The sequence below is a fragment of the Oceanobacillus sp. CFH 90083 genome (genome assembly GCF_009389585.1).
In the GTDB taxonomy this organism is placed as follows: Bacteria; Bacillota; Bacilli; order Bacillales; family Amphibacillaceae; genus Oceanobacillus.
On the sequence record NZ_VIYG01000008.1, the window covers coordinates 1 to 57,671 of the forward strand.

General features: G+C 36.2%; 47 protein-coding genes and 3 pseudogenes (1 of these 50 running past the window's edge). 41 read left to right on the forward strand and 9 right to left on the reverse strand.

What is annotated here, in order from left to right:
* Nucleotides 1-60: 60 nt before the first annotated feature.
* Nucleotides 61-300, reverse strand: a complete 240-nt coding sequence (locus tag FLK20_RS13195; RefSeq protein ID WP_152657057.1) for a glutaredoxin family protein — start codon at nt 298-300, stop codon at nt 61-63.
* A 179-nt stretch (nt 301-479) separates the two neighbouring features.
* Nucleotides 480-1,223, reverse strand: coding sequence for a phospholipase A2 family protein (locus FLK20_RS13200; RefSeq protein WP_152657059.1), 744 nt, complete (start codon nt 1,221-1,223; stop codon nt 480-482).
* A gap of 152 nt (nt 1,224-1,375) precedes the next feature.
* On the opposite strand from FLK20_RS13200, the gene FLK20_RS13205 reads away from it, so the two are divergent.
* The 4 genes from FLK20_RS13205 (at nt 1,376) to FLK20_RS22285 (ending at nt 3,491) form a co-directional block, all read left to right on the forward strand.
* The gene (locus FLK20_RS13205; protein ID WP_152657060.1) at nt 1,376-1,858 is read left to right on the forward strand and encodes a sigma-70 family RNA polymerase sigma factor; all 483 of its coding nucleotides are present in this window, start codon (nt 1,376-1,378) and stop codon (nt 1,856-1,858) included.
* Between the two features lie 5 nt (nt 1,859-1,863).
* Nucleotides 1,864-2,832 (forward strand): anti-sigma factor, encoded by a 969-nt coding sequence (locus FLK20_RS13210; protein ID WP_152657062.1) that lies wholly within the window; start codon nt 1,864-1,866, stop codon nt 2,830-2,832.
* A gap of 12 nt (nt 2,833-2,844) precedes the next feature.
* The gene (locus FLK20_RS13215; RefSeq protein ID WP_152657063.1) at nt 2,845-3,120 is read left to right on the forward strand and encodes a hypothetical protein; all 276 of its coding nucleotides are present in this window, start codon (nt 2,845-2,847) and stop codon (nt 3,118-3,120) included.
* A gap of 110 nt (nt 3,121-3,230) precedes the next feature.
* Complete coding sequence (locus tag FLK20_RS22285; RefSeq protein ID WP_152657065.1) at nt 3,231-3,491, forward strand: YesK family protein; 261 nt, start codon at nt 3,231-3,233, stop codon at nt 3,489-3,491.
* 110 nt (nt 3,492-3,601) lie between these two features.
* Here FLK20_RS22285 and FLK20_RS13225 read toward each other — a convergent pair.
* Nucleotides 3,602-4,021, reverse strand: a pseudogene (locus FLK20_RS13225) (transposase); the annotation flags it as partial.
* Nucleotides 4,022-4,368: 347 nt separating this feature from the next.
* Entirely contained in the window at nt 4,369-5,559 is a 1,191-nt protein-coding gene (locus tag FLK20_RS13230) for a coenzyme F420-0:L-glutamate ligase (protein ID WP_152657067.1), read from the reverse strand.
* A 170-nt stretch (nt 5,560-5,729) separates the two neighbouring features.
* Here FLK20_RS13230 and FLK20_RS13235 point away from each other — a divergent pair, with 170 nt between their 5' ends.
* Together FLK20_RS13235 and FLK20_RS13240 are read left to right on the forward strand one after the other, a co-directional pair.
* Nucleotides 5,730-6,623 carry a LysR family transcriptional regulator gene (locus FLK20_RS13235; RefSeq protein WP_152657068.1) on the forward strand — a complete coding sequence of 298 codons (894 nt, stop codon included), beginning with the start codon at nt 5,730-5,732 and terminating at the stop codon, nt 6,621-6,623.
* An 85-nt stretch (nt 6,624-6,708) separates the two neighbouring features.
* Complete coding sequence (locus FLK20_RS13240; RefSeq protein ID WP_152657070.1) at nt 6,709-7,236, forward strand: STM3941 family protein; 528 nt, start codon at nt 6,709-6,711, stop codon at nt 7,234-7,236.
* Between the two features lie 125 nt (nt 7,237-7,361).
* Here FLK20_RS13240 and FLK20_RS13245 read toward each other — a convergent pair whose 3' ends face one another.
* A complete protein-coding gene (locus tag FLK20_RS13245) occupies nt 7,362-8,591 on the reverse strand; it encodes a dicarboxylate/amino acid:cation symporter (RefSeq protein ID WP_152657072.1) in 1,230 nt (409 codons plus the stop codon).
* Nucleotides 8,569-9,438, reverse strand: coding sequence for a prephenate dehydratase (locus FLK20_RS13250; protein WP_152657073.1), 870 nt, complete (start codon nt 9,436-9,438; stop codon nt 8,569-8,571). Before FLK20_RS13250 ends, FLK20_RS13245 begins: the two co-directional genes overlap by 23 nt.
* 360 nt (nt 9,439-9,798) lie before the next feature.
* On the opposite strand from FLK20_RS13250, the pseudogene FLK20_RS22290 reads away from it, so the two are divergent.
* The 12 genes and pseudogenes from FLK20_RS22290 to FLK20_RS13310 form a co-directional block, all read left to right on the forward strand.
* Nucleotides 9,799-10,032, forward strand: a pseudogene (locus FLK20_RS22290) (JAB domain-containing protein); the annotation flags it as partial.
* Between the two features lie 269 nt (nt 10,033-10,301).
* The gene (locus FLK20_RS13260; protein WP_152657076.1) at nt 10,302-11,606 is read left to right on the forward strand and encodes a serine hydrolase domain-containing protein; all 1,305 of its coding nucleotides are present in this window, start codon (nt 10,302-10,304) and stop codon (nt 11,604-11,606) included.
* A gap of 24 nt (nt 11,607-11,630) precedes the next feature.
* Nucleotides 11,631-12,275, forward strand: a pseudogene (locus FLK20_RS13265) (lyase family protein); the annotation flags it as partial.
* Between the two features lie 41 nt (nt 12,276-12,316).
* Nucleotides 12,317-12,727 carry a GlcG/HbpS family heme-binding protein gene (locus tag FLK20_RS13270; protein ID WP_152657077.1) on the forward strand — a complete coding sequence of 137 codons (411 nt, stop codon included), beginning with the start codon at nt 12,317-12,319 and terminating at the stop codon, nt 12,725-12,727.
* A gap of 577 nt (nt 12,728-13,304) precedes the next feature.
* Nucleotides 13,305-13,442, forward strand: a complete 138-nt coding sequence (locus FLK20_RS13275; protein ID WP_152657078.1) for an RNA methyltransferase — start codon at nt 13,305-13,307, stop codon at nt 13,440-13,442.
* Nucleotides 13,443-13,454: 12 nt separating this feature from the next.
* On the forward strand, nt 13,455-13,781 hold the full coding sequence (locus FLK20_RS13280) for a hypothetical protein (protein WP_152657079.1): 327 nt from the start codon (nt 13,455-13,457) through the stop codon (nt 13,779-13,781).
* 628 nt (nt 13,782-14,409) lie between these two features.
* Nucleotides 14,410-16,875 carry a sensor histidine kinase gene (locus FLK20_RS13285; protein ID WP_152657080.1) on the forward strand — a complete coding sequence of 822 codons (2,466 nt, stop codon included), beginning with the start codon at nt 14,410-14,412 and terminating at the stop codon, nt 16,873-16,875.
* Between the two features lie 5 nt (nt 16,876-16,880).
* The gene (locus FLK20_RS13290; protein WP_152657081.1) at nt 16,881-18,746 is read left to right on the forward strand and encodes a hypothetical protein; all 1,866 of its coding nucleotides are present in this window, start codon (nt 16,881-16,883) and stop codon (nt 18,744-18,746) included.
* 958 nt (nt 18,747-19,704) lie between these two features.
* A complete protein-coding gene (locus FLK20_RS13295; RefSeq protein ID WP_152657082.1) occupies nt 19,705-19,953 on the forward strand; it encodes a hypothetical protein in 249 nt (82 codons plus the stop codon).
* 899 nt (nt 19,954-20,852) lie between these two features.
* On the forward strand, nt 20,853-22,511 hold the full coding sequence (locus FLK20_RS13300) for a DNA adenine methylase (RefSeq protein ID WP_152657083.1): 1,659 nt from the start codon (nt 20,853-20,855) through the stop codon (nt 22,509-22,511).
* Between the two features lie 20 nt (nt 22,512-22,531).
* Entirely contained in the window at nt 22,532-24,562 is a 2,031-nt protein-coding gene (locus FLK20_RS13305; protein WP_152657084.1) for an ATP-binding protein, read from the forward strand.
* Between the two features lie 237 nt (nt 24,563-24,799).
* The gene (locus FLK20_RS13310) at nt 24,800-26,746 is read left to right on the forward strand and encodes a DUF2075 domain-containing protein (RefSeq protein ID WP_152657085.1); all 1,947 of its coding nucleotides are present in this window, start codon (nt 24,800-24,802) and stop codon (nt 26,744-26,746) included.
* 174 nt (nt 26,747-26,920) lie between these two features.
* Here the strand turns inward: FLK20_RS13310 and FLK20_RS13315 are convergent, their stop codons facing one another.
* From FLK20_RS13315 to FLK20_RS13325, 3 genes are all read right to left on the reverse strand, one after another.
* Nucleotides 26,921-29,818 (reverse strand): DEAD/DEAH box helicase, encoded by a 2,898-nt coding sequence (locus FLK20_RS13315; protein ID WP_152657086.1) that lies wholly within the window; start codon nt 29,816-29,818, stop codon nt 26,921-26,923.
* 28 nt (nt 29,819-29,846) lie between these two features.
* Nucleotides 29,847-30,239, reverse strand: a complete 393-nt coding sequence (locus tag FLK20_RS13320) for a (deoxy)nucleoside triphosphate pyrophosphohydrolase (protein ID WP_152657087.1) — start codon at nt 30,237-30,239, stop codon at nt 29,847-29,849.
* A gap of 445 nt (nt 30,240-30,684) precedes the next feature.
* A complete protein-coding gene (locus FLK20_RS13325) occupies nt 30,685-30,999 on the reverse strand; it encodes a helix-turn-helix domain-containing protein (protein WP_152657088.1) in 315 nt (104 codons plus the stop codon).
* A 316-nt stretch (nt 31,000-31,315) separates the two neighbouring features.
* Here FLK20_RS13325 and FLK20_RS13330 point away from each other — a divergent pair, with 316 nt between their 5' ends.
* From FLK20_RS13330 to FLK20_RS13445, 23 genes are all read left to right on the forward strand, one after another.
* The gene (locus tag FLK20_RS13330; protein ID WP_152657089.1) at nt 31,316-32,056 is read left to right on the forward strand and encodes a glutamine amidotransferase; all 741 of its coding nucleotides are present in this window, start codon (nt 31,316-31,318) and stop codon (nt 32,054-32,056) included.
* Nucleotides 32,057-32,102: 46 nt separating this feature from the next.
* Nucleotides 32,103-33,155 (forward strand): autoinducer 2 ABC transporter substrate-binding protein, encoded by a 1,053-nt coding sequence (locus tag FLK20_RS13335; protein ID WP_152657090.1) that lies wholly within the window; start codon nt 32,103-32,105, stop codon nt 33,153-33,155.
* A gap of 68 nt (nt 33,156-33,223) precedes the next feature.
* Nucleotides 33,224-34,729 (forward strand): sugar ABC transporter ATP-binding protein, encoded by a 1,506-nt coding sequence (locus tag FLK20_RS13340; RefSeq protein WP_152657091.1) that lies wholly within the window; start codon nt 33,224-33,226, stop codon nt 34,727-34,729.
* 17 nt (nt 34,730-34,746) lie between these two features.
* Nucleotides 34,747-36,069: an ArgE/DapE family deacylase gene (locus FLK20_RS13345; protein WP_152657092.1), complete on the forward strand. Its 1,323-nt coding sequence runs from the start codon at nt 34,747-34,749 to the stop codon at nt 36,067-36,069.
* Between the two features lie 4 nt (nt 36,070-36,073).
* Nucleotides 36,074-37,042 (forward strand): ABC transporter permease, encoded by a 969-nt coding sequence (locus FLK20_RS13350; RefSeq protein ID WP_152657093.1) that lies wholly within the window; start codon nt 36,074-36,076, stop codon nt 37,040-37,042.
* 31 nt (nt 37,043-37,073) lie between these two features.
* Nucleotides 37,074-38,021 carry an ABC transporter permease gene (locus FLK20_RS13355; RefSeq protein ID WP_227995040.1) on the forward strand — a complete coding sequence of 316 codons (948 nt, stop codon included), beginning with the start codon at nt 37,074-37,076 and terminating at the stop codon, nt 38,019-38,021.
* A 79-nt stretch (nt 38,022-38,100) separates the two neighbouring features.
* The gene (locus tag FLK20_RS13360; protein ID WP_152657095.1) at nt 38,101-39,069 is read left to right on the forward strand and encodes a LacI family DNA-binding transcriptional regulator; all 969 of its coding nucleotides are present in this window, start codon (nt 38,101-38,103) and stop codon (nt 39,067-39,069) included.
* A gap of 13 nt (nt 39,070-39,082) precedes the next feature.
* The gene (rbsK, locus tag FLK20_RS13365) at nt 39,083-40,012 is read left to right on the forward strand and encodes a ribokinase (protein ID WP_152657096.1); all 930 of its coding nucleotides are present in this window, start codon (nt 39,083-39,085) and stop codon (nt 40,010-40,012) included.
* 544 nt (nt 40,013-40,556) lie between these two features.
* Entirely contained in the window at nt 40,557-42,251 is a 1,695-nt protein-coding gene (locus FLK20_RS13370; protein WP_152657097.1) for a methyl-accepting chemotaxis protein, read from the forward strand.
* 282 nt (nt 42,252-42,533) lie between these two features.
* On the forward strand, nt 42,534-43,217 hold the full coding sequence (locus FLK20_RS13375; RefSeq protein WP_152657098.1) for a GntR family transcriptional regulator: 684 nt from the start codon (nt 42,534-42,536) through the stop codon (nt 43,215-43,217).
* 328 nt (nt 43,218-43,545) lie between these two features.
* On the forward strand, nt 43,546-44,700 hold the full coding sequence (locus FLK20_RS13380) for a Gfo/Idh/MocA family protein (protein ID WP_152657099.1): 1,155 nt from the start codon (nt 43,546-43,548) through the stop codon (nt 44,698-44,700).
* Nucleotides 44,701-44,770: 70 nt separating this feature from the next.
* Nucleotides 44,771-45,868 carry a Gfo/Idh/MocA family protein gene (locus FLK20_RS13385; RefSeq protein ID WP_152657100.1) on the forward strand — a complete coding sequence of 366 codons (1,098 nt, stop codon included), beginning with the start codon at nt 44,771-44,773 and terminating at the stop codon, nt 45,866-45,868.
* Between the two features lie 325 nt (nt 45,869-46,193).
* Complete coding sequence (locus FLK20_RS13395; protein WP_152657101.1) at nt 46,194-47,204, forward strand: TRAP transporter substrate-binding protein; 1,011 nt, start codon at nt 46,194-46,196, stop codon at nt 47,202-47,204.
* A gap of 25 nt (nt 47,205-47,229) precedes the next feature.
* The gene (locus FLK20_RS13400) at nt 47,230-47,763 is read left to right on the forward strand and encodes a TRAP transporter small permease (RefSeq protein WP_152657102.1); all 534 of its coding nucleotides are present in this window, start codon (nt 47,230-47,232) and stop codon (nt 47,761-47,763) included.
* A 19-nt stretch (nt 47,764-47,782) separates the two neighbouring features.
* A complete protein-coding gene (locus FLK20_RS13405) occupies nt 47,783-49,081 on the forward strand; it encodes a TRAP transporter large permease (protein ID WP_227995058.1) in 1,299 nt (432 codons plus the stop codon).
* Between the two features lie 129 nt (nt 49,082-49,210).
* Complete coding sequence (gene uxaC / locus FLK20_RS13410) at nt 49,211-50,623, forward strand: glucuronate isomerase (RefSeq protein ID WP_152657104.1); 1,413 nt, start codon at nt 49,211-49,213, stop codon at nt 50,621-50,623.
* A gap of 499 nt (nt 50,624-51,122) precedes the next feature.
* Nucleotides 51,123-53,195 (forward strand): BglG family transcription antiterminator, encoded by a 2,073-nt coding sequence (locus FLK20_RS13415; protein ID WP_152657105.1) that lies wholly within the window; start codon nt 51,123-51,125, stop codon nt 53,193-53,195.
* A gap of 33 nt (nt 53,196-53,228) precedes the next feature.
* Nucleotides 53,229-54,251, forward strand: a complete 1,023-nt coding sequence (locus tag FLK20_RS13420; protein WP_152657106.1) for a zinc-binding dehydrogenase — start codon at nt 53,229-53,231, stop codon at nt 54,249-54,251.
* A 51-nt stretch (nt 54,252-54,302) separates the two neighbouring features.
* On the forward strand, nt 54,303-54,797 hold the full coding sequence (locus tag FLK20_RS13425; RefSeq protein WP_152657107.1) for a PTS sugar transporter subunit IIA: 495 nt from the start codon (nt 54,303-54,305) through the stop codon (nt 54,795-54,797).
* 15 nt (nt 54,798-54,812) lie between these two features.
* Nucleotides 54,813-55,100 carry a PTS sugar transporter subunit IIB gene (locus tag FLK20_RS13430; RefSeq protein WP_152657108.1) on the forward strand — a complete coding sequence of 96 codons (288 nt, stop codon included), beginning with the start codon at nt 54,813-54,815 and terminating at the stop codon, nt 55,098-55,100.
* A 46-nt stretch (nt 55,101-55,146) separates the two neighbouring features.
* Complete coding sequence (locus FLK20_RS13435) at nt 55,147-56,505, forward strand: PTS galactitol transporter subunit IIC (RefSeq protein WP_152657109.1); 1,359 nt, start codon at nt 55,147-55,149, stop codon at nt 56,503-56,505.
* A 24-nt stretch (nt 56,506-56,529) separates the two neighbouring features.
* A complete protein-coding gene (locus tag FLK20_RS13440) occupies nt 56,530-56,760 on the forward strand; it encodes a hypothetical protein (protein ID WP_152657110.1) in 231 nt (76 codons plus the stop codon).
* Between the two features lie 17 nt (nt 56,761-56,777).
* Nucleotides 56,778-57,671: the 5' portion of a dihydroxyacetone kinase subunit DhaK gene (locus tag FLK20_RS13445; protein WP_152657111.1), read on the forward strand. 111 nt of this gene lie beyond the right edge of the window; the window shows 894 of its 1,005 coding nt (coding positions 1-894); its start codon is at nt 56,778-56,780; its stop codon lies off the right edge, out of view.

The window sequence follows — 57,671 nt, forward strand, 5'->3', positions numbered from 1 at the left end:
TTCTGTTTTTACCGGGTTTTGTCCCAGCCTCTTTTTCTAGTAATCATTTGAATTATTAAATCAACTACCTATGACATTTTTTATTTGTTCAGGATCAAAACCTTCAATGGTGTGTTTCGTTTCGTTGTCTTTGATAATTATGAATGGAATACCTTGTACTCCATAGATCCCTAGTTCCTGATCGTTTAGATCGTTATCTATATCTTTAAATTCATAATTATAAGCATTCTCAACTAACCATTTCTCTAATAGCTTACAATAAGAACACCATTTTGCTCCATAAACCATTATACTTTTCAAATAAAATACTCCCCTTTTAAAAACATTAATATATATAAGAGATACGACAATAGAAAAAATCAAAAATTATATAATTTATTTATGAAATATAAAAAGAAGCCCGGTAATATCCAGTTTTAAAATGAGCTCATCGGGCTTCTTTATCATCTAGTTATTCATTTGAAGTAGTATAAACCATATTATACAATAATAAAGTTACATTTAGCAGTGAAGAAAGCGTAAATAGAACTCTTAGCTATATTATTACCTTTTTGTTTCTTAACGCAATTAATTAAAGGTCTATCGCATTTAGAGCAACGACTTGATTTATTTTTTCTATAACAATCATCATGCGTTTTGCAGCACCTATCTACGCCGTTTGCTGGAGTTCCGCCCCCTGTTTGGTAGCCACATCCTTTACCACACCATTTGTATCCGCCTGGTAAACAAAAATCAAATACACCTTGTGGCTGAATTTGTACTGCAGTTTCTCCAGGGACATATGATGCTTCATTTGGCAATAATCCATCCTCTGCAGCAGCTTCTGCGATTTCTTTTTGCAGCTGTTCAGTATAAGCTGTTTCTTCAACCAGAACAACTTCGTTTTCAATAAACTCATATTCTTTAAAAACGACTTCTCCTTCTTCCTCAGCTAACTTGTCACCGACTACAACCTCAATTGTTGAATCGTCATAGACACCCTCTGTAACCACAATATTTAAATGATCTTCAATAAATAATTTAGTAGTTTTTGCAATGAAAATTTCATTTCCAGTGCCTGCAAAATCATAAGCGTAAGATTGAACAGCGAGATCATTAAGCGTTACATCTAGCCCCTGGGAAAGCTCATTGAAAAGAGTTTTTACTTTTTCTTTCTCTAACATTCTTTTCTTAACTTCAACCAATTCCTGACCTTCCAGGTATTTACCGTTTAAAAAATTCATATCTACATCTCCCTTAATTATTTTTCAGGTTAAAACCTGTTATTATCTAAAGAGATTTTTTTGGTAGAATATCAAAATAAATAATTTTTTATTAAAAACTTGAAACGGTTTTATCTGTTCATCCGTTTATAGGGAAAAGAAAGAGGGGGAACATGAATTCAATTGAGGATTTATTCAAATTATACGCGAACGATGTTTACAGATTTCTTTTAACAATGACAAAAGATGAACATGCAGCAGAAGACCTCCTTCAAGATACATTTTACAAAGCATTCATCAATATGGATGCTTACACAGGAGGAAATATAAAGGCTTGGCTGTTTACTATTGCCAGAAATACCTTTATAGATGATTTTAGAAAAAATAAACGAATAGTAGTAAGTTCTGACATATTTAAAGATGATAACGGGATGCAGTTCGCGCTAGAGGATATTGTAGTTACTAATGATATCGTTGACCATATTGCTGAAATTATAAATAAACTTCCTCTAAATCAACGAAAAGCAATCATTTTAAAGGATTTTAGAGGACTAACCTATGAGGAAGGGGCAGAGATTATGGAAATCAAATCATCTAACTTTAAGACCCTTGTTCATCGGGCAAGAAAGACCATTAGATTGGAGTATAAGGAGTGAGCTTTATGAGCCGATTTTCAGATGAGAAACTAACGGAAAGTAAACAAATGGATATTATTAAGGCATCTAAATTAAAAGCAAGGTGGAATACGATTCTAACGAGTTTAACAATTATCTTACTCATTATTCCGGTAACATATTTTTTGACTGTCACTTATTACAGTGTAACGAATAAAGCAAATGATGAAATTACTGCTACAGAAACAATGTATTCACTCACTAGGCCAAATCTTCAAATTGGAGATTTGGAAATGAAATCCGAAATTACACCTTTCTTTGGATTACATCTATCTGCGCCACTATACAAACAGGTTGGAAAAGAAATATTCAATACAGGCGATTATCAAACGAAAATAACACCCGGAAATAACCAAAATGTATCTGAGAATTTATTAATTAATGATGTACCAATGAATACGATGGACAAAGAGTTCGTTTTCCATTATCCAGATAATGATACTCCCTTACCAGAGTATTTAAATCAAGGATGGGAGCAGCTTCAAAATGTATCGGAAGGAACAGTGACTGAAGCATTCTTATCTTTAGATAGGTCTTACACATCAGAAGAAATTGAGGAAATTATATCTGATTATGATGTTGATTTAGTTTGGAACGCAGTTGATACGGGAGTTGAAAAAGAAATGGTAGACGAAGAAGGGCGTTTTGTTACGCCAATTGGCTACCCAGAGAATAATGAATTGCCAGCTAACTCTTCATTTGAAGCTGAAAATAATCAAGAGCTTTTTATGGAACAACTACAATACTTGAATAAGCATAAGAAATTGACAGACAGCATCCGAAAAGATATCTCTATAGCTGCACAGGAACGTTTAATTTATCTAGAAGAGAATGGCGTAGGAATCTATGGAATTGTTGTAACAGGACCATCAAAAGAAATTTTAGAAATGGAACAGCAGGCTGAAATAGAGGGAATTTACATTGGTGAAACGGAATTTTGGAACTGGAATAAATAGGAGGAGTATTAAATGCTAACAAAATATCGTATTTTCAATATAGTAAGCTTGCTTTCGGTTGCCATGGGGCTAGTTAGTTTGCTTATGATAAATATAAGTATATTGTACAATAACACGTTTTTATTAAACTTTATCCCGCAAGGTATTGGCCTTCTTGCGGGTATAATAGGTGTTTTCAACAAACAAAGTAAAAACTATGGACTATGGGGAGTTGCATTGAATGCTTCTACCCTTGTATATATATTTATTGTTATGGTACTAGGAGCAACAATTAATCCTCAACCATAATAAACAATCTTATAAACGCTTTAAATTCTTTTCTATAAATTGCATAATGGGGAGAATGTTAAAGTGATTGTTATTAAACGAAGGAGGAGGAACTCATAGCCGAAGGAATTATGGAGACATTATTCTATATTCTTGTTTTTGGGGTTGTTATATTCCTGCTGAGTATGCTTTTTAAAGAAAAGAGAATCGTCCCGCCTCTTACTATCATTCTTATCAGTATCGTGGCGTTTATCATAAGCATTCTCATTGGTGGCTGGGAAGGAATAGGCCTGGCATATATGAGTTTTAATGCTTTTACAGCTTCCATTATAAATATTTTTATCATGACTATTATTAACAAATCCAAGAAAAATAAAAAGCCTGGAAATTAATCCAGGCTCAGCTTGTAGAGAAAGTATGGTATTTTCTCTACAAGCTTTTTTATATGATTAAAATAACAAAGAAAAAAATAAGATAATCATGAAAACAAACTCCCATCTACCTATCCTTGCTTGGACAGGTAGATGGCAATCTTCTTCATGTTCTGGCAGGCTGCAGTGAGTAATACTTGCTCTCCCGCATTCTGCAATCCTCTCAACCTGCAGTAGCGAAGACCATGCAGTTCTTTAGAGTCTGCAAAACTTTGCTCTATTTTTTCTTTTCTAAATTTGTATAGCTTTTTCCCGGAAACGGATAACCGATTAGATCGTACTTGTTCTTTATGTTCTTCCCAAACATGCCGGGTGATTACTTTCTGATGGTTTTTCGAGCGGGTGCACTGTTCTAAAAGTGGGCAGGATATACACTTTTTCAGGTCTGATTTAAATTCTCTGTAGCCGTCTCGTGTCGTTGTTTTATATGGCAATTCTTCTCCATTCGGACAAATGTAGATATCCCGATCCTTATCATAACGGAATTTCCACTAATGTATTTATCTATTTTTCTAAAAAGAGAAATAGTGATGATTATTATCTTTATTATATGTGTCAGGCTTATCATAGGTAAATGGATGAGAACTGAAAGGATTTGAAGAATATAACCTTCTGGTTTTCTTCTAATAAGAGTTTACCATCTAGTAAGGTGAGGAGAACCTTACTAGATGGTAAACGAGGTTTTAGATAAAAAGTGAAGTTTTCCTAACGAGTCAAAAAGAGAACATACCATTATATAAGCACGCTCTCTTTCGAACACCCACCACCCTATAGAACACAGGACAAAGGAGTCACCCTCCCTCGTCCTATAAGTTTTTGCTGAGTGTCCTACCAACACCTATTTCGTATAATTATCAAAATACCCCTGAATAAACACAATCGGCGTCCCTTTATCCCCGCTGCCTGAAGTTAAATCAGACAATGAACCAATAAGGTCCGTCAGTCTCCGTGGAGTAGTTCCTTGCGCTTCCATCGCTCCGACTAAGTCATCCTGTTTCTCATCAATGTATTTAGAGATGGCTTTTTTTAGTTCTTCCCCTTTTAAGTTAGCAAATTGATTATCAGCCAAGTACTTTAATTTAATTTCATTCGGTGTTCCTTCTAATCCAGCTGTGTAAGCAGGGGAAACAACCGGATCTGCCAGCTCCCATATCTTTCCTACAGGATCTTTAAATGCTCCATCACCATAAACCATGACCTCAACCGTTTTACCTGTCTTTTCTTTTAGGATTTCTTGAATGTTATCAACGACAGGCTGACAATTGTGCGGGAATAGCTTTACACTATCCTCTGTTGCTTTATTGGAGCCCAGTAAGCCATAAGCCTCATTAAAACCGCTTCCGTCAATGGAATCAGAAAGAATATTATCGAGACTATAAATTTTTTCACCGCCATTAGCTGTTAAAATTCTTTTCGTTCTCTCCCGTGAATGAATATCACAGCAAAGTACGCTCTTTGTGTATTCCAAAATCGTTTTTGAATCATTTGAAAAGATTACTTCGCATTCTACCCCATATTCCTCAACCAGGGACTTGTAATAATCGATATAATCTACGCCTGTGAAGGTATGTTTGTTGTAGCCAAAATGCTCCCGAAATTGCTTTTCTGTCAGAACATCTGTCCAAGGGTTTATTCCTTTTTCATCAAGTGTATCTAAATCTACTAAATGATTGCCTACTTCATCGGCAGGATAGCTTAGCATTAACACGATTTTCTTGGCTCCTTTTGCGATTCCGTTAAGACAAACAGAAAAGCGGTTACGGCTAAGGATCGGGAAAATCACACCGATGGTATCATCCCCAAATTTGGTTTGAACATCTTTGGCAATATGGTCAATGGTGGCATAGTTGCCTTGTGCACGTGCCACAACCGACTCCGTAACGGTCACAACATCTTTATCCTGAATGGTAAAGCCTTCAACTTCTGCTGCTTTTAATACACTATCAACAACGATTTCTTCAATGCGATCCCCCGTATTGATGATGGGACAACGCAGTCCCCTGGCAATAGTTCCTACAACTCTTTCCATAATCATTCGCTCCTTCTTTGCAATCTGGCTATATTTATTCAAAGGTTCACTTTTTTACAAAGTTTCATCCTAATACACTAACAATCCAAACAGTCTCCTCTTGTAATATACGGCTTTTAATGATATAAGTAAAGTTAATATATCTAATATAGGGTATAAGGATGGATTATATGGTAGGCAAATTGGATTTATATTATCTTTTTTATACAGTTGGTAAAAATAAAAGCTTTTCCAAAGCGGCAAAAGAGCTATATATGTCACAGCCGGCCATAAGTCAATCCATGGCACAATTAGAGAAGGAATTAGATACAAAGCTTTTTAATCGGCTGTCTAAAGGTGTAACGCTAACGGATGAAGGAGATTTATTGTTTGAATATGTCAGTTCAGCACTTCAATTTATACAGGCTGGTGAAGAAAAGCTTTTAGAATTTAAAAATTTAATCATTGGTGAGTTTAAAATAGGGGTCAGTGATACCATTTCGCGATTTTTTTTGCTTCCCTATTTAGAAACATTTCATAATCGATATCCAAATCTCAAATTCAAAATAGTCAATGGGACAACGTGGGAAATCATCGCTGCCTTAAAAGCAGGAGAAGTGAACATCGCTATCTGTAATCTTCCCATTGATGACAAGTCATTAGAAGTAAAGCCTTTATTGGAAATTCAGGATACCTTTGTATATGGCGAAAAATACCGAAAAGAATTATCTAAGCCAATCAAACTGGAAGAATTGGTTAAGTTTCCGCTTATTTTATTGGACAATTCCAATTCCCGGAGATATGTTGAAGAATTTTTTCTTACCAAAGGAATTAAAATCCAGCCGGAATTTGAGTTAGGCTCACATGAATTGCTGTTAGAATTTGCAAAGATTAATCTTGGTGTTGCTTGTGTTACCAAAGAATTCTCGGAACAGTTTTTGAGAAAAAGCCTGCTTCATGAAGTAATCTTAGAGGAACCTATACCTAAAAGAAGTATCGGTATATGTTATTTAAAAAATGCTCCTTTAAATAGAGCTGCGGAAAGGTTTGTTGAGATTATGGAAGAAAAGATGAGAAATTTTTAATAGCAATAAATGTACCATAAGAAAAAGAGATCTTATATTTGAGAGCATATGAAACAACCATTTTGTAACCATAGGAGGTAATTAAATGAATGATCATTTTATTGTAATGGCAAAAAAGGGCAGGATGGTCATGCTGACTATTTTGTCTCTCGTGTTTGTTGCGCTGGGCATATTTATTTTATTAGTCCCGTCTAATGAACGAATATTACCCATGGTGATAGGGGTTCTTGCCATTTTAGTATTCGGACTTTGTTTCCTGTATTATGTTAAAGCACTTGTCGAAAGGGAGCCCGCCGTTATTATTACTAAAGAAGGAATTATAGATAATTCTAGTTATATTCGAGCAGGCCTCGTCAAATGGGAGGAAATTGAAACAATTGAATTTTTGAACTTTTCAGGTCAGATATTTCTTGGCATTTTTACATATGATCGTGAATTGATTATCAACCGATCAAGCGGAATGAAGAGAGTATTTAACCGATTAAACAAAGGGCTATTGCCATCTCAAGTTAATATTCCCTTTAAGAATTTGGATTGTTCTGCGGAGGAACTAATGAATGCTATTGAAGAATGTTGGGAAACGGGGCTGAAGGAAGAAAGTAAAAAAGAGTGAAGCCAAAAAGCTGTCAGCAGAAATGATTAGTAAATACATTAAAAAAAGAGGGATTTCACATCAACTCGGGTGCGAAATTCCTCTTTCTTTATTTGTGGCTGGCTATGTCCTGGCCTCTACATATTTTAAGTTTTCCGAGCTTTTAATTTTAAGCCCCGTTTTTCCTCCGATTTATCAATAAGAACTGCCGCTGCGGCATCGCCGGTAACATTCATGGTCGTATAAGCCATATCAAGTAATCGATAGATGGCTGCGATAGGACCCATCAATTCAATCGGCAGATTAAGAAGTGTCAGGAAGGATGCCCCGAGTACAATTCCGCCACCTGGAATACCAGGTGCTGCCATATTTAAAATCGTAGCAATAATAACGAGGTAAATAATCTGCCCGACACCGAGCGGAATATCGTAAAAGTCGGATACAAAGACAGCAAGTAAACTAAACGATACTGCTCCGCCGGCCATATTAATAGTCGTTCCCAATGGTACAACAAAGTTCGTAATGGATTCGGAAACTTTAAAATCATTTCTGGTTACTCGCATGGTTGTCGGCATCGTTACAGCAGAGCTTGTGGTGGATAGAGATACAAGCCACACCTTATAAATACCTTTAATAAAATCAATCGGACTGAGCTTACTATATAACCAGGCTGGAAGTAACATAACCAGGATAAATACGATAATACATGCAAAATATGCTGTGAAAATGTACAATCCAAGTGCAGAGAAAATACCGGCACCATATTCGGCAACAGCGAATGCCATCAGCGAAATAATTCCGATCGGTGTCAGTTCCATGATGAAATCAAGAATTTTAAAGATGACCTTGGACAAGCTGTTGATAAAAGTTCTGACTGGATCCGCCTCTTTTCCAACGACAACAATGGCTACAGAGAAAATAAGCGTGAATAAAATCGTTGCAAGAATATCCCCTTCCGAAATCGCTTGGAATAGATTACTAGGTACGATATTCATAAAGAAATCTGCAATACTCGGTTCGGTAACTTCACCGTCATATCCGACAGCATCAATATTAATGCTCTGACCAGGACGAATCAGGTAGGAAATGGCTAAACTAATGGCTGCTGTGGTAATAAACATGGCGACAAAGACAAAGATACTCTTAAAGCCGATTCGCCCGAGATCACTGGAGCTGCCAATATTAATAATACCAGTGGAGACGGCTACAAAAATAATGGGAATAATCATCATCTGAATTAAATTTAAGTAAATATCGCCGATGAATTTTGTTTGAATAGAGATCTCGGGTAAAAGTATACCAAACAGGATTCCGAGTCCGAATCCAATCGCAATTCGGGTGAATAAGTATTTTTTAGCTGTTAAAAGTTGTTTCATTTTGTAAGACTCCTTTGTATATTGGGATTTTACCTTTTTGGTAACTGCCTAAAATATTGATATATGTGCAGATATCTTTTAACTCTTTTAATGCCATATGGAGCGCTTCGTTACCAAGACCGTTGTCAATGTCAATAAAGAATCCATATACGAACGGTTTCGTTTGAATTGGCCGGGACATTAGGTAGAGCAAATTAGTATCATATTTTTTAAAAATATTTAAAATATCGCTTAGTGAGCCGGTGCTGTGATTGGCTTCGACATAAATAGATGTTTTATCTTGTCCGTGATTCACTAGAGCCTCTTTCTTTTTAAAAAATAAGAAACGTGTTGTATTGAATGGATTGTCGCTGATATTTTCCTGAATCACGGTCATGCCGTACAATTCTGCAGTATGGCTGCCTGCTATAGCGGCAAGGGTATAATCCTCTGCATGCTTCACCATTTCCACTGCGCCAGCTGTATCCATATATTCGTGGACCTCGATATGCGGGTACTGGCTTAAATATGTATAGCATTGTTCCAGTGCTTCCGGATGTGAATATACTTTTGTGATTTCCGACAGCTCCATTGGATGCTTTGTAATAAGTGCATGATCAATTTTTACATAGATTTCATCCACAGCTGTTACATCTGAATACTTTATTAAATCGATCGTTCTTGTAATAGGACCGCTGGTTGAATTTTCTACTGGCAGCGCAATATAGTCGACCTCGTCATGAAGCAATGCATCCACTAATAATGGAAAAGTAAGAAACCCTTTCGTCTGATAATTATTTTCTCCGCTGAACTTTCGGCATGCGACTGTACTGTAACTGCCTTCCACACCTTGATAACCAATTAACAATATACTCAACTCCTCTAACGATGAAAAAAAGACCATTTATGCTTCAGCCTCTGAAAAAGGAGAGAAACGAAAATGGTCCAGAAAATATAAAAAACCAGCCACTTCGATTTCTCCTGTGACTGGTTAAACATTTTTACATGCCAATCAGCCATCTTAGATATAGGGCATCTATATCTAAGATGGCATATAGACGCTATCTAAAAATAGCTAAAAAAGAAATGATTTAATTGTCGGGATGTATGCTTTAACATAACTATCACTCGAATCTTTTTAATTGTTAAATAAATTCTAACGATTTGTGTGTGGATTGTCAATAAGAATTGGCAGTATTCCGCTATTTGAAGTAGTTGTGAGTGCTTTGTTGTTGTCTGTTTAGATACTAAAGCCCGGCCAATGTCAGTAAATGTATTACATATAGGTGGCATTAACTCTAGCGTTTGCCATCAAAGAGAGGTTATTAAACCATCAATATTAAGCGATACTGTTTCCGTACTTGTTGAACATACACATCCGTTAGGTATTCCACAACCAAGCCAAGAGGACATGGCTCCGTTTTCTACGTTAAGCGTAATAATAAGGCATATCAATCCATGATGAATGAAAATTTTACAGGACTAAGGTTATAATCTATTTGTAAGCACATTAGACTCTCTAAAGCAAACCAAGCAAGAAAAGGAACAGGGCTTGGGTTATCCATTGCCAAAAGTTTAATGGAAAAAAATGAATGGAAGTCTTACTGCGGAATTTAGATAGGGATTAATTGATTATAAGGTATAGATGGAAAATCGGAAGTAAATGAGGTGTTTTTAGCTGAATTGAGGAGGGAATTAATTTAGGATTATTTAGCGGCAAAGGGGGATTATATGAGAGCAGAAGAACGGATAAGCAAATGGATAAAAAGGTACGAAGAAAACGGCTATATAAGTGGTTCCATTTTAATAGCTTCTAACGGAAATATGCTTTTAAACAAAGGTTTTGGTATGGCAAATTGGGAGCATTCTGTACTCAATAAACCTGCAACTAAATTTCGCATCGGCTCACTCACGAAGGCTTTTACATCCATGGGTATATATCAATTACATGAAGAAGGGAAATTAAATATAGATGATTGTATAGAGAAGCATCTTCCTGACTTTCCGCATGGTGATAAAATTACAATCTATCATTGTTTAACAAACACGTCAGGGATTCCTAATTACACAGGCTTTCCCGATTTCTGGTCTAAAACAATGAGACTCCCGATGACTTTAAACCAACTGATTGATTCATTTAAACATCTTGAATTGAACTTCGAGCCGGGCAGTAAGCTTGAATATTCAAACTCAGGATATGCATTACTGACAGCTATTTTAGAAAAGGTTTCAAGTATGTCCTTTGCAGAATACATACAAGCAAAAATATGTCTTCCTCTAGGTATGAAAAATACAGGCTGTGATAACGGGACGGATATAGTTCCAGACTTAGCTTCAGGCTATTCATTCTGGGAAAAACCAATTCACGCAGCATACGCAGATTTATCCTTTCCTTTAGGAGCCTATGGTTTATATTCTACAACAGAGGATTTATTCCTTTGGGATCAGGCATTAAAATCACCTCAGCTCCTTAGCAAAGAACTGATGGAAAAAATGTTTACTCCCAATTTTAGTTCATACGCTTCAGGATGGGTGGTATCTGAGATATTAGGAAGAAAATGCATGCACCATTTTGGAGATATCAGTGGTTTTTGCAGCAATTTTTTCAGATTTGTCGATGAACAGGTTACGATAATCTTTTTAAGCAATATGAACGTTACGCCTGTAACACATTTAATGCAGGAGATGGCAAAGGTAATTTTTGATGAAGAGGTATCTCTGCCGCCTTCTATTCAACCAATCAACTTTACGGACACAGAACTTATTGCGGGGAAATATATTGTTGAAAATGATGAGAGCAAAATTTTGGACATCACTTTAAAGAATGGTGAAGTCTATTTAACAGTTGCTAAAATGTACGGGGTGTTATATAAATTTAAAATTTTGCCAGTCAATCATAATGCATCAAAAACAACTTTTTTAACGGAAATGGTTAATGAGGAGCTTGTATTCTATTATTCATCGTCGGGTGAGGTGGATAGTGTAGAGTATAAGGATTTTATTGGCGATAAATATATAGGTTATAAGGAATTGTAGGTTCTAAATATTTTTTAACTAAAGGTGGGAATAGAGAATCTGATAGATGCAACACAAAACACAGATATCTACATAGAGGTATCTGCATCATTAAAAGTATGCATGATGAATATGTCTAAAATTTCCTCAGATTTAAGATTAATGGCTTCCGGTCCGCGATCAGGCTTAGATGAAATTGATTTGCCGCCCCACCAGCCGGGCTCTTCCATCATGCCGGGAAAAGTTAACCCTGTAATGGCCGAAGTGATTAATCAGATTGCCTTTCAAGTGATTGGGAACGATAATACCATTTGCCTGGCATCAGAAGCAGGTCAGCTTGAGTTAAATGTAATGAAGCCCGTTCTTGTTTTTAATCTGCTTCAGTCCATTAGTATTATGAATAATGGCTTTGCGGTTTTTACCAACTACTGCGTTTCAGGTATAAAAGCAAATGAAGAGCAAATGAGGCATTATGTAGAAACAAGTGTCGGAACGATTACAGCTATTAACCCGCATATCGGGTATGAAACAGCAGCAAAAATTGCCCGTGAGGCTATCACTACAGGGAAGCCTGTACGTGATCTCTGCAAGCAATATAGTGTGTTATCTGAAGAAGAATTAAACCAAATATTAGATCCTTACGAAATGACCAATCCGGGTATATCTGGAGCAGCTTTAATCAATAAATAATCTATTGACTATACAATTATCAAAACTTGGAGGTTATTACTATGAGTAAAGTATCATTAGAATTAGCCAAAGAAATTATTGCAGGTGCAGAGGAAGAAGCGAGAAAAATTGGTGTGTCTATGGTTATTTCCGTAGTGGATGAGGGTGGAAATTTGATTGCAATCCACCGGATGGATGATGCCTGGATAGCGAGCGTTGATATTGCACAAAATAAAGCTTGGACATCTGTTGCTTTAAAAATGCCTTCTGCTAACCTGGCTGAAGCTACAGTCCCTGCAGCGGAGCTTTATGGATTGAATACAACTAACAATGGACGACTTGTCGTTTTTGGTGGTGGAATCCCTCTTGTTAATGATGGAAAAGTGGTGGGGGCGGTAGGAGTCAGTGGAAGTAGCGTTCCTCATGATGTTCAAGTTGCGGAGGCTGGTGTTTGGGTGCTTAATAATAAGTAACTATCATGAAATGGATTAGGTGCATTTGGTAGGTGATACTTCATAAAAGTGAATAGAGAGAGGGAAGGAAGCTGCTGGGTTGCAAGGTCTAAGCTCTATTTAAAAGTTATGTCTTCGAACTCTGTCGTTTATTAACAGATAAATAACATCAAGGGGAAGTATATCCCAAAACCTGGCACAATAAAGTACGCTAAGCATACTTTATTGTGCCAGGTTTTGTTTATTAAAGGTAATAATTTTTCATGCTGTGTATATCTTGAATTTATTTAAAGAAGTGAAAAGAGGTTGATTATCGGGGGTGGAGAGGGAAGAAATACATTTTTGGATCTGGATATAGGTGTGTATAGGTTAAATGGTAGATTTTACTGGTAGATATGGTAAAATAGAAGGGTATTATAATGGGAAATATTATTTTAGTATAAAACAAGGTTTCAATGAATATAATGCTTGTCACTGTCGGGAAGTTGGAGGAGAAATACTTGAAGCAGGGTATGAGAAATATGAAAAGCGCCGGAGATGACGAGGAAAAGGTAAGGAATGAGAGCGTATTCTTGCATAGGTTTATCAGGGTGTTTTTGTGATTGACGGATCGCTTGTGATTAGTGAGGATGTGCAGAAGTGGAGTAGTCAGTCTTTGTCTTTTTCTAAGGTGACGTTTTTTCATCAGGTGAAGCAGTTGGTGTTGTTGAAGGATGTACGGTTAGTCATATCATAAGTGAGTAATGAATTGCAGGGATGCTTAAATGAGGTAAAAGAAGAGTTAGGAACAAAAGGTCCTGAAAGTACCGACAAAATTGAAAAAATAAACGGTAATCTTGAAAAACTAGATAAAGTACAAACAAAAGAAGAATTGATTGAATCAGAGTATTTAAATAAGATTAGAAGGTTTCTTGAAGAAATTATCAATCCTGATAGTTCTATTTCGAAATTAATAAGAGGGGAGATTAAACATGGATTCTCCATAGCACAAGATTTAGGTCAAAAGTATAACAATATTGCTGAGTGGTACGGCATACCAGTTATACCAAAAGTTTTATTAAAAAATCATGTTTGAAATATCTGTAAGGTATTGAAGTGATCTAATGAAAATGTAACCATGAAGGATAAATTTTTACCGAATGAATATTGATTTAATTAGGAATAGTAACTCTGATTTGTAAATAGTTATAGATATGTTTGAAGTAACGATTATTACACTTCTATATGTTTTAACTTACTTTGTGTAAAGATTTATATAAAGTGGGCCCTTTGTCAAGACACTAAATTTTTAAAAATAAGATGCTATATATTGAAAAAGAGAGAAACCAGGCAGAAGTAATACCAACCTTTGCAAACTGGTGATGAAGTGGATTTTAAACGACCGAATTTATGATAGATATCATATTATTTTTATAATTTGATGCTGAAGATGCAACGATGTTTACTTAAAAGGTCCTAGTAGAGCACTTATGGGTCTTTCAGTTAACTGTATAGAACGTTATATTTCGGTAATGTATCCTTTATCTGTTTTGTTAGGCATATATAAACAAAAAAGCAGGTAGTTTAGACACAGCGAAGAATTAATTTTGATTTAGTAATTAATGGATAGGAATGAAAAAGTTATACTAATAAAATAGTAATTTTGGTATAATTTAGATTGACGTGGAAAGAGTTTAAATTTTATAAAAGAGGGTGTGAAAATAGTGAGTGAAGATTTACAACCCACACTTGAGAATAGCTATGAAGTGCCAATGAGTATTTCTGCAAGGGTTATCTATCAATTAGGGGAAGAATTGATTTCGGATGAATTCGTAGCTTTAGGAGAATTAATCAAAAACTCATACGATGCTGATTGTAGAAAAGTTGTTATAAAGGTTGATACTAAGGCAGTTACCCCTTTTGGTCAAGGTAGAATTACTATTAGTGATAACGGGAATGGTATGGTTCCGTCTACAATTAAGAATTCTTTTTTAAGAATTTCTAGTCACTTTAAAAAGGTTGAGAAGTTTTCACCATTTTTTAACAGAAGAACGTTAGGGAATAAAGGGTTGGGAAGACTTTCGATTCAAAGACTAGGTAATCATGTTACTGTATCTACTTCCCCTAGGATTGAAAGATTGAGTAAAATAGCTAAAGAAGAAGATTTTGAAATTTATAAAAATTTCAATGAATATAATGTTACTATTAATTGGCTTGATTTTAGAGGAGATAATGAAGACAAGGACCTTTCTAATGTAAAGGCATCAGTCGAATTGAAAAATAATGAAAAACCTAAACTAGGCACTACTTTAATTATTGAAGGTATAAGAAATTTAGGATTTTGGGATTTAAATAAAAAAACGGAGACAAAAATTAAAACAGAAATTTTTGGAATGGTTAATCCTTTTTTACAGAATACAGAAAGTCGATTTAAGGTAACTCTAGAAATAGATGATAAAAAAATTACAAATGATGATATAGAAGAAAGTTTTCTATCATTAATTAGCGATGTTGAAGTAGAATTTTCTGTAGAGAAGTGGATTTTAAATTTAAAGATCTTAATCAAAAAAAAGTATAGTGAACGCTTGATGTCTGAAACAATCAAAAAGATGATAAATAATGGTTTTGAGCATGAAACCTTAAGAAATTATGATGATAAGGAGATTTTTCATCAAATTAATTTAGAATCGAATTTTCAAACAGAGTACCCATTTTTAAATGATATTTTTTTTCACCATTGTATTGATATTCAATTAAACAGGAAAATAAAAGCATATCCAGGAAATTTTAAAGGGAAACTATATGCTTCTGATCAATCTGCTAATGCTTTAACTGAGGATAAATTGATACTTAATGAAAACGGGCATGCGTTTAGTACCAATAATGAGATAAAATCCATATTAAAAGCATCACAAGGGATTTATTTATTTAGAAATGACTTTCGTATTTTACCATATGGTCCGGAAAAAGACTGGTTTAAATTTACCTATTATTCGCAAAGAGTAAAGAATACTATCTTTAAAGGGTACAACGTATCCGGTTATGTAGATTTAGATGGTCAAACTAGTGAGGGCTTACAAGAGCAAACGAATCGTCAAGGTCTAATTGAAGATGAATATGGGAATAATTTCCTTGTGATTATACAAGATGTTATCGCAAACCTTATATTTCGTGAAGATGTAAAGCTGAGATATGAAACTAATGTAGAAAAATTGGATTCTAATATTACGAGTTTAAAATCGATAGATGGTCATGTAATATTTAGGCGAATAAAAATGAATCCTGAAGAAAAGAACGAAATATTTCAAAAAATAGAGACAGAGGCAAACACATTAAAGTCATTAGTCGATAATGAAAATTCTGGTCATGTGGTAAAAATTTCAAAACAACTAAAAACCTTAAAAGACACTACTCAAAAAGAAGAAAAATTTAATAAACAAGAGAAGTTTCGTTATGAACAAGAAATTAATCAGCTTAAATCGTTAATAGGGTTAGCGGGCCAGGGCATTATTGTGGAATCTCTTACCCATGAACTTCACAAGATAGAAAGTAGTATTGCTGCATATGCACGTGAGAGTAAAAAAGAACTACAAAGTAAGTATATAGAAGACATGCAAAAACAAAAAATAAATCGGTTTCAAGATGCTATCTTACATGAAATAACCTTTCTTCAGATGCAGTTAAAGCATCTCGAACCCACATATCGGAAAAATAGAAACATTTTATCAGAAATGTCACTGAAATCACTTCTAAGAGAACTTTATCTTGGTAATGGACCAATGGCACAAAAAGCGAAAAAAAATAATATAACTGTTGAAATAATAGGAGACGATATCTTATTGAAATCTAATAAAGGAATCTTGGTTACAATATTTGATAATATTTTTCTTAATTCTTTATATTGGGCGCATAAGAATAATTCTAATGAGTTATTTATAATATTTGAATTAGATGTAATACAAAATACAGTTGTTGTTTATGATTCTGGTCCGGGATTTCATAAAGATATAGTAAATAAAATGTTTGAACCCTACGAGAGTATGAAGCCTGAGGGTAGGGGGTTAGGATTATACATTGTCGGCGAACTATTACGATCTCTAAATGGAAAGATAGAAGTTGTAAAAAAAGATAAAAATTTATTGGGGAATTTTTATAAATTAAAATTGGAATTTTTCTTTAACAAGGAGTGAGAAAATTGACAACACTGAGCTCAGCTAAAGGTGAAGAAATTACTCAAAATATTATTGCGTTTAAAGAGTGGCTTGGAAACTTAGGTATTTCGCATGTGATATCCTTTGACGACGAATGGTCTATACTGCAGAATAAAACAACTCATGAGAATAGAATTGATGATTATTTAAATGATGATATTGATGACTTTATTAGTAATTTTGCTCTTAATGTGACCGAAGATGAATTCTTTGAAATTGATAATCAAGGTTTAACCAATGTAGAGGATATATTACAATTAGATGAGGGTAATAATTTAGATAATGTCAAACAAATTTTCTTAGAGGTTTTTGCTGGTCAAAAAATAATAAAACCTTTAGAAATCCTAAAAGATGTTATGGAAAAAGTTTGTGAAGGCACAGATATACAATTTCAAATGTTCAGCCAACTTAGCTTTGAAGGAATTGAACAAATCAGCGGGAGAATTCTATTTTTACTTGATATGAATATGAAAAAAATAGGATTATCTAAAGATGTAGTAATCGATACCATTACTACATTAAAGAGTCGGCGGAAAGGATTATTTGATTTAGCAATTGTTTACTCACACGATGATTTACACAGATACAAACAACAACAAACAAAAATTGAGTATATTGAGGAGTATTTGGAGAAAGATCCAGATATTTTAAAAGATGATTCTGATATGAGCAGATTAGAATTTAAGCATTTATTTGCCTATCAGCTATGGGGTATAAATAAAACAGAAGAACAGAAAATGCTGGCAGAAGAGTTACTAACAACTATTGAAAAAGCTGCTTTGGGTTACTCTTTACATGATTATCTTGAATCGAAAATGTTATTAACAAATAGAGCTACAATAGAGCTTTTAAACCTTCCTGAAAAGAAAATGGAACTATTATTACAAGACTCATTTGTTGAGGGAGAAAAATTTCTAGACATTTTAAATAGGACACACAAAAGTATTCTTAATAAAATTGAATTGGAAGATATAAAGGAAGAAAGTAATTATAAGAATATAATAAAAAATATAATGAAAGTAGCTAGTGCCAAAGATAAGATTTTACTAAAAAAATTAAACGGACAAAATATTGCTAATTTCAGCAAAAAAGAACTCGAAAGTAAAATAACAGACAAAACTTATTCAGGTATTGCCGAATATAATTTAATTGATTACAGTATAAATCATCTTTATGAAAACCTATATACAGGAGATTTGTTTGAATTAACATTAAATGGAGAATCATACATAAAATATGCTGTGTTAATCTCTGCGAATTGTGACTTACCATTGAGGTTCCCCAGAGTAACTAGTGATGGTATAGCTAGAAACGAGAGCTCATTAGTTCTTTGTCTCTATGAAAAAGATGAGATCGAAAATAAGATTAAAGATATTAAAAATTTGAAAGCTAATGAAAACTTTTTGTGGCCTATTAAAAACGGAGATTATGATGATTGTATTTTAACCCCACTTAATCAATTTATCACATTAGAGGGTAAGTTATTAGATTTATGTACTTTAAATTCAGAAGGGATAGCTGCTTTAGAACTAAGTGGTATTGATTTTTCTAAAACATATAAGAATTATCATACAATAAAATATATTGATGAAACTCTAAAAATTTGGGTTGAAGAGGTATTAACTTTAGATTCTTATATGGATAGTTCAATTTATAAGGGCCAAGTGGAAAAGTCTAAATTATTGCCTGTTTTAGCAGGATTGAAATATGGTATAAAGATGAATACTGATAACTTAAGCTTTGCTATAAAAAGAATTGGTAGATTAAATAAAGAAACCACTTTGAAAGTTGTGCAGCATAATATGTCTAATTTAAGTAGAATTGGTCTTGAAAAAATGCCATTTAGATAATAGAACGTAATAAAGTAAGAGTTATTTTTGCATAGCCATTTTTCTTAAACATAATTATTGTGTATAAAAGAGTGTTTTTTAATTAAAATAAATTATATTATTGCGTGATAGAACACGTGGTTTTACCTGTTTTTAATAGTCTTTTGATAATAAGGTGAATTTAATGAAATGCAATAATAAAAAAGATGAATTATTTTGGGGTGAATTAAACTATACAGGAGAAAATAATTATGCATCATTTTTCAACTCAAAATCAATACACGGAATAGTTTGAAAAAATGGAGTGTTTTCATTCTAGAACAAATTTAAAACAATATTTGCTTTGTTAAGGGAAAGAGTAAGGTAGACTTTTATAGAAAATATGTATTTCGCAAAACAATTTCACATAGAATTGCAAAGCCCTAATATATAGGTTATTTTTTATTTGATACGGAGCTTCTGAATCATGAGTCAAGAGCCATGGAGCCAGACAGCACAAAGAATCCGGCTTTTCCATAGAAGGTACAATGCTTGTCTCTCCACGTCAAACAGTGATGATTTCATTATGTATTTTTCTTTGCAATTCTTTGAATGCAACCTTGCAAAGTTGTGTACTTTTATTTTGCATTACACAGAAAATACAATAAAGAGGCTCAGTACTGAAAAGACAGATTATTTCCTTTAAAATTTTATAGCAAGTTGTAATAGCTATTGATAAATCAATTAATGGTGAGAGTGTTCAGGCATGGATAGTTGGTCATAGAACAGTGTTAGGAAAGTCAATATAAATATGAAAAACATTTTAAATGATTGGTTTAAAAATATTGGTTATGAAAAAATTACTGATTTAAGCTAGAGAGTATTCTTCTAATAAGGCTTCCTGATTGTATAGATTCGACAGTGAATCGGAGTGAGTAAAACTTAACAAAAGCTATTTATTCATGTTATCTATTATTCTAGAAAAAGGGGAGTAGAACTCATGATGCATAAAGATGAACTTCAATGTTTGGTAAAAGAAGCTTTAGAGTCAGCTAATGGATCTGCAAATATAGTTAAAGTTTCTGAATATATATGGAATCATTACGAAAAAGAATTAAAAGAATCAGGTAATTTGTTTTATACATGGCAATATGATATTAGATGGGCAGCAAACGAATTGAGACGCAAAGGAATAATGAAAGATGCTGAAAACTCACCAAGAGGAGTTTGGGAGCTTGTTTCCTATTAATCCAATATTAAACAACGGATGAGACAGTGTGGTATGGCAACACTAAATTGAATAAATTTTTAAAGGTGAACTAAACTTAAATTGTAATAGTAATTATAACACTTTATTTAACAAACCACACTTTTCGTAAAATCACTATATAAAGCTTAAATTCTGCGAACGCCACCGACGAGATCTGGTAGCTTAATATTTTTTACGGAAGTTGTATTTAGTTCATTTTCGACCTGTCTAGTATACTTATTTGAATAACTGTTTATCACATGCTTTCTTTGGTGAAGATACTGAACAGTCTGTTATATAGCTAGATTGTTCCTCTTCCCTAAGATGAGTAAGAGTGAGCAAAATAAATGTCTATACCTTTCTCTTCTTCTTATTCAGATTCAGTCAGCTCATGGAACTTCGAACCATTATCTGCCGTAATACTTTAAAAAGTAATTTGAAGATCAGGGTATTTATATCTAAAATATCCGTTGCTTATTGTACCTATTTGCTTTCCATCTTCCAAATAATTTCATAATATGCTCCCCGCTCCATCGATGTAAGTAATACCGCATCTTTGGAGTGCCAATCAAGAACCGTATCAATTTCTTAGCGCCACTGCTATTTTCTATCTTTGGCACAGAAACACTTCTTTCCCAGCTCTTTATGTAGATATGAATATTGCGGTTGATAGGTGCTTATTTTTCAGCAGTAATGCTTTTCGTAAAAGCTGGTAAACATTTCAACATTTGGTGATACAAAAAAATGCAATTCTGGTATATATTGAATGCTATATTCATTTTAAAATATGAATACATTGTGGTACATGGAATTATAAGACATATTCATGTATAATGTAATTGTAAAAATTTCTTTTAAAGAGGACATTATTGCTAGATAGAGAAGGATGAGTGATAGATATGGAAAACATTTGGGATATTGACTTGAATTATACAGGAGAGAATGATTATTCTTCATTCTTCAGAACGAATGGAAGTTTCCATGGATATCCAGCAAAAGCATTTCCTAAAATGGTAAATGCAATATTGCAGCTAATACAGTCACAATATAATATAAACACTGTGCTAGATCCGTTTGTGGGTAGCGGTACTATTGGTCTTGAAGCCAAGTATGCAGGCCTGGATTTTATTGGATCAGATCTAAATCCTCTTTCAATATTATTGGCAAGGACCAAAGTTTTAACAGTAAATAATACAGATTATACTATTAAAGAAATAGAAAGATTTCTAGATGAAGAATTAAGTGCTTCACTAATATCTGAGGATGATATACCAAATTTTGACAAAATAGATTACTGGTTTAAGAAAAAAAATATACAACAGATATCAATAGTTAAAAAAAAGATAGATATTTTTTTATCAGCAAGGAAAAAAAAGGATAGAGAACAGTTTGCCCTTATTCTTTTGACCGCTCTTAGTGCTACTATTAGAAAAAGTTCCCTTTCAAGAAATGATGAATTCAAATTATATAGAATGTCACCAATAAAAATAAAAGAACATAATATAGATTCAAAAAAAGAATTTAAAGAGAATGTAGAAGTTATTTTAGATATGCTTCAAAAGATAAAATTTAATCAGCAAACAGAATCCAAAGCTGAAGTGTACTTTAGTAATGCTAAAAAATTAGATTATATGAAAAATCGAAAAGCGGATTTGATTTTAACTTCTCCTCCATATGGGGATTCTAAAAGTACAGTTGCTTATGGTCAATACTCAAGATTATCAATACAATGGTTAGGTGATTTAATAGAAAAATATTTAAATATTCCTATCATGACGGATAATTGTGATGAAGTGTTATTAGGTGGGGGAAGTTCTATAACAAACAGCTCTAGCTCCAAAGTCTTGGAAGAATCCAGTACATTAAGTTCTCTTTATGATGTTATGAATAAAAAAGTTGAATATGAAAAAGGAAGATATAGAGAAGCATTAACATCTCTAAAAGAGTTAAAGTCTAATAATAAATATAAAGCAAGTGCTACTTTAATTCGTAGTTTTAGTAATAATCACTTATTATGGGGATTAGTTACGGAGAGACTTCGATTAACTATATTTAGAAAGTTAAAAGAAAAAGGAAATATAAGTGATAAAAAAGTAAAAGAATTATCCAAATACCAAGCATTAGAAAAAATGAAATTTTTAGAAAGAGGAAACAAGAAACAGTTTTATAAAACCTATAAAATGGTTATTGAAAATATTCCTAGAGTGATAGAAACAATAAGAAGAAAGATTTTATCTTATGAAAAAAGAAAAAGAGAAGTTATGCATTTTTTCGAAGATTTATATGATGTAGTATTAAAAACAGATGAGGTACTGAATGAAAGTGGTATTCAAGCTTGGATTGTTGGTCATAGAACAGTTATGGGAGATATTAATATAAATTTTGAGAGGATTCTTTCAGAATGGTTTAGTAATTTAGGTTATGTTAATATTACATCTTTAAGCAGAGATTATTCGTTTAAACGTTTACCTCATAGTATAAATTCTACAATATTAAGAAATGAAGAAATACAGACAATGTTACAGGAATATATTCTAATAGTTCAAAAAAACCGTTAATTATTATAAGGGGGATAATTATGCAGGTGATGGATATTGAGATACCTTACGAAAAACAAATGGATGTAATTAGTGAAGTTGCTAGTCCTCTAGTAGTTGTAACAGAGTTAATAAAAAATGCATTTGATGAATTTGCTAAACGAATTACTGTAAGTATTGACACCAAAGACAATGTAATTGAAATTATTGATGATGGGGAGGGGTTTACAGAAGAGTCAATAAAATTACTTGCTAGACCAGGAGAATCTTATAAAAAAAGAAATAATCACATACTGAATCAACACAACAAAGTGTTTGCAGGTAGTATGGGAATAGGATTATTTTCAGTTTTTTCAATAGCAGATAATTTTAAAATAGTGTCTAAAAATGAAGAAGATGAATTCGTTATATACGCTAGTAGAAATGAAATTAAATATGAAAGAAGTCAAGGCGTAATAGATAAAGGGACAAGAATCTCACTTTATAATGTGAATGAATCAGATATAAAAGTTTTAATAGAAGACATTAAACAAGATAAAATGAAGCACATTTCTCTGAATAATTATAAAAGAGAATATAATTTATTTTCTTTAGATGTAAAAATAAATGGTATCTCACAAGACTTAAATTCCCCTTTTATTGACGATTTGTATTATAAAGATATAGCAAAGTTTACTTCTAAAGTCGAATTTAAATATAGTAAAGACAAAATGGAACTTACTTATAAATATACAAGGAAAAATAACTCTATTATTAACCCTAAACCAATTACTATAAAATTTGATAAACATATTAATATAGAAGATATTTTAAAAGAACATTATAATATTAAAAAAATCCAAAAAAGTGAAGATTTTATATTTTTACCATATGAAGCAGATACTGTATGTGACTTTGAAGGTGTTTTTTATATACGAGAAGGAGCTAAGGGATATCAGCAAATTAGGGAGTTTGGCCCTGCAATAAGATTATATGTAAATGGATTTGGTTTATATAATTACTTGGAACGCGAAAAAGATTGGCTAAATCTTTCTTATTTGACAGCGAATGTAAAAAACAGCGGAGTGAAACCCAATAATACTATTGGATATATCTCTTTTAACCATTTTATAGAGAGTGAGGAAGAATTAGAGATTTCTAAAGAAAGATCTCATTTTTATGATAAAACCCCTTATAGAGCATTATATGAAATGGTTTATAAAATCGTTACATTACTAACATTTAACATAGACGTTGCAGCAAGGAATACACTGAGTATTTACTTCAATAATGAGTATCTGGAAAAATATAATCAAAGTAAAGATAAAAAGGCAGAAGGGGAAGAAACTTTACCATTAGAATCAGGAGAAAAAAAGTTTCTAGGAATCGGAGAAAATTTATCAGGGACAAAAGAAAAGGATTCCCAAGGGTTAAAAGAAAATGAACAAGAGATAAGAGAGAAAGACTCTATAGAATCGATAGTGAGCGGACAACTTCCAGAAGGAAAGGATACCATGGAATCAAAGAAAGGTTCACAGGTATCAGAAGAAAGTTTTGAAGGTGGATCAAAATCCAATGGTTCAATTCCAAGAGGTGATTCTCCAGGCAATTTCTTTGAACATATAACATGGCATGGTAAACTTAAGCCTAGCAATAATGATCACGTAGGTTTAATTGTTGCTTTGGATGAACTACATAAAATGTCTAAAAAAAGAGTTAAGTCAACTAAGACTTTTGAAAAAGCTTATTATAGTTTTCCAGTAAGTGCTGGTATGTTACTTAGAACTGCATACGAGCAAGCTCTTATCTTACAGTTGAAAAAGACTGCAGAATGGAGCAAAATAAACCAGCAATGTAGAGGCATGCCTACATTGAAAAATATTGAACATTATGTAAAAGATAATATTACAATTGTTTTGCCTGATCAACAAATGAAAAGAGCTTTTAATAGTGTGAAAAGCATTAGTTCTCGAGATTTTCTAAACTCAAATATACACCACCCTGGTTTGATACGAACAACTCCCTCTACACTCGAAGGAATGACAAATGGTGGTATGTATTCATTAATTAGTTGTATTATTTCTAATTTATAATTACTAACATTGACTTAGCTTTTTTATGAAATCTTGGCATGCGATATAGAATTATAATGAATTCATTATAAAACTTTCAGATATATATTCTTTTATTTAGAAGCAGTGCGTATATCCTTAAAAAATACTTTCAATGTTAAAGTAAATAGCTCGCTATATAATAACTTGATAAAATAGTATTTTATACTGATCGTAAACAATATTCTAGTCAATTTATAAGTAGATTGAGGGATCCCTATGTTAGTATACGAAGCCACAAAATCCGAATTTTTAGATGATGTTTTTAACGACGAGTTAACGAACAACATTATTAACAATTTCCAAGAAAAAATAGGCTCAGTAAATAAAAGTGAAGTTCGATCATGGGATAATTCAATGCAGTATATGTATAGAGTGTTAGGAGATAATGATATACCCAAAGACGCTGGAGTAGCAATTGAATATAGAATTCCATACTCATCAAAAAGAGTTGATTTTTTAATAACTGGAAAGAGAGATAATAAAGAGTCTGTTGTCATAGTTGAATTGAAACAATGGGATAAGGTTGAAAAAGTGGAAGGTAAAGAAGCAATTGTTAAGACTAACTTTAGTAATGGTCTTGTGGAGACTACACATCCTTCCTATCAAGCTTGGTCCTATGCATCATTGATTAAAGATTATAATGCAACTGTACAGCAAGATGATATAAATATTCATCCTTGTACATATCTGCATAATTATATAGTAAACAAAGACTCTGATCCTTTAACAGATAATGTATATCAATACTATTTAGATCAAGCACCTGTTTACGCAAAAGGAGATGCGAAAAGGCTAAGGGAATTTATAAAGAAATACATAAAGTACGGAGACAATAAAGAGACGTTATATAAGATAGAAAAAGGAAGAATACGACCATCCAAATCATTACAAGATGCACTAAATTCAATGCTGCAGGGAAATGAAGAATTTATTATGATTGATGAACAGAAGGTTGTATTTGAAGAAGCTTTAAGACTTGCTAGTGAAGCGAAACGGACAAATACTAAACAAGTTCTTATTGTAGAAGGTGGACCTGGAACAGGAAAGTCTGTTCTAGCAGTTAATCTATTAGTTGAATTAACTAGAAAGAGTCTGGTAGCTCAATATGTAACGAAAAACTCAGCTCCTAGAAATATCTATGCGACAAAGCTTAAACAAGATTTTAAAAAGACACAAATTGATAATTTATTTAAAGGGTCTGGTAGTTATGTTGATGCACCCAATAATGAATTTGATGTCTTGATAGTAGATGAAGCACACCGCTTAAATGAAAAATCAGGAATGTTTCAGAACTTAGGTGAAAATCAAGTAAAAGAATTAATTCATGCGAGTAATATGACAATATTTTTTATAGATGAGCATCAAAGAGTAACTTTAAAAGATATAGGAAGTGTCGATTTAATCAAGAAATATACGAATGAATATAATGGAGTAATTCATAAACTAGAGCTGGAGTCTCAATTCCGATGTAATGGATCTGATGGATATTTAGCATGGATTGATAACGTGCTACAAATTAGAGAAACAGCTAATTCAAATTTTATAGGTAAAGATTATGATTTCCGTGTGTTTGATGATCCTAACAAATTGTTAGAGAGTATTAGAAATTGGAATAAAAATAATAATAAAGCACGGATGTTGGCTGGTTATTGTTGGGAGTGGCCAAAGGAATCGCGAACTAAATCCGATATTCCGGACATAGTAATTCCAGAAAAAGACTTTGGTATTAGCTGGAACTTAGATAATACACTCACATGGGCTATCGATGATAGTTCTGTAAATGAAGCTGGCTGCATCCATACCTCACAAGGATTAGAATTTGATTATGTAGGTGTAATTATTGGGGACGACCTTTTGTTTAAAGATGGAAAAGTCTGTACGGATTATACCAAGCGTGCTAAATCAGATCGTTCTCTATTTGGTATTAAAAAAATGATAAAAGAAAAGCCTGAAGAAGCAGAAAAACTAGCTGATACGATAATAAGAAATACGTACAGGACATTATTAACCCGAGGACAAAAAGGTTGTTTTGTTTACTGTACAGATACAGCATTGGCAAACTATTTAAAGGATAGGATTGAAAAGGTCATTGATTATGGTTCTGAAGGATTTTTTAATTCAAATTCATTTGTAGCTGAAGATAAGGGCCCTTATAAATGGTAGCGTTAGAGAGTATTGGAGACATAACGAACTGACTATGCCGGATTTGAGTTACTGACTTATTCTAGTCAAAACAATAAAAAGGATTTCCGTATCCTGATTCATTCAGCAGCATACGGAAATCCTTTTTATAGGTTTAAGTTGCTAATCACTAATTTTTCTAATAGAACGATCCTTTCACTCATCCCCCGAAGTAATATATTGATACAAATCATGATCCACAGAATCATTCAAAATCATATTCATATGGACAACAGGAATTTCCTTATTATTTTTATCTAGCATGTTATCCTGTTCCACGGTTTGTTGGTTGGGTAAGGCTTGTCCAAGATAATAGAAGTCGCTTCCTTCATCATCATCCTTCTTGATAAAAAGGTGAATATCTATCCCTTTTGTTTCTGCATAAATGATCTTTTGAACTTCTTCTGATTTCAAAGTTCGGTTGCTTCGAGTATACCATTTGAAAACATTTGGATTGATAAATTCATCCCCGTAATCGACACTGGATTCTACCTCGTTGTCTTTATGGTAGGTAACAAAAATTGGGCAAGTTTGATGCTTTGGCTTGTATCCGTACATTGTAGAGCTTTCATCTTTATTCCAATTTAAAAGCTTACATGCGTCTTTTCTCGTATATTTTTCTTTTAAAGTAAATAAGCTGTTTGATTTATATTTTTTACTTCGTTCCATTCCAGTTATGACAATATCGTATACTAGTTTTTTATAGTATTTATTTGTTTCTAAGCTTTGGCGTACTTCTTTATTAAAAGTATACTCGTTATCTGCTGAAAGAGTAATGATTGATTTTTCTCCGTACTTTTTTTGGTCTGCTTGTGTAAAGAAGGACAGATTCATCACATTTTCTACGGATTGAAGGATGCTTTCATTGGCAAGGCAATTGTTATCCTCTAACGACCTTATATATTCTTTTTTATTCACTTTTCCTTGCTCTAAAAGTAACTGTAATAATAAAAGTTCATGTTGCCTCTTCCCATCTAGTAACTCTTTGGAAAACATAGTTAATACACGCTGTTCATAGTCATGAAGTATAGGGATTTTTTCTTTCATTTTTATAAGAAAAGCATAGTAGGTATTATATTTTCCAAGAATAACTGTTGGATCGATGGAATGATTATGAATAAAGTCTTCTAGGTAAGGGATACGCCCTAATCGATTTTTCAGCTCAATATAAGCATCTCTTAATACTTTTTGAGTAGTTAAGTTGCTGGAGCTAATTGATTTAAAAATTTGTTTTCTCGCAATTTCTTCAAAATTAATACTAGATACACCTTTGATATAGCTTGTTTCCGAAGTACGACGACGAATATTATCCTTATTTTGTGATTTATCGCCGGATAGGGCAACTGGGATAAGATAATTATTTTTATAGTTTCCTATAAAATCAATAATTGTCACAAATTCTTTAGATGGATGTTTACGTAGTCCTCTTCCAAGCTGTTGGATGAAAATAATACTTGATTGTGTTTGTCTTAGCATTACAACTTGATTGACGCTAGGTATATCAATACCTTCGTTAAAAATATCAACCGTAATAATGTAATCAAGCGCTCCATTTTCTAACCGATCTACTTGATGTAGACGAAAATCCTGAGAATCTGCCCCCATTAAAGGTACTGTACGAAATCCTTTCTTATTTAGAGCTTCGGATAGCTCCTTTGCCTCCTCTTTTCTACTACAGAATATTAAGCCCTTTACACAATCACCGGAATAGCTATAGTAATCGATTTTTTCCAGAATATGATTAACACGCTCTTCTGTAACTAAATTAGATACAATGGTCGTATCGTCTACTAATTTCCCATCGTATTCTATATCTGTTACTCCAAAATAATGAAAGGGGCAAAGCATATCTTCTTCTAAGGCTTCTTGAAGACGGATTTCATAAGCGATATTATAATCAAAAAGCTCATAGATATTGAAATCATCGGTTCTTTCAGGGGTTGCTGTCATACCTAAAAGAAATTTTGGTTTAAAATATTCAATCACGCGCTGATAAGAGCTAGCACCAGCTTTATGTACTTCATCTATAAGGATATAATCAAATAATTCCGGATCAAATGTACTTAATGTTTCTTGTTTCGATATAGTTTGAATTGTTGTAAAGAGGTATCTTGCATTTGTTTCTTTACTTGATCCAGATAATATCCCAAAGTCATTTTCTAATCCCCCTAAGACACGTTGAAAGTCGGATTTAGCCTTACGCAAGATTTGTTCGCGATGGACAATAAATAACATTCGTTTTGGAGCAACGTTACGGACATCAAATGCAGAAAGAAATGTTTTTCCTGTTCCTGTTGCCGAAATCACTAAACCTTTATCATGCTCCTCTTGTCTTAAAGCCTCTATTTGTTCTAAAGCATTCTGCTGCATTTTATTTGGTGTAATTATTAATGCTTCTTCTAATGGATTTGTTTCATATACTTCAGGTAACTCTATGATCTTAGTTGCTGCCTGCATATCTATTGGTTTATAGCTTTGTTCATAGGATCTAATCCAGTCTTCTGTTAAAGTAACAGCATCCGCCCAGACATCTTCAAATTGCTCTTTAAAATGTCGAATGACTGATCCATTTTCATGGGAAGTTAAATGTACATTCCACTCATAATTTTCTTTTAAAGCTGGAGCAGTTAAATTAGAGCTTCCAACAATTAAAGAATAGTAATTATCATGATCAAATATGTATCCTTTTGAATGAAATCCTTTTAAATTAGTTAGCCTAACCTCTACATTTGTGACTTTTAATAACTCTTTAAAGGTTTTAGGATGGTTAAACTGTAAAAACGTAGATGTTAATATCCGACCTTTTATCCCTTTCTTTTTCAAGTCGTATAGATGAGATTTAAGAGTAGCTAATCCACTTTCTGTAATAAAAGCTACAGAGAATATAAACGACTTACATTTATCTAACTCTTCAAGTAAGGAGGATAAGACATTTTCATTACGTATTGCGTTATTTACTAATAATCTTGGTTTATAACTATCTATTTTTTCGCTATTTTGATTAATAAAGCCTTTATATAAAGAATCCTTTAGATCTCGGAGAAAATTATCCATATTTTCCTTCCTTTCATTAAAGTATGCTTTACATGTTTTCTAGCTTTTCAACAGTTGGAATATCGGCAGGAGCCCAATCTAATGCTGGAAGTTCATTCTTAAATAGCCATTTAATATTATGATGTTCTGTTAAAACAGGGCTTCCTTTTTCTAAGGTGCAATAAAAAGTGGTTAAATGAACGATTCCAAAGTCATACTCATACACTGTGTGGTCAATTTTTTCTCCAACACTAATGTCACACTTCATTTCCTCTTGAATTTCACGAGTTAGAGCTTCTTGAGGTGTTTCACCTGCTTCTATTTTTCCACCTGGAAACTCCCATTTATAAGATAAATTTTTCGATTCACCACGCTGAGCACATAAAATCTTATCGTTTTTTACTATGACTGCGCCTACCACATGTATATTTTTTTGCTTCATTTTATTCACTCCTAGTTATCGTATATTAAGTATTATTATACCAGACCAGTTATTACGGATGAAACAAGTCATTACAAAAGAATAGGAACAATTCAGTAAATCATTCAACCCTAGGGATAAGTAAGGTCAAATTTAAAGAGGATAGACATAAAATAGGGCAACATAATAAAATAAATACTCAGTTGTAATGATAATAATCTAATATATAAGATAAAAGGGACAACCTCTAGTTATCACGATTATCAGAGATTGTCCCTTTTCATATAGACCTTTACCATTAACTTGATGTGAAGCGTCACTCCATAAAAGCAATCTAATTTATATCCAGCCTAAATAAAACCCTTTATTCTAATAAAAATTAAAACGAACCAATGAATAAATGAGAGAGAATTCATCCAATTATTTATTACCCGCAAAAACCTACATGGACAGAATCCCTAAGTAACTACATCCCCTTATTCCTCTCCCCAATAACCTCCAAAAAATCAGTCAACAACTTAATCTCCTCATCCGTTAACTTCCGCGCACTCTCAATCAATTTAATAATCTCCGCAGGCAATGCTGGTACATCTCCAAAAAATTCACTCAATGAAATATCCAATACATCACAAATCACAGTCAGTTTATCAAGAGAAGGAGCAGTTCTTCCATTTTCAATGTCACTTAAATAAGATCGTGAAATATATGCTTTTTTAGCCAAACCATTAACGCTTAAATCTTTTGATAATCTGAGATTTCGAATTCTTTTTCCAATCTCCATACTGCACCCCCTGTTAAACCTATTATAAGGCTTATAAAATGTAGAGAATCAGTAAAAAAACAAAATTATGACGTAAATAAATTACAAAATTATTGACATAGATTATATTTACGTTATTATTATGAATAATAGAAAAACAGTATATTCAAACAATTTAACTGGTTTGCTGTTTTTTCAATAAATGTAGAGACAGGTGGTGAATAAAAAGATACGTAAAGTATTAATGGTTAGAGGTTAAAACAGATGAAGGATTTACAGAGTACATCTTATTTTTTAAAACAACATGTAACCCTTTACATGCGGGAGGAGAATGGAGATGAAAATATTATTTATCGGTGAATCATGGACAATTCATATGATTCATGCCAAAGGATATGACACATTTGAGTCAACAAAATATGAAGAGGGGGCAACTTACTTACTGGAAAAGCTGAATGAACATGATGTAGAGGTTGATTATATGCCTGCACATGAGGTTCAAGTCCGGTTTCCAACGATAATAGAATCGCTGGATGTTTATGATGCTATTGTCATTAGTGATATTGGTAGCAATTCCTTTTTACTGCCAAACAATACTTTTTATAATGGGCAAACCTTGCCTAACGCCTTAGAGCTTATTCGGACATATGTGGAAAATGGCGGAGGATTATTAATGATAGGCGGCTACTTATCGTTTATGGGCATGGAAGGGAAAGCGAATTATAAAAATACAGTATTGGCGGATGTATTACCTGTTACCTTGCTGGATGGGGATGACAGAGTTGAGAAGCCGGAGGGGGTGCATCCGAGGACAGTGGAAGAGCACTTGATCACAAAAAATATAACCAATTGGCCGATATTTTTAGGGTATAACCGTTTTGTTGCGAAAAAGGATGCGGAGACACTTGTTCAAGTAGACGAAGATCCGTTTTTAGTAATCGGTGCATATGGGAAGGGAAAAACAGCTGCTTTTGCTAGTGACTGTGCGCCGCATTGGGGCTCCAAGGAATTTATGGAATGGGATGAATACGGTCCTTTGTGGAAACGGTTACTTGAACAAGTGAGCAAAGGAAAGTAGTGAGATCATATCGCTTTTTATCTAAAAATTGGAGAGGGGCTTTACCATGCTTATCAAGGATAAGAACCAAAAAGCTATCCTGTTTGTACTGATTAGTTTTCTTTTCTTTTTAATGGCAGCTTGCAGTGATTCTTCGGATAACTCGGATGCTGCGGAAGATGCAGAGGACATAGAAGTAAATGAAGACCAGACAACGGTTGCTTTTATTCCGCAGGTTGTCGGTATACCATACTTTACAGCGATGGAAGAGGGCGGGGAAAAGGCGGCAGAGGAACTTGGTGCACAATTTATCTTTAATGGTCCTACCAGTACCAGTGCTGCAGAGCAGGCGCAAATTATGGACAGCCTGATCAGAAGAAATGTAGATGCTATTTCTTTATCTGTGCTGGATAGTTCATCTACGAACCCGATGATCAGTCAGGCGAAGGAAGCCGGGTTAAGTGTATTTACAGCAGATAGTGACAGTCCGGACAGTGAGAGAGATATTTATGTTGCACAAGCACTGGATAAAGATTTGGGGTATGAGCTTATTGATCGCTTAGCTGCACAGATTGATAACGAAGGAAAAATTGGCATTATTTCTGGAGAATCAACGGTTACGAATTTAAATACGTGGATTGAATACATGGAGGAGAGATTAGAGGCGGAATATCCCGATATTGAGATTGTCGATATTAGATATTCTCAAGGCGGCAGCAGTGAGTCAGCATTGACAGAGGCACAGGATTTAATGACCAGACATCAGGATGTTGACGGTTTGGTTGCTGTTTCTTCTACAACCATTCCAGGTGTTGCGCAGGCGGTACAGCAGGCTGGAAAAGCCGGGGAGGTAGCTGTAATCGGTTACGGATCACCGGAGACCGTGAAACCATTTATAGAAAGCGGCGTTATGAAGGAATCGATTCTTTGGGATGCTTTTGATTTGGGCTATTTAGTCGTTTGGGCAGGTGTACAGTTAGCGGAAGGGAATGAATTTGAAGAGGAAAATGATGTTCCCGGCTTAGAAAATCCTGTCCGGTATATCGAAGAAGAGGGTGTATTACTGCTAGGTCCGCCGTTGTTAATTAATGAAGATAATGTAGATGATTTTGACTTTTAAATGATAAGCTGGCCTGCCCGGTAAAGTTATTTTGCCGGGCAGGTTCGGACATAGAAAGGAGTGTGCTCATGGAGACAGAAGAATTACTCGGTCTAAGTAATATTACAAAAACATTTGGCGGGGTTACAGCTTTAGAGGATGTCAGTTTATCTGTGAAAAAAGGGGAAGTGTTATCCGTTGTTGGGGAAAATGGAGCTGGCAAATCAACGTTAATGAAGATTATTGCCGGAGTGATCCAGCCGAATAAAGGAGAGCTGCTTATTAATGGAGAGCGGGTGGCGTTTCATTCGGCAAAGGATGCAGCGGGTAAAGGGATTTCGATTGTCTATCAGGAGCCGAATCTTTTTTCTGAACAGACTGTATTAGAGAACATGTATATGGGTGAGGAAATAAAGTCAAAGCTCGGAAACATTGCCTGGGAGCGTATGTACAAGGAAGCCAGTGCAGCATTAAAAATGGTCGATTTATCTCCTGATATTCTAAATCGCCATATGGAGGAACTGTCGATTGGTACACAGCAGTTAATTTTAATTGCCAAAGGGATTTATAAAAAATCTCAGCTGCTGATTTTAGATGAGCCAACATCGATTCTAAGCCAGGCAGAGTCAGAGAAGCTGTTTGAACTGATTGATCAGGTAAAGGCAAAAGGAGTCAGTATTTTATACATCAGCCATCGCATCCCTGAGATTTTACGTATTTCCGATGATATTGTGGTGCTTCGTGATGGCAAGGTAACAGAATATCTTGATCCCAAGACGGCGTCAGAGGGGAAAATAATCTCTGCAATGTCTGGCAGGGAGATTAATTTAAACATTTACAGGCCAAGAAATTATGCGGACAAGGAACCGTTGATAAAAGTCAGTCATTTGGGGAATAAAAAGTTATTTCAAAATATATCGTTTCACGTGAAACCAGGAGAAATTTTGGGTGTGTATGGCTTGATTGGCTCCGGTAGGTCGGAAGTGGCAAGAACGATTTTTGGAGAGCTACCTATTGAAGAAGGGCAAATTGAATTTGAAAGGAATCATTTACAGCATCACCAAATGAATGACGCTGTGAAAAAAGGGATCTATTATGTCCCGGAGGATAGAGGGACTCAAGGGAACTTCTCCAGTCATTCGGTGAAATGGAATTTGAGTGCCGTATTCTTACCACTGCTGTCACATCGGTTTGGAATATTAAATAAATCGAAAGAAAGACAGGTCGTGCAAGAAAATATTAAGAAATACAGCATAAAAACACATTCTCAAGAAAGCTTGATCACCAGTTTAAGCGGAGGGAGCCAGCAGAAGGTGCTTCTGACCCGATGGCTTGTTCATCAGCCTAAATTATTGATTTTAGATGAACCGACCCGCGGCATTGATATGCGGACGAAAACGGAAATTCATGAATTAGTCCTGTCGCTGGCTGAAAAAGGAGTATCTGTCATTTTAATCTCTTCCGAACTGCCCGAGGTGATGCGGTTATCAGACAATATTTTGGTAATGCATAAAGGAGAGAAAACAGGTCTTCTTTCAAGAGACGAAATGACGGAAGAGAAAATTCTCAGATTGGCATTAGGCTTAGCGTCTTGAATCAAGGGAGGGATAGCATGAGGCAGAAAGATAAAGTTTTGAATTGGATTGATGAAAATGAGGATAAGGTAATAACGCTTTTACAGGATATGCTGCAAATAGCCAGTGTGAATCCATGGTTTGAGGATGACACGTATCCGACCAAAGAAAAGAACATTCAAGCGTATCTAAAAAATTATCTGGAGAATATGGGCTTTGAGACACAGCTATGGGAGCCGGATGCAGCAAAACTGGCGAAATACGAGGGCAGAGCTGGTTATTATGCCGGGAGAGATTTTACCGATCGGCCGAACCTGTTAGGAACCATCAAAGGAAATGGAACAGGCAATTCAGTTCTTCTTACAGGACATGTTGATGTTGTTAAAGCCGGGGAAGGCTGGACTAAAGCGCCTTTTGGCGGAGAAGTAGAGGATGGAAAGATTTATGGCAGGGGAGCCGCTGATATGAAAGGCGGTATTGCCGCAATGATTATGGCGGTGCAGGCGATTCAAGCAGCAGATGTGAAATTAGACGGGGATGTATTCATCGGAACGGTTGCCGATGAAGAAGCAGGCGGAATGGGGACATTGGCGTTAGCTGATTTCTTAAAAGAGAATGATCTCCTGGCAGATGCCTGTATATTAACCGAAGCGACTTCTTTAAATATTGCTCCAATCAGCAGAGGGATTCTTTGGGGAAGGCTGATTATTGAAGGCAGAAGCGGTCACATCGAAATGCCTCAAGGGGATTGGAGAACAGGCGGTGCTGTCGATGCGATTGATAAGATGCATCTCTACCTGGATCAATTCAAACGCTTAAATGCGGACTGGGCTGTGAAAAAAGTGCATTCCCTGCTGCCGATTCCATGTCAGATCAATATAGCACAAGTGAATGCAGGCGAGTACCCGACTTCTTTTGCGAACCACGGTGAAATCATTTTTAATGCACAATATTTACCTCACGAAAGAGATGAATTACGGATGGGTGGAAAGGTAAAGCAGGAGATCAGCGATTTTGTCAGTCAGGTAGCTAAGCTTGACCCCTGGCTTGCCGAACATCCTCCTGTCATTGAATGGCTGGTCGATGCGGATTGTGCCGAAACAAATAAAAATCATCCATTTGTAAGAAATATGGCGGCATCCTTAAGGGAGATAAATGAATATCCAATGCTGGAAGGGATTTGTGCCCATACAGATATGGGCTGGTTTGTAAATGTAGGGATGCCAACGATTAATTTCGGACCGGGTGAACCTAGAATTGCCCATCAGGTGGATGAGTATATTCCAATAGACGAGCTTATCAGGGCGACCAAAGCACTAGCCATGGCAATTCTAAATTGGTGTGGTTACGAAAGGGCGTGAGCATTTGTTTAAATCCTATGTGCCAAAGCCGGGAAGGCGAGAATACTTCACTATCTTATTAGTTGGAGTAGAGATTATATTTTTCAGCTTGTTTGCAGACAATTTTCTGACGGCAAGTAATTTAACGCAAATCATACAAAACTCAGCTGAGCTGGCGATTATCTGTATTGGCATGACTTTAGTTATTATAGCCGGAGGAATTGACTTATCTGTCGGATCGATTTTAGGTGTGGTTGCAGTGATTGTCGGAAATGCTATTTTACTCGGGCTTAATCCGATACTCATTGTGTTCATTGCCATCTTATCAGGTCTTGTATTGGGATTTGTGAATGGAGCGATTGTAGCCTGGCTGCGAATTCCGGCAATTATTGTTACGCTCGCTACGATGAATATTGGGAAGGCACTCGTTTTTATGCTATTAGGCGGTGCATGGTTAACAGGACTGCCGCCCGTTTTCAATGGTCTGACCACATATAAAATACTCGGTCTTCCAGTTGTGTTTTATATTGTCTTGTTTATGTATGCTGTGTTTTATTATATCTTCACGTACAGACCGTTTGGCAGGCATGTATATGCGGTTGGTACGAATCCTGAATCTGCAAAATTAGCCGGCATTAATCATAAAATGATTCAAATCGCAACGCATTCCATTTTAGGCGGTCTCGTGGGTATTGCAGCTGTTATGTACATCGCCCGCATGGGCAGTGTTGAGATGACAGTTGGACATGATTTGCCGCTTCAGGTGATTGCAGCAGTAATTATTGGCGGAACAGCTATCACGGGAGGGAGAGGCTCTCTGGTTGGAACATTAGCCGGTGTATTCTTCATCACCATCATGAAGAATGGAATTGTCATTATGGGTATTCCTTCTCTCTGGGAAAATTCGATCATCGGAACATTGATTTTACTATCATTAACATTTGATATTGTTATGCAAAAGCGCGTGGAGAAAAAGAAATTAATGACTGTTTAAAGCGGGGTGCGTTATTATTACTAGTTTAGCGATGCAACTTTTAAGAAGCAGAAGTTCATTATTAGCGATATTGCTGGTTATTATCATTGTCATTATGTCCATGCTGAATCCCAGCTTTTTATCCATTAATAATCTGTTAGGTGTGACACAATTTGGTGCTGTACTAGCTTTAATTGCTATTGGACAATCACTTGTTATCATCAGCGGAAATGGCGGCATCGACTTATCGGTGGGGTCTATGGTCAGCTTATCTGGTGTTTTTATCGGATTAGCCATGTCTGCTGGATTGAATATTTGGATTGCAGCTTTCATTGGTATTTTAGGAGGGTTATTGCTGGGGATGATCAATGCTTTTGTTATTTCTATTGTAAATATGCCTCCTTTTATCGCAACATTAGGAGCAATGTATTTGTATGGATCACTTGCACTGGTTTTAACAGGAGGAAATCCGATCAGCGGATTTCCGCAAGAGTTTAGTTTTATAGGACAAGGGCTTGTAGCAGGTATCCCTTCGCAAATTATTTTGATTGTCATTCCTGTTTTTCTTCTTATTTGCTTTCTTGTTTATAAAACAACGTTTGGCAGAAGTATTTACTTAATTGGCTCGAATCAAACCGCAGCCAGGTATGCCAATATTAATGTGAAAAAGACACGTTTTATTGTGTTTTCTCTATCAGGGTTAATGGCAGGCATAGCCTCTATCATCATGACATCCTGGCTGATGACTGCCCGGGCAGATGCTGGATTTGGAATGGAGCTGGAAGCAATAACCGTAGCAGTACTGGGCGGAATTCATATTTTTGGCGGTCTGGGACACTTAGGAGGAGTGATGATGGCTGTATTAACGATTACCATCCTTTCCTCCGGGCTGCAAATGGCGAATGTGAATTCCATTTGGCAATTAGCTATCCTGGGATTTGTATTGATTGGCGCCGTATTTTTAAATCAATTTCTTAACAAGGATAATTCTAAAAAATAGTAATGGATGGCGTGAAGCAGCTTTGGTAAAATCTTTCACGCTATCCATGAAGCTAAAAATAGATATTTAGGTGAATAATATGACAACCATTAAAGATGTTGCGAAATACGCAAATGTATCTGTAGCGACAGTATCCAGAGTAATAAATAAAAAAGGGTATATCAGTGAGGAAGCGAAGAAGAAAGTGAATGATGCAATCAAGTCTCTTGATTATGTTCCTAATGATGTAGCCCGTACATTATACAGTAAAAGTTCGAAAATGATCGGCTTAATTATGCCGGATATTACCAATCCATTCTTCCCGGAGTTAGCTAAAGCAGTAGAAGAAACAGCTTTTGATCATGGATATACGGTTTTATTTTGCAATACTGGCGGAAGCTCACTAAAAGAAAAAAGCTATTTGGAAGTGCTGGAACACAAGTATATTGACGGATTAATAGTAACGATCAATCAGCAGAATGGGATGTATCAATCTATTGCATCGCCAATGGTTGCTCTGGACAGACCGATTAAAGATGGTATTCCAACCGTTGTTTCAGATAATTTAGAAGGAGCTGTTCAGGCAACAGCCTATTTAATACAGGCAGGATGTCATTTTATAGCTCATTTAAGAGGACCAAAGGGTGTGAAAACATCAGATGATCGAGCCAAAGGCTTTTTCGATACAATCAGGCAAACCAATCTGCAATCGGCGATGATCGAAACATCATTTGACACACATGAAGCGGAAAGGGCTACTTATAAACTGTTTAAGGAATATCCTCAAATTGATGGCATATTTGCCAGCAGTGATGTTGTATCAGCAGGAGCAATCAAAGCTGTTACTCATTTAGGCTATCAGATTCCCCAAGATGTTCAAATTATTGGGTTTGATGGAATTCCAATTGGGGAAATGCTATCTCCTGCATTAACGACAATGAAGCAGCCAATTTATGAAATGGGAGCCTTATCTGTTGATTTACTTATTAAACAAATTGAGAACCAGCCCCTGGACCAACTGTTTTTTAAGCTGCCAACAGAATTAATAGTGAGGCAGACGACAAAATGACTGGAGGAATTTCATGGGAAAACCAATTGTTACAGTTATTGGAAGTATCAATATGGATATGATTACCACTACCAAGACACTTCCGAAAAAAGGCGAGACCATCTTAGGTGAGAATTATCAAACGAACCCGGGAGGGAAAGGAGCGAACCAGGCGGTAGCAGCTGCCCGGCTGGGTGCAGAAGTTCGAATGATTGGACAAGTGGGCAATGATGCATTTGGATTAGAACTGATCCGTATGCTGGATAGGGAAAACATAGATACTTCGATGATAGATATACATGGAAATACGAATACCGGCACAGCAACAATTACTTTAGCTGACAATGATAATCGCATTATCGTTGTTCCAGGCGCTAACGAATCTCTATCTCCATCTTATATTGAACAGTATAAAGGCCGGATTTTAAAAAGTGATATTGTTTTAGTGCAATTCGAGATTCCGCTAAAGGTGATTCGATATTGTATTGATTTTTGTTATGAAAATGGGATACCAATTATCATTAATCCAGCGCCGGCTCTTACGCTGCCTGAAGAATATTGGTTGAAGGCTGCGTATATCACACCGAATGAAATTGAATATAAGCAAATCTTAAGTGATTTTCAATCAAAGCTAGATTCCAAAATAATAGTTACGATGGGGAAGGAAGGGGTATCTTATCAGAAAGACGGTCACGTACACGATATTCCTGCTTATCCTGTCAATCCAGCAGATACCACAGGCGCAGGAGATACGTTTAATGGGGCGTTGGCGGTGGCACTGGCTGGGAAGTATGAAATTCTGGAGGCGATAAAGTTTGCAAATGCTGCTGCCGCTTTAAGTACGTTAAAGGTGGGAGCTCAGAGCGGTATGCCATGGAAAGCGGAGTTGGAGAAATTTTTAGGTACAGTGGAATTTGATGGTGTTGTAGCGTGGAGGAATGAAAAATTAAAAGGTAAATGTTAAGATATTATCACCCGTTAGTAAAGAACAGTAAATAAACCTATTATTGCTGTAAAATCGTATACCTAAATAAAGGCCGGACATTTTTTAGAAAGCTTTCTATAAATGCCCGGCTTTTCATGTATGTAAAAGCACTGTAAAAAGAAAAGCAGATAGCGTATTTATTAATACATCTATAAGCAGACTGCTAAATCTGGAGCGGGAAAGCTTTAGCTGGATATAAAGCAAACAAAGAAGCATTCAACTGCCATCAAGCCTCTCCTGTATCTTTATTCCAAATTTTATCAACTTTTCCCTTTAAAAATAACTGAAGAAGCCGATATAAAATACAGGCACTATTCCACTTATGGTTAAAGTACAATCATAGCCTCCATGCTATGAATATATGAAAACTATTCATCTTCGCACGAGACAGATTAATAAATTCTGACATAGCAATTTTAAAAATGAAATTGCCCTTACCCACAGAAAATAGATAAAATCTCCAGTGTACGGCATGAATATAGCAGCATAGTGTTAAATCTTTTATACGGAGAAGGAGAAAGTGATGAGAAGGATATTTAATTTTAAAAGCATCAAGAGCAAGATTATAACTGCATTTTCAGTGGTTATTTTATTAGTAATTGCATTAGGTATATACAATTACACAGCTATTAAGCAGATGAATCAGGATACAACAAATATCATTGAAAATGACCTTCAGCAATTAATCGCAAACAAGGGTATGGAAACAACGATGGCCAACCGGATTTCAACAGCCCGCGGTTACATATTAAGTGGAGACAGCAGTATGAAGGATCGTTTTGCAGCATATACGGAACAGGGAATCGAATTTGAAGCATTGGCAAGGAGTGTCGGCGTTACGGAAGAATTTGACGATTTGATTAATCAAACCGTTGAATGGCGGACAACAGTTGCTGATGATGTATTTGCGGTATATGAGAGCGGTGATCAGGATACAGCCATAGAGAATCTCAATGAATTGACCCCGGTCGTCCGGGAAATCATGGCTGGATATGAGGAGCTGGCAGCAGATTCGGAAGCAGCGATGAACCAGCATGGCGAAGAGATTATTGCCAATGGAGAGCAAACATTGACCGTTGTTATTGTTGTATCGATTTTGATTATTATTCTTAGCATCGCAGCAGCACTGATTACGGCGGGAATCATCTCCAAACCGATCAAAACAGTGATGGAGCGAATGAAGCTGATTGCAAGTGGTGATTTAAGCCAGGATGACTTACAAACGCATGCCAGAGATGAAGTTGGACAGCTGGTGGACGCTTCCAATGAAATGGCAGCCAATACACGTGATTTATTAAAACAAATCAATACTGTGTCTGAAACAGTCACCAATCAAAGTGAAGAATTAACACAGGCAGCAAATGAAGTGAAATCTGGTTCGGATCAGGTTGCTATCACCATGCAGGAATTGGCTACAGGGTCCGAAGCACAAGCGAATAGTGCCAGTGACTTAGCATCGATCATGGGAACCTTTGCCGCTAAAGTGCAGGAAGTCAATGATAATGGCGATCGTGTCCAGGAGTATTCAAATGAAGTGCTGGGAATGACTAATAAAGGTAGCGAGGCCATGGCAGCCACTACCGAGCAAATGTCCAAAATTGACCGGATTGTTCAAGGAACCGTTGCAAAGGTAGAGGGATTGGATGAACAGTCTCAACAAATATCAAACCTTGTTTCTATGATTAAAGATATCGCTGACCAGACGAATCTGCTTGCATTAAATGCCGCAATTGAAGCAGCAAGAGCCGGAGAGCATGGAAAAGGCTTTGCTGTTGTGGCAGATGAGGTGAAGAAGCTTGCAGAACAGGTAGCTGTTTCCGTTACGGACATTACAGATATCGTACTAAATATTCAGAGCGAAACAAGTGATGTCGTAGAATCATTAAAAGGTGGTTATACAGAGGTCGAACAGGGAACGAATCAAATCAGGACGACTGGAAAAACCTTTAATGAAATTAACGAATCCATATCTAACATGGCAGAGAATATTAATGTGGTATCCGGTAACTTAGCTGATATTGCAGCGAACACCCGGGAAATGAATGAATCGATTGCAGAAATAGCTTCCATTTCCGAGGAAGCAGCTGCAGGAGTTGAGCAGACTTCTGCTTCAACCCAGCAGACAAGCGGCGCCATGGATGAGGTAGCAGGAAGCTCCGAGCAATTATCGAAGCTTGCGGAGGAATTAAATGGATTGGTAAGGCGGTTTAAGCTTTAGTTAATTTGCAGGAATATCACTTATCTGAGGAAGAAAATAAAGGTTTTCGGATGGTTGAAACGGTGCTGACAGAACTGATAAGCGCCGTTTCATGAAAGGAATTACAGGGAAGGCAAGAGATTTTCCTGTGATTCCTTTTATTTATTACCAGTCAGTTGTTCCTGTTATGTTCTTTCTTAATCAATATCTGTCTTTCGTTTTCGATAGTCCCTTGACAAAAATAATAAAACAATCGTACAATACTTGCATAACTACCATACTAGTATAAATAGAATACAGGAGGTGATTCATATTAGTATTAATTTTGAAATAAAAGGATCAACACGAGATTTTGCATACAATCATCTTAAGGAACAAATTATAAATTGGGATCTGAAACCAGGGACAAAAATATCCGAAAAAGAAGTCTCTCAAAGCCTTAACGTAAGTCGTACACCTGTCAGAGAAGCTTTTTTACAACTAGCACAAGAGGAGCTCTTAATTATAATTCCGCAGAGAGGAACCATTGTTTCCAAGATAGATTTGAACCTAGTTGAAGAAGGCAGATTTGTAAGAGAGCATATTGAAAAAGCAGTTGTCAGAGAGGTCTGTACAAAAGTTAATGATAATCAGTTATTTCAATTAGAAACGAATCTTACAATGCAGGAGCTGTGCTTAGAAAAAGGCTCGCATAATCGATTATTTCAATTAGATGAAGAGTTTCATCAGCTATTATTTGAAATTTGTAATAAGAAAAGAACCTGGAATAATGTCAGAAGAATGAATAGTCATTTTGATAGATTAAGAATGCTGAGACTTGCGGAAAATCATGATTTTGAAGTTGTTGTAGGTCAGCATAGAGAAATCTTTAAAAATATATCTGAAAGAAATCCAGATAAAGCAGAATCAATTATGGAAAAGCATATGAAACTGGTATTTGTTGAATTGAAAGAATTAAAGGCTAAAAATCCGGAATACTTTAATTAGCATTTTCTGGTTTGAAAGTATTTGAAAGCGCTGCCGAAGATTGCTGCCGGCTGGAGGTATTTAAGTGAATGGTATTTCGGTGGTTTGGATATGAAAATGATAGCGTTTCCTTAGGCGCATAAAACAAATTCAAGGTGTCTGGTCATGGAAGACATATTTGATATGAAAAATACAGACCTGATTAAGGCCTCTATGATCGTGCTTTAGGAATGATGTGTTTATAGGCAATCTGAGATACATTAAAACAAACAACCTTGGGTGAAAAGATAATAGAATAATAGTTTTTATGATAAATTATTTAGACCAAACAAAGAAAGGGTAGATAGAGATGATTAACGTTGCAATTATAGGTACGGGAGCAATATGTCCATCCCATATCGAAGGGTATTTAGAATTTCAAGACAGGTGTAAAATTACTGCTTTATGCGATATTTATCCGGAAAAAGCAGAGATGCAAGCAAAAGAATTTGATTTAGACGCAGCTATTTATAGTGATTATAAAGAATTGCTTCAACAGGAGAACGTTGACCTTGTATCTGTTTGCACACCGCCTTATACGCATGCAGATATTACAATTGAAGCTTTAAACCAAGGAAAGCATGTCATTGTAGAAAAACCAATGGCTTCATCTTTAAAAGAATGTGACGCTATGAATGAGGCTGCTGAAAGGTCTGGAAAAATCTTGTCAGTTGTTGCACAAAACCGATTTACTTCACCAATGATGAAATTAAAACATGTATTAGATACGAAATTAATGGGACCCATTGTACATACGCAAGTAGACTCCTTTTGGTGGAGAGGTCACAGTTATTACGATTTATGGTGGAGAGGAACCTGGGAAAAAGAAGGCGGAGGCTGTACATTAAATCATGCAGTTCACCATATCGATATTTTCCGCTGGATGAACGGGATGCCTTCAGAAATAACAGCGGTAATGAGTAATGTTGCCCATGATAATGCCGAGGTAGAAGATGTATCTATTGCGATTGGACGCTATGAAAATGGAAGTCTGGCACAGATTACAAGCTCCGTTGTCCACCATGGAGAGGAACAACAGCTTATTTTTCAAGGGAAAAACGCGCGTGTTTCCGTGCCGTGGAAGCTGAAAGCATCTAAATCACTCGGTAATGGATTTCCTGAAGAGGATGAAGAGCTGGAGAACAAGCTGCAGAAAGCGTATGATTCTCAAGAAAATTTACAGTATGAAGGTCATGCCGGACAAATAGAAGATGTATTGCAAGCAATTGAAGGGAAAAAGGATGTATTAGTAGATGGAAATGATGGAAGGGAAACGCTCGAATTGATTACTGCCATTTTCGAATCGGCAAGTCTGGGGAAAACAGTAAAACTTCCTTTGGACGAAACAAGTCCATTTTATTCAAGAGAAGGAGTTATTGAGAACGCGACCCATTTTTATGAGAAAAAAGCCAGTATCGAGAATTTCCAGGTGAACGATATTACAACGGGCGGGAAATACGAGTAGCTTTAGACAATTTGAATGTAAAACAGTTGTATTTGCAGAAATAATTTAATGTTAAATGGAGGAGTTAGAAATGAATAAAAATGATGGAATGAATTATGCTCCAAAGGGGAAGCCCAACCGTGTAGTAGAAGAGGGAGAATTTTCCTTTGCAGCAATTGGTTTAGATCATGGACATATTTATGCAATGTGTAATGGATTATTAGAAGCGGGTGGAGAGTTAGCAGCTGTTTATGATTCTGACCCGGAAAAGGTAAAAGCATTTGTTGAGAAATTTCCTGATACCAAAATAGCTGATTCAGAAGAAGAAATATTATCGGATCCTTCTATAAAACTTGTTGCGGGTGCAAGTATTCCATCTATGCGCTGCGATTTAGGATTAAGAGTTTTAGATCATGGAAAGCACTATTTTGTAGATAAACCTGCATTTACAACAAAAGAACAGCTGGAAAAGGCTAAAAAGAAGACGGAAGAGACTGGTTTGCGATGGGGAATTTATTACAGTGAACGCCTTCATGTAGAAGGTGCTGTCTTTGCGGGGCAGTTAATAGAAGAAGGAGCTATTGGCAGGGTAGTACAGGTGATTGGAACAGGTCCACACCGTGCAAGTCCATCAGCCAGACCTGACTGGTTTTTTGACCGGGATTATGTTGGAGGAATTTTATGTGATATTGGCAGTCATCAAATTGAACAGTTTCTCCATTATACCGGAGCAAAAGATGCAAAAGTGCTTCATAGTAAAGTAGCAAATTATAATTTTAAAGATCATCCTAAATTTGAAGATTTTGGTGATGCCACGCTTGTTGCTGATAACGGTGCCACCTTTTACTTTCGGGTAGACTGGCTGACTCCTGGTGGGCTGGGAACCTGGGGAGATGGACGTGTCACTATTTTGGGAACAGATGGTTATATTGAAGTACGTAAATATATTGATATTGCCCAAAGTGGTAGTGGAGATCATGTCTATTTAGTAAATCATGAAGGTGAAAAGCATTACGAGTGTCAGGGAGAAATTGGATACCCATTTTTTGGGGAATTTATTCTGGACTGTTTAAACGGAACAGAAAATGCTATGACACAGGAGCATGCTTTTAAAGCTGCTGAATTATGTATTGATGCACAGAATATGGCAATACAAGTGGAGACCGCAGATAGCGTTACTTCGAAATAAGTACAAATATTTCAATAGCGGTGGTGAGAAGAGTTGTTATCAATAAATGAAAATCTAAACGGAAAAGTTGCCGTAATTACAGGCGGAAGCGGTGCGATGGCGAGAGAACTTGACAGAGCGATCTGAAAAGATTTATTAGGAACATTAACCTGATTAATCGATAACAGTATGTCTGGCTCTGTAACGGGTATTATTGTTCCGGTAGAGTAGGATTTTTTGCTTATTCTGGAGTTTAATAGTGTTGATTAATTATAAATAAAATGTAAGGGTTTACGATATTGGGGCTACATAATACTCCAATAATGACAGCTAAGGAGGAACGTCATTGAGAAAAATTATCTTTAGTATAATGATTGGTAGTCTACTAGTATTATTAGCTGCATGTGGGGAAACGGAGGTATCTTCAGGAGCAACGAATACAAAAGGTGACAGCGAGATACTAAAATTAGCTCACGATTTAGGTGAAGATCATCCGGTTCATTTGGCGTTAATAAAATTTGCTGAAACAGTTGAAGAAAGCTCAGAAGGCCAAATTAAGATTGAAATTTTTTCTAACGGAGTACTGGGAAATGAACGTGAAATGCTGGAGCAAATACAAGGCGGGGGAATAGATATTACAAAAGTAAGTGCAGCTTCACTTGAAAGTTTTGCTTCACAATATTCCGTGTTCAGCTTGCCGTATGTGTTTGATGATGAAGAACACTTCTTTCAATCAATGGAATCGGAAGCAGTAGGTGATTTATTTGCCTCAACGGAAGATCAGGGATTTTTAGGATTAACCTGGTATGATTCAGGTTCACGTAACTTTTACACAGAAGATAAACCTATTATGCATCCAGATGATTTGGACGGACTAAAGATTCGGGTAATGGATAGTCGAACACAAATTGAAATGATGAAAGCATTAGGCGGTACACCTACACCGATGCCGTACGGAGATATTTATACTGCCATACAATCGGGAGTGATAGATGGGGCTGAAAGTAATCCTACTGCACTAACAACTGGAAAGCACGGTGAGGTAGCAAAAGCATTCTCTGTTGATGAACATACTCGTATTCCAGATGTTGTGGTTATTAGCAGCAGCGTGTGGAACAATTTGACGGAAGAACAGCAGCAAATATTAACAGATGCTGCTGAGGAATCGACGGAATACCAAAAAGAGATCTGGGCTGAAGCTATAGACGTGGCGAAGGAGGAAGCTGAAAACATGGGGGTTGAATTTTACTACCCAGAAACAGAACCTTTCCGCGAAGCTGCAAGTCCATTATACGAGGAATATCGTAAAGACGAAAGAATTGCGGAACTGCTGGACGCTTTTAATGAAATACGCTAAAAATTTATAAGAAGTGGGGATTCAAATGCTTTCAACAGTCAAAAGTATAAAGACTTTATTAAATCGTTTGATTATGACCATTGCCTCTATCCTAACCGTTATCTTAGTTTGTTGTGCATTATGGCAGGTATTTAGCAGGTATGTGTTAGGTTCTCCCAGCATTATTACAGAAGAGGCATCACGTTTTCTTCTAATATGGGCAGCAATGCTGGGAGCCGCCTATGCATTCGGTTCAAAAGAACAATTAGCAATTGTTTTTTTGAAATCTAAATTAAGTGGTTTAAAGAAAAAATCAGTTGAGATTTTTATTGACGTTATTATTATCATTTTTGCAGGATCCGTTTTGATTAAGGGAGGCATCCATCTTGCCTCTAATACAATAAGTCAAACGTCCCCTATTCTCGGTATTCCAATGGGCTATGTTTATGCGATTCTTCCTATAACAGGAGTGTTAATAATAATCTATCAATTAATAAACATATTGGAAAAGCGGGGACAGGATAAATTTTCTGAACAGCAGATAGATACTTCTGTCCCTCCACAAACCGGGAAAGATTAGGGGGTATATGTAAATGGATATAGCAGTATTATCAGTTTTATTACTATTTGGAACATTTTTTCTGCTTCTTATATTAGGTGTTCCGATATCAGTAAGTATCGGTCTGTCATCTATTGTGTCTGTTATAGTAGCTATGCCGTTAGACGTTGTACTCTATACTGGCGCGCAACGTTTATTCTCTGGCATGAACAGTTTTGCGCTATTAGCTGTTGTCTTTTTTATTATGTCAGGCAGCATTATGAATAATGGAGGGATAGCATTACGGTTAATTAACTTAGCTAAGTTAATTGCAGGAAGATTACCTGGCTCTTTGGCACATACAAACGTAGTTGGAAATATGCTTTTCGGGTCTATATCCGGATCTGCAGTAGCTTCAGCTGCGGCAATAGGGAGTGTTATGTCTCCCTTGCAGGAGAAAGAAGGTTACAATAAAGCGTTTTCCGCAGCTGTAAATATTGCTTCTTCACCGGTAGGAATCCTCATCCCTCCCAGTGGAGTCTTAATTCTATATTCATTAGTCAGCGGAGGGACGTCGGTTTCCGCATTATTTATGGCCGGGTACTTGCCAGGTATTTTAATGGGTTTATCTGTAATGCTGGTTGCCTTCATTATTGCTAAAAGGAATAATTATACTATTTCTGAAAAAGTAAGCTTGAAAGAGGCAAGCAAAGTTGTTTTGCAAGCAATTCCCAGTTTACTATTAATTGTTATTGTTATTGGAGGGATTGTAGCTGGAGTATTCACTGCAACAGAAGGCGCCGCAATTGCAATTCTATATTCATTAGTTCTTTCATTGATCTACCGTTCTTTAACCTGGGCTCACATACCCAAAATATTTAAGGAAACTATTGTAATGACTGGAATTGTTTTGTTTTTAGTTGCTACATCTTCTATCATGTCTTGGGCAATGGCGGTAACAGGTATGCCGGCAGCTATTAGTAACGGTCTGTTAAGTATTTCAGAAAATCCTAATATTATGCTGTTAATTATGATGTTGATTCTATTGGTAGTTGGCACCTTTATGGATCTCACACCTGCAGTACTTATTTTTACACCAATTTTCCTGCCGATTGCTGTAGAAATGGGGATTGATCCTGTCCATTTCGGAATTATGCTTGTGTTTAACCTGGCAATAGGATCTATGACCCCGCCGGTAGGCAGTGTTTTATTTGTGGGTTGTAGTGTAGGTAAGGTTTCTATTGAAGAGGTTATAAAACCGCTGAGCTTTTTCTTTGTGGCACTCATTGCTGCATTATTTTTAGTTGTTTATATTCCTTCAATTAGTCTGGTTATACCTAAATTTTTGAACCTGTTATAGAAAATAAAATGATAAATATTGGAATATAAGTGTGGTTAAGGTATTGAAGTTAATTAATGGGGAAATTTAGCAGGTTTCTTTTCTAAAAATCTTAATATGAAGACATTTTAATTATATAGAGAGGAAGATATAATGAGCTTTCTTACAGAGAGTTTTCTTTTAAGTAATAAGCATGCTCAAGAATTATATTTTAATTATGCAAAAGAGATGCCGATTTTCGATTATCATTGTCATCTGAGCCCAAAGGAGATATGGGAAAATAAAACTTTTGCGAATATTACTCAAGCATGGCTTGGAGGTGATCATTATAAATGGAGAGCAATGAGATTAAACGGGGTGAAGGAAGATTATATTACAGGAAATGCACCAGATGAAGAAAAATTCCTTGCCTGGGCTGAGACAGTCCCCCAAACAATCGGAAATCCTTTGTATCATTGGACACATATGGAGTTAAAGAATTATTTTAACATCCATGATCATCTAAACGAGACAAATGGAAAACAAATCTGGGAAGAGTGTAATCAGCAATTGCGACAGGAAGATTTTACGCCAAGAGCGCTTATTGAACGTTCCAATGTTAAAGCGGTTGGTACTACCGACGATCCGACAGATAGTTTAATCTATCATAAAAAGTTAAAGGAAGATGAATCATTCCAGATAAAAGTGATTCCGACTTTCCGGCCTGATGGAGCCATAAAAATTGAAGATAATTCGTTTGCTGATTGGGTAGGTAACCTAGCAGCTGTAACAAACGGAACGATTTCTACGTTTGAAGCTTTTCTGGAATCTTTAAAGGAAAGAGTACAATATTTTCATGATCATGGTTGTCGTGCTTCTGACCATGATATGACAGAAGTGCCTTATGAGGAAGCGGATAGTGCTGAGGTCGAAAATATCTTTCACAAAGGTTTAAATAATATGGAACTGTCAAAGCTGGAAATATTGAAATATAAAACATATTTGATGACATGGTTAGGGAAAGAATATGCTAGATTAGGATGGGTTATGCAACTGCATATTGGTGTTATGAGAAATAATAATAGCCGAATGCTTCAAAAAATTGGTCCTAATACAGGGTTTGACTCCATAGGGGATCAGAAAATGGCTTATGCGACATCTAAATTATTGGATGCGTTGGATAAAAAAGAATCTCTGCCTAAGACCATTTTGTATAGTGTAAATCCAAATGATAATTATATTTTAGCTTCCATGATCGGTAATTTTACAGAGAGCGGTGTTAAAGGAAAGATTCAATTTGGTTCAGCATGGTGGTTTAACGATCATATTGACGGTATGAAAAAACAACTTACAGATTTGGCGAGTGTAGGTCTGTTAAGTAATTTTATCGGCATGTTGACCGACTCCAGGAGCTTTCTATCTTACCCCAGACATGATTATTTCAGAAGGATTTTGTGTAATATTATCGGAACATGGATAAATGAGGGACAGCTTCCTGATGACATGGATCGGTGGGGGCAAATCGTGCAGGATATTTGTTACAATAATGTAGTTGAGTATTTTGGACTTAAGGACACTGTTTGATTTTGGAAAGTACGTTTTGAAAAGATTTCTAACAGTACTTAATAAACCCATAAGTACGATTTTATAAAGGAATTACAGGGAAGGCAATAGAGGCTCCCTGTAATTCCTTTTTATATAGCCATTACATTAATCCTGTTATGCCGTCTTCCTAATCCCAAGTCGAAAAAAAGAGATCTGTGCGCAACAAAAGGACAAGGAAAAAATTTCTATTGAAAAAAGAGATGAAATTTGATGTGATAGTTATTACCTTTATATAGTCAACCTCGTCATTTGCTTCCTGATGAAAGATTACAGTGCATCCCTCTTTCCTGACTTGAATCCCTTTCCCATTTGATTATATAAATAACTCGTAGAAAGGCAGTAAATGATATAGATGCTTCTATGAATCATCTTAAGCACAGTTTTTTTCATATTCGTTCAAAAAAGCTGGGATGAAAGCGCATTCTTTTGTGCTTATCTTCGTGATAGGATAGAAACATAGAAAGGAGTGAAAGAACATATGCACCTAGACGATCGCAGTAAGGCGTTAATTCAAGAAGTATTTGTTAACTCTGGCCTGAAAGTCCAGGATCTATCTAGGAAATATGGGTTAAGCCGGGGACAAATCGATTATAGCTTTAAAAAAATAAACGATTGGCTGAAGGACAATGGATTTCCTTTGATTAAAAAGGATTCCAGAGGAATTTTTGTGGGAGATGCAAAGCATCAAGTGTTGTTTATGGAGAAGGGAAATACGTTAAATTCAGATTATATTTTCTCTTCTGAAGAACGGGCACTTCTCATTTGTTTTATGCTACTGACAAAAACAGAGGAATTTTCACTTATCCATCTGACATCAGAGCTGAAGGTGAGCAAGAATACAGTGCTTGCAGATTTAAAGAAGGCGCAGGAATTAGTAAGCAGTCATTCCCTTCATATCAATTACTCCAGAATGGAAGGATACGATATCAAAGGGGAAGAGTGGAATATACGCCGCCTATTACTGGAAGTCATTGACAGAATTCAACGAATATTTAATGGATCCCAGTGGTTAGAGTTATACGGTCATTTCACAAAAGAAGAAATGAATCGCATGAAAGATATGATTGAATGCTGTGAGGATGAAATGAATATTCGATTTACGGATGAAAAGCATCAAGTGCTCCCTTATGTATTTGCTGGTGTTGTGAGAAGAATTCAGCAGGGGAGGACGCTGCTTGAAGGCGACATCGATTTCTCTGGAGAGCATGTTTATCACATCATAGCCGACTTGCCTGGAATGGAAAAACAGATCTCAAAAGCAGACTTGTCCTTTTTAGCATTGCAAATCCTTACAGCAAATCTTACGTTTTCCACGGAACCAGATCTATCCACAGATACTGCAATGCGGAGAGGCTTACAGCAGATGGTTCAGAAATTTGAACAAATATCGTGTACGGTTCTGCTGGATAAAGAGGAGCTGTTAAAGAAATTATGGCTGCATTTAAAGCCTGCATATTACAGAATTAAGTTTGGATTAACACAAAATAATCATATGGATGAGCAATCCTTTGATCAAATATTTCAGGAAGAATATAAAGAATTGCATTATTTAGTAAAAAAATCGATTCCGGTATTAGAGAAGGTAATTGGCTGTTCGATACCGGAGTCGGAAAGCATGTATTTCACTATTTTAATAGGAGGCTGGATGGAACGCCAAGGAGATTCTCTCCGCCATCGTATCAAAGCTATCGTCGTCTGTCCGAATGGTGTATCAGTCTCTAAATTAATGAAAAGTACGTTAAATCATTTATTTCCAGAGTTTGTATTTATGGAAGCGCTGTCGATAAGGGAATTTCATGAATTTGATATAGATTATGATATTGTATTTTCCCCAACGTATCTTCATACAGATAAAAAGCTATTTATTGTGCAGCCGTTTATACCGAATGAAATGAAGAAACAGCTGCGAAATCAGGTTATGCAAATGGTCTATGGCTTTACCCCGAAAATCATAGATATCGAAGAAGTCATTCATATTGTTGAAAGCTATACGAGTATTCAAAATGGACCTAAGTTAAAGCAAGCGTTAAATACGTATTTAAGAGGAGGGCAATTAAAGGAAGCAGCGATATACGAAGAGGAACAGCCTAAACTCATTGATTTACTGACTCCGGATCATATCGTTATGCAGTCAGAAGTGAATTCTTGGAGAGAAGCGATGGAAGCTGCTGCAGCGCCATTACTAGCCAAAGGGATCATTGAACAGCGGTACGTTGATAAAATGATTTTGCTGCATGATGTGGAGCGGCCTTACATCGTTTATGGAACAGACATTGCTATACCGCATGCAATGCCTGAAGATGGTGTAAATGAACTGGGAATAAGTATGCTGAAGCTGAATCACGGTGTGCAGGTATCATCGAATCAATCTATCAGACTGGTAATTATCATTGCGCCTGTCGATAAAAAGAAGCATTTACGCGCCTTATTAGAAATCTCAAAGCTTTCAGAGCTGAAGGAAGAAATTGAAGAAATGCTGAAAGCAACAAGTGTTGAGGATATTTACAGCTGTCTGGAGGGCTACTCCTATCAAGAAAAACTGCAACTATAATGATTGCCTTTCCATTACAAGGAGGACGAGAAAATGAAAAGAATTGTTTATCATGGAATTCAAGATTTGCGGTTGGAGGAAACAGAAATACCTGTGCCAAGCTATGGAGAAGTAGTTATTAAGAATCTGGTTACATTAACCTGTGGAACTGATGCAAAGATGTATATGAGAGGATATCGTTACACACCGCCTCATCTTATTGGCCATGAGGCAGCAGGGATAGTACATGCTGTGGGAGAAGGGGTAACTAAATTTAAGATAGGTGACCGGGTAGTTGCTCATAACACTGCACCATGTCATAAATGTTATTACTGTAAGAAGGGACAGCATTCCATGTGTGAGGATCTGCCTTCTAACTTGGGAAGTTATGCCGAGTATCAGCTTATTCCAAAGAATATTGTGGAAGAAACGATGTTCCAGCTGCCGGATGATATGGAATATAAGCAAGCCGCCTTAATGGAACCGCTTGCTTGTGCTGTGTATGGTACATCTCAGGTTCCGATTGAGTTGGGAGATACTGTTGTTGTCAATGGCTGCGGACCAATTGGGCTTATGTTTATCCGCTTGTGTTACTTGCGCGGGGCACGTGTTATTGCCTGTGATATGAAGGACAATCGCCTGGAAAAAGCAAGAAAGCTTGGAGCATGGGAAACCGTTAAAGTAGGTGAAGGGGTGGATCAGGTTCAGGAAGTTCGTCAATTGACAGAGGATGAGCGGGGAGTAGATATTGCCATTGAAGCGGCAGGAGTTCCAGCTGTATGGAATATGGCTTTTGATATGGTTCGTCCCGGTGGAACGGTGCTGTGCTTTGGCGGAACGAAAACGGGTACGGAGGTAACCTTTGATTGCACAAAGCTTCATTACGAGCAAATTACTGTAAAGGGTGTATTTCACACGACACCAATTCATGTTAAAGCTGCTTTTGAGCTATTAAAAATGAAAGCGATTGAAGCGAGTGATTTCGTTGAGAAGGAGTATACCATTGAGCAGACGGAGCAGGCGATACTGGAGCATGCCAGGGGTGAGGTTATTAAAAATTGTATCGTTTATAACTGAACAAAGGCATGGATATTAAACATGAAGACATGATGTGGGAGATGGTGGAAAGTGAATTTATTAGATTTATTCGATGAACAGCTCGTTCATTTTGATTGCGAGGCAGCATCCAGTGAAGAGCTGTTGGAAAAAATGGCGAATCGGCTTGAAAAAAAGAATTTAGTAAAGGATAGCTACAAACGGGCTATTATTGAGCGTGAACATAAATTTCCGACAGGATTACCTACAAAAGTGATAAAAATAGCACTGCCTCACACAGATGTAGAACATGTCCATCAATCGTGTATCAGCATAGCTAAGCTGAAAGAACCGGTGCAATTTCGGGAAATGGGGAATAACAACAGCGAGGTTGCAGTGAATTTAGTCTTTATGCTTGCACTGAATGGAAGTCAGGATCATCTGAAAGTGATTCAAAAGTTAATCAGCCTATTTTCACAGGAAGAGGTTATGCAGGATTTACAGAAAGCAAGTAATAAAAACGAGTTATTAGATACGGTTCTCAAGGCTATTCAGGCAATGGGAGACAATATGATAACTAAAAATTAGAGGAGGAAGAATAAAATGAAAAAAATTATTGTGGCTTGTGGCGGAGGAATTGCTACTTCACAAACGGTAGCAGTAAAATTAGAGAATTTATTGAAGGAAAAAGGTCTGGGACATAAAGCCAGCATTGAAGCGATTAATATTAATTCGATTCCGACATACATTAAAAGCTCGGATATCTATGTTTCCATTACACAAGAGCCGGAAGGAAAGTATGATATTCCTGTATTCAGCGGTATTCCGTTTCTGACAGGGATAGGTGTGGAAGAAGAGCTGGAGAAAATTATCGATATCGTAAATACCTGAGAACGATAAAAATAGATGGAATGCTTGAATATAAAGGGGGATAAGTATGGGCTATGTTGAGGTTTTTTTCCAAGGTTTAATTGATATGGGAGCACCAGTATTTCTGACGATTATCCTGACTGCTCTCGGCCTTATTTTTCGAATGAAATTCAGCCGCGCTTTTTCAGCAGGTTTAACATTGGGCGTAGCACTGGTCGGGATCAATATTGTTGTAGATTTTATGATTACCAATGTCGGTGAAGCTTCCCGGTCATTTGTAGAAATAACCGGTATACAGCTCGGAGCGCTGGATATGGGCTGGCCGCCGGCATTAGGGCTTGCATGGACATGGGAATTCGCATTTTTAATGTTCCCTATTCAAATCCTGGTTAATATTCTGATGCTATCTTTCCGCTGGACATCCTGTGTCAACGTGGATATGTGGAATGTAGGAAATAAAGTATGTACGGCATTTCTTGTTGCTTATGTATCCGGACATGCCTGGTTAGGTCTATTATTTGCGACACTTCAATCTATACTTGAATTAAAGAATGCTGACTATACGCGCTACCGCCTGCAAAAGCTTACGGGAATTCCCGGGGTATCGATGCCGCATCCGATGTTCTTGTCTGGTATTTGGTTTTATCCATTTGTCAAAATCATGGATAAGATTCTTCCCAGCACCGTGAATTTTGATGCCCAAAAACTGCGCGATAAGATTGGAATATTTGGAGAAACGCATGTAATGGGATTTTTAATTGGCTGCTTAATTGGAATATTTGGCGGCTACGATATCAGATCCGTGCTGACACTTGGCGTTCAAGCTGGAGCAGCCTTAATGCTGTTTCCATTAGTTGCAAAGCTGTTTACTACAGCACTTACTCCGATCAGCGAATCAGCGACGGCTTATATGAAGAAGCGTTTTAGCAACCGTGCTTTTACGATTGGTTTAGACTGGCCGATTATGGCAGGGCGCTCGGAGCACTGGTTAATTATGATTTTAACCATTCCTATTATTTTAGTTTACTCTTTAATTTTGCCTGGGAATCTTGTGCTTCCATTTGGAGGCTTAATGAACATATGTATGGTCGTTCCGCTCTTTTATCTGACAATGGGTAATCTGCCAAAAATGGCGATTGGTACAATTATAGGGATTCCCATGCAATTGTACGTTGCTTCCTATTTTGCACCGCACTTCACGGCACTGGCTAATGCTACCGGCGGAGTAGAGGTACCTCAGGGGCAGATGCTGGCATGGTTTGGAATGGATATATCGGAACTGCGATATATTGTTGCTGAATTTTCGTTGTTTACACCAATTGGGATTGCTTTGTTTATCGTGACTGTAGGTCTTTCAATCTATTATTTTAAAGGAATCAAGAAGGAAGATTTGCAAATCAAGAAGGAAATGGGTATTGAAGATTGATAATGTGATAATGGAGGAATGAATATGTGGCTAAAAAAAGCGATTTTTTTCTTTTTTTTAGGATTGAGCATCATCTTTTTAATTGTCAGCATTTTAAGCTGGAATATGTTATTAGGAGCCTGCTCGTTTGTCATTGCATTAGGATTAACACGTTATCTGGATGAGGCAGGTTTACCTTCTCGTTACAGTATGAAGGAAGTACGGAAAGAGCTGAAAGAAAAGCGTGCGCTGCCAAGAGCCGAGCATGAAGTTTGAATGAACGGAGGGGTACCATGAAGAAATTAATTAATAATGTAGAGGATGTTGTTGCAGAAAGCTTAGAAGGATTTCTAATGGCAAACCGCAGAACGCATCAACAGGTAGCTGGTGTGAACGGGTTAGTCGTAAATGATATAAACAAGAAAAAAGTAAGTGTTATTACGGGAGGCGGCAGTGGTCATGAGCCGGTGTTCATCGGCTTAACAGGGGAAGGAATGGCAGACGGTGCAGCCCTGGGAAGTGTATTTGCTTCTCCAGATCCGCACACGATATTAGAAGTTATTAAGGGAGCCAATACAGATGAAGGAGTTCTATGCCTTGTTATCAACTATGCAGGAGATACGATGAACTTTGGTGTCGCCTCGGAATTGGCGGAGCTGGAAGGAATAAATGTAGCAACAGCCCTTGTAACCGATGATGTGGCATCTGCCCCCAAAGGACAGGAAGAGGAGCGGAGAGGAATTGCCGGCTTACTTCTGGTTACAAAGGTGACAGGAGCGGCTGCGCAGGAAGGGTACACGCTTACTGAAACGAAGCAAGTGGCGGAGAAAGCAAACGAAAATATCCGTTCCCTGAGTGTTGCGCTTACCCCTTGTTCTCTTCCGGGAAGCAAAGCGAATTTTACCATTGAAGAGGATGCTTATGAGTTTGGAATGGGTATCCATGGTGAACCCGGGATTCAAAAGAAGAAGCTGCAAGCAGCTGATAAGATCGTTGAGGAGATGGTCACGGTCATTGCGGATGATCTGGAACTGCAAGAGGCAGATGAGGTTGTGGTTCTCGTAAATGGTACCGGCGCAACCAGTCTATTAGAATTGAATATTGTTCATCGCCAGGTTGGGAAGCTGATGGAAAATAAAGGAGTCGTTATTTATGATTCCATCATCGGCTCGCACTGTACATCCCTG

Coding starts and splice junctions, on each gene's coding strand:
- FLK20_RS13200 (WP_152657059.1), bottom strand. CDS start 1,223: ATGAATTTTTTAAACGGTAAATACCTGGAAGGTCAGGAATTGGTTGAA.
- FLK20_RS13205 (WP_152657060.1), top strand. CDS start 1,376: ATGAATTCAATTGAGGATTTATTCAAATTATACGCGAACGATGTTTAC.
- FLK20_RS13210 (WP_152657062.1), top strand. CDS start 1,864: ATGAGCCGATTTTCAGATGAGAAACTAACGGAAAGTAAACAAATGGAT.
- FLK20_RS13215 (WP_152657063.1), top strand. CDS start 2,845: ATGCTAACAAAATATCGTATTTTCAATATAGTAAGCTTGCTTTCGGTT.
- FLK20_RS22285 (WP_152657065.1), top strand. CDS start 3,231: ATGGAGACATTATTCTATATTCTTGTTTTTGGGGTTGTTATATTCCTG.
- FLK20_RS13230 (WP_152657067.1), bottom strand. CDS start 5,559: ATGGAAAGAGTTGTAGGAACTATTGCCAGGGGACTGCGTTGTCCCATC.
- FLK20_RS13235 (WP_152657068.1), top strand. CDS start 5,730: ATGGTAGGCAAATTGGATTTATATTATCTTTTTTATACAGTTGGTAAA.
- FLK20_RS13240 (WP_152657070.1), top strand. CDS start 6,709: ATGAATGATCATTTTATTGTAATGGCAAAAAAGGGCAGGATGGTCATG.
- FLK20_RS13245 (WP_152657072.1), bottom strand. CDS start 8,591: ATGAAACAACTTTTAACAGCTAAAAAATACTTATTCACCCGAATTGCG.
- FLK20_RS13260 (WP_152657076.1), top strand. CDS start 10,302: ATGAGAGCAGAAGAACGGATAAGCAAATGGATAAAAAGGTACGAAGAA.
- FLK20_RS13270 (WP_152657077.1), top strand. CDS start 12,317: ATGAGTAAAGTATCATTAGAATTAGCCAAAGAAATTATTGCAGGTGCA.
- FLK20_RS13295 (WP_152657082.1), top strand. CDS start 19,705: ATGATGCATAAAGATGAACTTCAATGTTTGGTAAAAGAAGCTTTAGAG.
- FLK20_RS13300 (WP_152657083.1), top strand. CDS start 20,853: ATGGAAAACATTTGGGATATTGACTTGAATTATACAGGAGAGAATGAT.
- FLK20_RS13305 (WP_152657084.1), top strand. CDS start 22,532: ATGCAGGTGATGGATATTGAGATACCTTACGAAAAACAAATGGATGTA.
- FLK20_RS13310 (WP_152657085.1), top strand. CDS start 24,800: ATGTTAGTATACGAAGCCACAAAATCCGAATTTTTAGATGATGTTTTT.
- FLK20_RS13315 (WP_152657086.1), bottom strand. CDS start 29,818: ATGGATAATTTTCTCCGAGATCTAAAGGATTCTTTATATAAAGGCTTT.
- FLK20_RS13320 (WP_152657087.1), bottom strand. CDS start 30,239: ATGAAGCAAAAAAATATACATGTGGTAGGCGCAGTCATAGTAAAAAAC.
- FLK20_RS13325 (WP_152657088.1), bottom strand. CDS start 30,999: ATGGAGATTGGAAAAAGAATTCGAAATCTCAGATTATCAAAAGATTTA.
- FLK20_RS13330 (WP_152657089.1), top strand. CDS start 31,316: ATGAAAATATTATTTATCGGTGAATCATGGACAATTCATATGATTCAT.
- FLK20_RS13335 (WP_152657090.1), top strand. CDS start 32,103: ATGCTTATCAAGGATAAGAACCAAAAAGCTATCCTGTTTGTACTGATT.
- FLK20_RS13340 (WP_152657091.1), top strand. CDS start 33,224: ATGGAGACAGAAGAATTACTCGGTCTAAGTAATATTACAAAAACATTT.
- FLK20_RS13345 (WP_152657092.1), top strand. CDS start 34,747: ATGAGGCAGAAAGATAAAGTTTTGAATTGGATTGATGAAAATGAGGAT.
- FLK20_RS13355 (WP_227995040.1), top strand. CDS start 37,074: ATGCAACTTTTAAGAAGCAGAAGTTCATTATTAGCGATATTGCTGGTT.
- FLK20_RS13360 (WP_152657095.1), top strand. CDS start 38,101: ATGACAACCATTAAAGATGTTGCGAAATACGCAAATGTATCTGTAGCG.
- rbsK (WP_152657096.1), top strand. CDS start 39,083: ATGGGAAAACCAATTGTTACAGTTATTGGAAGTATCAATATGGATATG.
- FLK20_RS13370 (WP_152657097.1), top strand. CDS start 40,557: ATGAGAAGGATATTTAATTTTAAAAGCATCAAGAGCAAGATTATAACT.
- FLK20_RS13380 (WP_152657099.1), top strand. CDS start 43,546: ATGATTAACGTTGCAATTATAGGTACGGGAGCAATATGTCCATCCCAT.
- FLK20_RS13385 (WP_152657100.1), top strand. CDS start 44,771: ATGAATAAAAATGATGGAATGAATTATGCTCCAAAGGGGAAGCCCAAC.
- FLK20_RS13400 (WP_152657102.1), top strand. CDS start 47,230: ATGCTTTCAACAGTCAAAAGTATAAAGACTTTATTAAATCGTTTGATT.
- FLK20_RS13415 (WP_152657105.1), top strand. CDS start 51,123: ATGCACCTAGACGATCGCAGTAAGGCGTTAATTCAAGAAGTATTTGTT.
- FLK20_RS13420 (WP_152657106.1), top strand. CDS start 53,229: ATGAAAAGAATTGTTTATCATGGAATTCAAGATTTGCGGTTGGAGGAA.
- FLK20_RS13430 (WP_152657108.1), top strand. CDS start 54,813: ATGAAAAAAATTATTGTGGCTTGTGGCGGAGGAATTGCTACTTCACAA.
- FLK20_RS13435 (WP_152657109.1), top strand. CDS start 55,147: ATGGGCTATGTTGAGGTTTTTTTCCAAGGTTTAATTGATATGGGAGCA.
- FLK20_RS13440 (WP_152657110.1), top strand. CDS start 56,530: ATGTGGCTAAAAAAAGCGATTTTTTTCTTTTTTTTAGGATTGAGCATC.